Here is a 54,539-nt window from a genome sequence, read left to right on the forward strand (position 1 = left end):
GTTTGCGAAAACAGCTCCAGCCACTGCGCAAACAGGGCCTCGCTCAAACCGTCCATACCGTAATGGGCCTGAACCGGCTTGCCGCCATAAGCGCCCGTCTTGAAGGCGATTGCGGACCAGAAACCCTTCATCTTCTCCATATGGTCGGCCCACCGCCCCGCAAGACGTCTTTCAAAGACGGGACCGAGCGTTTCGTGCCGTTGAATACGCCCATAGAAGGTCTCGACCAGCCGGTCGATAAAGGCGGCATCCACGCCCATTTGCGCCATGGAAATCTGCGCCTCCCTCTGGCTTTCAGCATGGGGAGCGGCGCGCGCGGTGATTTTTTCGGTCATGGATACCCCTTCGGCAAGGCCTGCACTATCTGCCCGCCACCGCCAATTCACAATGCGACGTTTTAACATTGTCGGGCTGGAATTAGAATGGTTCTAAACAGGCTTGTGAAATCCCCGCATTCGTATTATTTAGAATTATTCTAAATAGGTGATCCCATGTTTCGCAGCCTCGTTTCCCTCTCCAAGCGCCCCTTTTCCTCGTTGAGCGAGCAGGAAATCCTCGCCCTTGCCATTTCCTCCGAGGAGGATGATGCCCGCATTTACCGGTCCTACGCGGCGCATCTCAAAACGCAATATCCCCAGTCGGCGCGCATTTTCGATGATATGGCTGAGGTCGAGCAGGCCCACCGCAATATGCTGATCGAGCAGCACAGGGCGCGGTTTGGCGAGGTCATTCCGCTTATCCGGCGCGAGCATGTTCGTGGCTTTTACGAGCGCAAGCCGGATTGGCTCGTCAAGAATCTGCCGCTCGAAACAATTCGCGAAGAGGCGGAACGGATGGAAGCGCAGGCCATCCGCTTTTACGACGAGGCGATAAAACACGTCACCGATGCTTCCACGCGCAAGCTGCTGGGTGATCTTGCCGAGGCGGAACGCGGACATGAGGATGTGGCCGCCATGCTGGGTGACAAGCACCTGCCCGAGGATGCGAGAGCTGAGGAGGGTGAAACCGAAAAGCGTCAATTCCTGCTCACCTATGTTCAACCCGGTCTGGCCGGATTGATGGACGGTTCGGTCTCGACGCTGGCCCCGATATTCGCCGCCGCCTTCGCCACGCAGGATACATGGCAGACCTTCCTCATCGGCCTGTCCGCATCCGTCGGTGCGGGCATTTCCATGGGCTTTACGGAAGCTGCCCATGATGACGGCAAGCTGTCGGGTCGCGGCTCACCGTTGAAGCGGGGGCTGGCATCGGGCATCATGACCACCATCGGCGGTCTGGGACATACGCTGCCCTATCTCATCTCGCATTTCTGGACGGCAACCGCCGTTGCCGCCGTTATCGTCTTTCTGGAACTCTGGGCCATCGCCTTCATCCAGAACCGCTACATGGAGACGCCGTTCTTGCGCGCCGTCTTCCAGGTGGTGCTGGGCGGTTCGCTGGTTCTTGCGGCGGGCATTCTCATCGGCAGCGGCTGACAGTCACGGTGCTGCCAATTATCCGGCGTCGGGAAGCCGTGCGATGACCTTGATTTCGAAGTCGAAACCGGCAAGCCAGTTGACGCCGACCGCCGTCCAGCTCGGATAGGGCTTTTCCGAAAAAGCCTGTTCCTTGATACCCATGAAGGTCTCGAACTGCTGTTCCGGATCGGTATGGAAGGTGGTCACGTCGATGATATCATCGAAGGATGCACCGGCAGCCGCCAGCACCGCCTTCAGATTGTTGAAGGCAAGCTGCACCTGTTTCGCATAGTCAGGTTCGGCTGAGCCGTCGTCGCGGCTGCCCACCTGACCGGAAACAAACAGCAGATCGCCTGAGCGGATCGCGGCGGAATAGCCATGCTTTTCATAAAGTGCGTGACGGTTGGGCGGGAAAATTGCTTCGCGTTTGGTCATCGTGATCTCCAGATCGATGCACAGCGATATCCTTCCCGCAATCCGCAAGATGCGGGCGGGTGGTTCGCCGGTGTTTCATTGCTTTACGAGCGGTCATGGAAACTGATATACGGCCCGTATGTTCAGATAATAGACATACGCTGCGTATGTCAATAGCATACGCGACGTATGTGAAAATCAGAAGGGCTGCCCCATGGCAAGAACGCGGTCGCAGATGGTGGAGGAAACGCGCGCCAAGCTTGTTGCTGCGGCGCGAACATCCTTTGCAACAAAGGGATATGCGGCCTCATCCATGGATGATCTCACAGCGGAGGCAGGCCTGACGCGCGGCGCGCTCTACCATAATTTCGGCGACAAGAAGGGATTGCTCAGGGCCGTGATCGATCAGATCGATGCGGAAATGCTGGCAAGAATGCATCTTGTCCAGCAGGCAGCAAAATCCCCATGGGACGGCCTGATTGCCGAAAGTCTCGCCTATATTGAAATGGCTCTGGAGCCCGAAATCCAGCGCATCATGCTTCTGGATGGTCCGGCCGTGCTGGGCGATCCGGCGCAATGGCCAAGTCAGACCGCCTGCCTGCAACGTATCGAAAAAACGGTTCAGTCGCTGGTGGATGACGGCACGCTGGCCCAAGTCGATGCAAGGGCTGCGACATGGTTGCTGAACGGCGCCGTGCTGAACGCCGCCCTCTGGATCGCCGCCGCCGAGGATCCCAAGGCGGCCTTTGCAAAGGCCGCAGAGGTATTTCAGCTCATGGCATCAGGCTTGCTGGCGAAATGATTGGCGGCCCCGGGCCGCAAATCTGTGGGGCTTAGCGCAGAGCGCCGACCAGAACGTCGCGGCCGTCTTCAATCGAGACCCAGCGGCCGGTGTTGAAGGACGCCTGACGCTTGAGATAGGTGTAGTTGGTGTCCGTCCACAGCTTCACATCGTCGGACAGGTTGTCCAGAATGAAGTCGCCATTATTGGTGCGCACTGTCAGCACGGCATGGCCTTCGCCATCCGGCTTGCGAACGACCGTAATCAGAAGGTCCGAAACCGCAAAGCCGCGTTCCATCAGCTTGCGACGCTTCAGAAGCACGAAGTCTTCGCAGTCTCCGGCGGTCTTGGGATATTCCCAGACTTCGTCCTTGCCATAGACTTCCAGATCGGTCATCGCGACGATGGAGGCGTTCACTTCCTTGTTGACGTCGCGAATGACCTGCCAGCCGAACTCCGTCACGCGGGGCGGCGGGGTCAGCTTGCTGCGAATGTCGCACTCGTCCATGTATTTCTGGCAGAACTCATAATGGCCGATTGGCTGGGACGTAATGCCACCTGTGACCATGGACAGGCTGCCGATGTTGTCTGCCTGCGCAGAGGCCGCAGACATTATTCCGGTCGCAACTGCCAGAAGCAGCGCCCGCGCCCGTGATGCATTCATCATGAAACCCGTCCCTTAAAATCTTAACGAAAAGTTAAAAAGGTTAGGGGCGGGAGTCAATCGGAACTCATCATTCATGAATGCAAGATGAATAATATGGTTAAGATCGTTGCGGTTTTGCCGAGAAAACAAGGGATTGGGCGGCAGCCAGCATCCGCTCTATATCCTGTGGACGCGACAATCGGTGGTCTCCATCGCGGATAAGGCTGAGCACGATGTCGTCTGCCGGAAGGTGGTCGAGCAGTTTCAGCGCATGGGTATAGGGTACGTCGTCGTCACGCATCCCCTGCAGGATGTGGACGGGGCAGCCCGTTTCGATGATGCCCGTGAGGACGCGATTGTTGCGCCCGTCTTCAATGAGGTCGCGGGTAAAGATGTTGGGCTCGGTGCTGTATTCCGAGGGCTCTTCGAAATAGCCGCGCTCAGCGAGCGATGCCTTTTCCTCGTCGGAAAGGTTGGGTTCGATCAGTTCTGCCGTAAAGTCCGGGGCAGGGGCGATCAGCAGCAGACCGGCGACCTCGGTACCGTCTGGATCCTTTCGAAGTTCCTGGATCAGCCGCAGCGCAATCCAGCCGCCCATCGAGGATCCGACGACAATGATGCGCGTTGCACCCTTGTGGCGCAGGACGGCGATGGTTTCTTCCAGCCAGCGCGAGATGGTTCCCTTGTTGAAGTCACCGCCGGAAGCGCCATGGCCGGAATAGTCGAGGCGAATGCAGGCAAGTCCTGCCTCTTTTGCGTAACGGTCCAGTTCGACAGCCTTGGTGCCCGTCATGTCGGAACGATAGCCGCCCAGCCACACGAGTGCAGGGGCGTCGTCCTGTGTTGCGGCCTTGCGGGCGAGGATGGCGATGTCGCGCGCATCCTGCGCGCTGCCAACGGTAATATATTCAACCATATCTTCAGTCATCGGTGCCCAATTCTCCTGCTTTTCACTCTCCCTGTAGCGCAGATTCTTAAAAAGCACGACAGGAGGTGATTTTTTTGCGCGGACGTGCTATTGACTTCGCGGCGGCATTCACGACATTTCCGCCATTTGCACCGACAAGCTGTTTTTGCCGACGCGATCCCGAAACAGATCAGGAGAATACGACCATTCGCAGACCGTTCAAAGCCGATGCCCCCGTCAAAGAGGGCCCGCGCTCCAACAGGGAAATTCGAATTCCCAAGATTCAGCTGATTGATGAAGAAGGCCAGAACCTTGGCGTCATGCCGACGGACCAGGCTTTGAAGATGGCAGAAGATGCCGGGCTTGATCTGGTTGAGATTTCGCCGAACGCGGAACCGCCGGTCTGCAAAATTCTTGATCTTGGCAAGCTGAAGTACTCGACCCAGAAAAAGGCGGCCGAAGCGCGCAAGAAGCAGAAGATCGTTGAGGTCAAGGAAATCAAGATGCGCCCCAACATCGACACCCATGACTATGAGGTGAAGATGAAGGCGATGAACCGTTTCTTTGACGAAGGCGACAAGGTGAAGGTAACGCTGAAGTTCCGTGGCCGCGAAATGGCCCACCAGGAACTCGGCATGAAGCTTCTTCTGCAGGTCAAGGAAGACACCCTGGCAATTGCCAAGGTTGAAGCCGAGCCAAAGCTCGAAGGACGTCAGATGATGATGGTTCTGGCGCCGAAGTAAGTCCAGAAACGTCTGCAGGGCAGGCGTTTTGCCGAAGTGGCAGGGGAATTTCTCATTCCCCGTTGCTCTTTGCCGTGAACGCGGTTATAGGAGCGCGTCCGAACGGTCCGGCAGGGCATGCCGTGTCCGTTCCAGAATAGCTTGAAAGCAGGCTTCGTCTGCCTGTCTTTCGATACAAATAATGGAGTAGCAAAATGCCCAAGATGAAGACGAAGTCCGCCGCTAAAAAGCGGTTCAAGATCACTGGCACTGGCAAGGTTCTCGCAGCCGCTGCCGGCAAGCGCCACGGCATGATCAAGCGTTCCAACAAGTTCATTCGCGACGCGCGCGGAACCATGGTTCTGGCCGAAGCTGACGGCAAGAAAGTCGTCAAGAACTACCTGCCGAACGGTCTCTAAGACTCTTCCGCATTTTTGGACACTTTTAAGGAGATCATGACATGGCACGCGTAAAACGTGGCGTAACTTCCCGCGCCAAGCACACCAAGACACTCAAGGCAGCCAAGGGCTTCTACGGCCGTCGCAAGAACACCATCCGCGCAGCAAAGGCTGCTGTGGATCGTTCCAAGCAGTACGCTTACCGCGACCGCAAGGTTAACAAGCGCAACTTCCGCGCGCTCTGGATCCAGCGTATCAATGCTGCCGTTCGCGAATCTGGCCTGACCTATGGCCGCTTCATCGACGGCCTGAACAAGGCTGGCATTGAAGTTGACCGTAAGGTTCTGTCCGACATGGCTATCCATGAACCTGCTGCATTCGGCGCTCTCGTCACTGCTGCAAAGAAGGCTCTTGAGTACCTCAAGGACGCAGGCACCGCCAACGAGTTTGAAGCCGCTGTAAAGTAATTACGGCGCGGACAAATCGTTGTTCATTTGAAACCCGCGCCGGGCCACCGGTGCGGGTTTTGTTATTGTCGGGTTCCTTTGCATGGAACAATAGGCGGGTGCGACGATCCGCAAAGGTGTGGCGATCATGTTTGCAGCCAGTGCAGATGAAAAAGCGCAGGGCTTCGAGGTGCATCTCGAAGACGAAGATGTAACAGCGCTGATGTATGCCCTGCTCAATAGCAAGCGCCGCATACAGAAAATCAGCCTCTCCACCGGATCTGTCTGGATCAAGCGGCAGGGAACGGAGAAGCCGTCCTGGGGACCCAAAGCGCAGTCCTTTCTGTCGAAGTTTCTGCCCTATTCCTTCATGCGCCCGTCTCCTGTGCTCGACCCCGCAGGCATGATGCGCCGAGAGGTGGATACGATGCGGCTGTTTGAAGCGCGGGGCTTTCCCGTGCCGCAAATCGTCTATTCATCGACAACGGCTGTCGTTCTTGAAGATGTCGGCCTGACCATCGCCCAGCAACTGGATCGGTTGCAGACGACCGACGTGGATGCGCATGACGAATTGCTCATCGGTGTGGCGGCCGGGCTTGGCGACCTGCATTCAGCCGGCCTGTGTCACGGGCGCCCGCATGTGCGGGACTTCTATATGCGTGACGGACGGCTCGGTTTCATGGATTTCGAAGAGACGCCACAAGCCGTCATGCCGCTGGAAACAGCGCAGGCGCGCGATCTCTGGCTGCTGTTTTTGCCTCTTTCGCAAAGGGCGATCAAAGGGACGCCATCGCTTGATGCGGCCTACGAGGCCTGGGCATCGCGTGCGCCGGATGCGGCAATCGCGGAATTGCGCCGGCTGGTGCATGTTTTAGGCCGCTTTTTGCCTTTGGCACGGTTGATTGGGCGAGTGCAGATGGGTAGTGATCTGCGACGCTTTATCAAGGCGACCGATTATCTGAAGAATGCTGTGAACCCGAAGCCGCAGGCATAAGCCCGGCGAGGCAGGAAAATATGACCGAACTGGATACTTTGAAATCGCAATTGATGTCGGACATCGCCGCCGCCGCGGATGAAGCGTCTATCGAAGCTGTGCGCGTGTCGGCAATGGGTAAAAAGGGTTCGGTCTCCGAACTCCTGAAAACCCTGGGTTCCATGACGCCGGAGGAGCGCCAGACGCGCGGCGCCGCCATCAACCAGCTCAAGAACGAAGTGACCGACCTCATTACCGCTCGCAAAGCGGAACTGAAGGATGCGGCCATTTCCGCGCGTCTTCTGGCGGAAACGCTCGATGTCAGCCTGCCGGTGCGACAGTCGCCTGCCGAGCGCGGCCGCATCCATCCGATCAGCCAGATTGTTGATGAGATTACCGCCATCTTCGCCGATATGGGTTTTTCCATCGCGGAAGGCCCGGATATCGAAACCGACTATTACAACTTCACGGCGCTGAATTTCCCGGAGGGACATCCGGCCCGTGAGATGCACGACACCTTCTTCTTCCAGCCGGATGAGAACGGTGAGCGCAAGGTTTTGCGCACGCACACATCGCCGGTGCAGGTCCGGACCATGGAAGCCCAGAAGCCGCCAATCCGCATCGTCATTCCCGGCAAGACCTATCGCCAGGACTCGGACGCAACCCACTCGCCCATGTTCCATCAGGTCGAAGGCCTCGTGATCGACAAGAAGTCGAATGTCGGCAATCTGCGCTGGGTGCTGGAAGAGTTCTGCAAGACCTTCTTTGAGGTCGACAGTGTCGTGATGCGCTTCCGCCCGTCCTTTTTCCCCTTCACAGAACCGTCTTTCGAAGTGGATATTCAGTGCGACCGCTCCGGGCCCATCGTCAAGTTCGGCGAAGGCAAGGACTGGATGGAAATCCTCGGCTGCGGCATGGTCCACCCCAATGTCCTGCGCGCCGGTGGTCTCGACCCCGACGAATATCAGGGCTTTGCCTGGGGCATGGGTCTCGACCGCATCGCCATGCTGAAATATGGCATGCCTGACCTGCGCGACTTCTTCAATGCGGATGTGCGCTGGATGACCCATTACGGCTTCCGCCCGCTCGACATGCCGACCCTGTTTGGTGGCTTGAGCGCATAAGTCATGCCGACCGTGCTTCGCAAATATGGCCTTCGTTTTCACTTCTACTCGGGTGATGGCCATGAGCCGCCGCATATTCATGTGGATGGAAACGGTTGCGAAGCAAAGGTCTGGTTGGACGCAGTGAGACTGGCGAAAGCAAAGGGCTTCAATCAGAAAGACATCACCCGTATATTGGAAACGGTTGAGGAACACAGACATCAGATGATGGAGGCGTGGCATGAGTACTTCGGATGATGCATACCCGGAAAGTGATCGTCCCGTTGAAGCATGGTGCGATCCGCACGAAGTCCATGTTCGGCTGGCCGATGGAAGACATGTTTCCACGCCGCTGTGGTGGTATCCGAGGTTGCTGAATGCGACGCCCGCTCAACGCAACACGGTTGAATTGATGCTTTCGGGCGTTCACTGGCCTGATGTCGATGAAGATCTTTCAGTCGATGGGATGTTGAAGGGTCGCAAGGCCCCAGGCGCCAAGGCGCCACAGCAAGCCGCATGATTGCCAGACCGTTCTTTGAAGTCATTGCCCAAGATAGCCAGTCCAGAAGAGACACATACCGTTAAGGACAGACACACATGAAATTCACACTCTCCTGGCTGAAAGAGCATCTGGAAACCGATGCGTCTCTCGAACAGATTTGCGAACGCCTCACCGCCATCGGTCTCGAAGTCGAGGACGTGGATGACAAGGCTGCCTACAAGCCCTTCGTCATCGCCAAGATCCTGACGGCTGAAAAGCACCCCGAAGCGGACCGTCTCAAGGTGCTGAGCGTTGATGCTGGTGACGGCAAGCCGGTTCAGATCGTCTGCGGCGCGCCCAATGCGCGTGCCGGCCTCGTCGGTGCACTGGCGCGTCCGGGCGACTATGTTCCGGGTATCGATGTGACGCTTGCTGTCGGCAAGATCCGCGGTGTCGAAAGCCATGGCATGATGTGCTCGGAAAAAGAGCTCAACATGTCCGACAGCCATGATGGTATTATCGATCTGCCTGACGATGCGCCTGTTGGTACGTCCTTTGCGAGCTATGCCGGTCTTGATGATCCCGTCATCGAAATCAACCTCACCCCGAACCGCCCGGATTGCACCTCGATCTACGGTATTGCCCGCGATCTTGCAGCGTCGGGTCTCGGCAAGCTGAAGACCAAGTCAGCACCGGGCTTCAAGGTCGAAGGTCAGACCACCGTCGATGTGACGCTTGATCTTGATGACGCCGCACTTTGCCCCGGCTTTAGCTTGCGTCTCGTTCGTGGCGTCAAGAACGGCCCAAGCCCGAAATGGATGCAGCAGCGTCTTCTCGCCATCGGTCTTCGCCCGATCAATGCGCTGGTCGATATCACCAACTACATGACCTTCGATCAGGGCCGCCCCATGCACGTCTTCGATGCGGCCAAGGTGAAGGGCAATCTCGTGGTTCGCCGCGCCAAGGAAGGCGAAACCATTCTTGCGCTGGATCAGCGCGAATACAAGCTCGGTCCCGCCAACGTCGTCATCGCCGATGATAACGGCATCGAATCCATCGGCGGCGTCATGGGTGGCGAGCATTCCGGCTGCGATGAAAACACCACGGATGTGCTGATCGAGTCGGCGCTCTGGGACCCTATCAACATCGCCAAGACCGGTCGCTCGCTCGGCATCATCACCGATGCCCGTTACCGCTTCGAACGCGGCGTTGATCCCGAATATATGGTCCCCGGCCTGGAGCGCACGACGGAGCTGGTGCTCGAACTATGCGGCGGCACGGCAGCCGAAGCGAAGATCGTCGGTTACAAGGGCTTCGAGCCCAAGTGGATCGATTTTCCGCTCTCCGAAGTCAAGCGGCTGACAGGTCTGGATGTGTCGGCGCAGGAAACGCTCGATATCCTCAAGGGCCTCGGCTTCGGCGTCGAAGGTTCAGGCGAGCGCGTCAGCGTCTCGGTTCCCTCCTGGCGTCCTGATGTGGATGGCAAGGCTGATCTGGTGGAAGAGGTCATGCGCATCCATGGCGTCGATAATATCAAGCCGGAGCCGCTGGAAAGCTTCGGTGCCGTCAATGGCCGCATCCTGACGACGCTGCAGATCCGCACCCGCACGGCCAAGCGTTCGCTTGCCTCGCGCGGTATGCTGGAAGCCGTAACATGGTCGTTCATCCCGGAAGCACAGGCAAAGCTTTTCGGGGGCGGCACGCCCGCGCTCAAGCTTGCCAACCCCATCGCAGCCGACATGTCGGATATGCGCCCCTCGCTGCTTCCCGGTCTTTTGACCGCCGCACAGCGCAATGCCGACAAGGGCCACGGCGATGTGGCGATCTTCGAAGTCTCCGGCACCTATGAAGGTGACATGCCGGAAGGCCAGCGTCGCGTCGCCGGTGGCGTGCGTCGTGGCACGGCATCCATTGCCGGTTCTGGTCGCATGTGGTCCAACGCGGCCAAGGGCGGCGGTAAGCCCGTCGATGTCTATGACGCCAAGGCGGATGCGCTGGCTGTCATCGAAGCCTGCGGCCTGCCCATGAGCAATGTGCAGATCGAAGCGGGCGCTCCGGGCTGGTATCACCCCGGACGCTCCGGCACGATCAAGATGGGCCCGAGGGTCATCCTCGGTTATTTCGGTGAATTCCATCCGAAAACCCTGTCCGAGTTGGATGTCTCGGGCGTCTATGCCGGTTTCGAAATCTATCTCGATGCCATGCCGGAGCCGAAGAAGAAGGCGACCCGCACCAAGCCTGCGCTCGAACTGTCGCCCTTCCAAGCCGTCAAACGCGACTTTGCCTTCGTGGTTGATCGCACGGTCGAAGCCGGCGCCATCATCAAGGCCGCAACCAGCGCCGACCGTAAACTCGTGACCGGCGTCAATGTCTTCGACGTCTTCGAAGGCGCATCCGTTGGTGAAAACAAGAAGTCCATCGCCATCGAAGTCCAGATCCAGCCGGTCGACAAGACCCTGACGGATGAAGACTTCGAAGCGCTGACGGCAAAAATCGTCGGCAATGTCGAGAAGTCGACAGGCGGCGTGCTGCGCGCCTGACAGAACGGTTGAGCCCCGCTAGGGGCTCATTCCATCTTACCGAATTAAGGCATTGATTTTTTTCGTTTTTACACTCAGAATGCGGAAATTCCGTTTTTGAGTGTAAAAATGTTGGAAATCAATGCTTTAAGTGGAGATGACGTGCGTGCGCTAGTCGATGTCAGGCAGCGCTATGAGGTATTGGTCGACCTTCAGCATCAGCACTGGCACAGCTTCCGTGGCACGATGCGATACGGGGAACGATCTGGCAAACAGTATCTTCTTCGCCGTGTCGATAAATCGGACCGCTCTTTGGGAGCGCGAACGCCGCAGACCGATATGGTGCTCGACAAATTTCAAACAGAAAAAGCTGCGATAGAGGCGCGCATCGCCGGATTGAAGGCGGAAATAGAGGCTCGTGCGCCACTCATGGCAGCCCGGGGTATTGGCCGTCTTCCATCGATACCGGCACGAATACTCCGACGACTGGATGCGGCGCGCTGGCTTGGCGAAGGCGTTGTAGTAGTCGGGACGAATGCCCTGTTTGCCTATGAGGCAATGGCGGGCGTCCGCATCGTTTCGGACGTCATCGCAACAGAAGATATCGATCTTTTAAGGGATGCCCGCCGCCGAATTAGCCTGACCGCCAATGGCGTAAGCGAACGCGGCTTGGTGGGATTACTGAAAGACGTCGATCCAAGTTTCGCCGCTGTGCGCCAAGGCAGCTTCCGGGCTGTGAACCAGAGTGGTTTCATGGTGGATTTGATCGAGCCTCTCTCGAAGTCCCCTGTGCATCAATCCGAGAGTGGAATTTCAAGTCATCAGGATGATCTTGTTAGCGTACCGATTGAGGGCTTGGCCTGGCTTGTAAGCGCCCCAAAGAGCGAGGCCATCATTTTTGATGAAGCTGGTCTGCCCTTAAGGATTGTGACGATAGATCCGAGGGTGTTTGCGCTGCACAAACTATGGCTTTCTGAAAAGGCGGATCGTGATCCGCTTAAAAAGCGTCGAGACCGACAGCAGAGCAACGTCGCTGCGCAAATCGCCCATTACCATTTGGGGCTCAGCTTTGAGGCTGACGAGTTGAGCGCGCTTCCGGCGGCGTTGCGCAAGATGAGAGATCGCCTGGAGATGTCACCACCGCCGCGTGCGCAATGGTGACATCTCGTTGCGTTCTTTAACGGTTGGCCATTGCCGCCATCTGCTCGGGATAGCGCCCGCCCGCGACCTTGGTCGGAGACAAGAGTTCACCGAGCTTTGCGGCTTCATCGGCGCTGAGCGTGACATCCGCTGCCGCGACGTTCTTTTCCAGATTGGCGATTTTCGTGGTGCCGGGAATGGGCACGATGAAGTCACCCTGCGCCAGCACCCACGCCAGCGCCAACTGGCCTGCGGTTACGCCCTTTTCAGCCGCCATGTCTTCCAGCAGAGTAACGAGTGCCAGGTTCGCATCGAAATTCTCTGCCTGGAAGCGGGGCAGGGAGCGGCGGAAGTCGGTGTCGGAGAGGCCGTCGAGCTTCTTCAACGCACCGGTCAGAACGCCACGGCCAAGCGGGCTGAAGGGCACGAAGCCGATGCCGAGTTCGCGGCAGGTGTCGAGCACGCCGTTGGTCTCGACATCGCGGGTCCAGAGTGAATATTCGCTCTGCAGTGCGGTGATCGGGTGCGTTGCGTGCGCCTTGCGTGTCGTTGCCGCATTGGCTTCGGAAAGGCCCAGATGCCGGATCTTGCCTGCCTTGACCAGATCGGCCATGGCGCCCACCGTCTCTTCAATCGGCACGTTTGGGTCGACACGATGCTGGTAGAAGAGGTCGATCACATCGACATCAAGTCGTTTCAGAGAGGCTTCGGCCACGGCGCGGACGTTTTCCGGCCGACTGTCGGTGCCGACCATCATCTGGCCGGATGGTTTGCTTGCATCGATCTTGAAGCCAAATTTGGTGGCGATAGTCACCTGGTCGCGGTAGGGCTTCAGGCCTTTGCCGACAAGGGTCTCGTTAGCGTAGGGGCCATAGACTTCCGCCGTATCGAAGAACGTCACGCCGAGTTCCACTGCCCGATGAAGCGTGGCGATGGAGCCGGCTTCATCGACAGCCGGGCTGTAGGCATGGCTCATGCCCATGCAACCAAGCCCGATGGCGGAGACCGAAAGCTGGTTTCCAAGAATTCTGTTCTGCATCTCTATGTCCTTCCAGAAAGGGTCTGCCCGTGATGGGGCATACAAACAGGATACGCCTTCAAGACGGCAAAAATAATCGCTGGCTTTCGTGTTGGCTTGTTCTATCATTTAGAACAATGAACCGTGTGCAACTCTCCCAACTCGCCGTCCTCGCCACTGTGGCTGAAAGTCTGAGCTTCCGAAAGGCAGCGGCAGAGCTGGGCATTGCGCCCTCTGCCGTCAGTCATGCCATCTCTGCCTTGGAACTCAGCCTTGGTCTGCGGCTGCTTCACCGCACAACCCGCAGCGTCTCTCCCACACAGGAAGGCAGGCGCCTCCTCGAAACGCTGGCGCCGGCGCTGGCCGATATCGATGCCGTCATCGGTGCACTGGCAGAGCATGGCGGGCGCCCCGCAGGTCCTTTGCGCATCACCATGCCGCGCCTGGCAGCGCAAGATGTCATCATGCCCAAGCTCGGTGCCTTTCTCAGCCGCTATCCGGATATAGCACTTGAGATTTCCACGGATGATCGTTTCGAAGATATTGTCGCCAAGGGCTTCGATGCCGGTTTGCGGCTGGGTGAAAATCTGGAGGCGGATATGATTGCCGTGCGCGCCAGCGGAAACTGGCGCGGCGCCATCGTCGGTTCGCCCCTTTATTTCGAAACGCATCCGGTGCCGCAGCACCCACGCGATCTGATGCAACATCGCTGTATCAGACGGCGTTTCTCCAGTGGCCTGATCTATCGCTGGGAACTGGAGAAGGATGGCAAGCCGTTGGTTGTCGATGTGCAGGGCCCGCTGGTCCTGTCCGATCAAAGCCTCATTCGCGCCGCAGCACTGGATGGTGCCGGACTTGCCTTCGTGTTCGAACAGGGCATAGAAGAGGATGTGAAGGCCGGGCGTCTGGTGCAGGTGCTCAAGGACTGGTGCGCACCATTCGATGGCTTCTACATCTATTACCCCTCACGCCGGCAGATGCGACCGGCGCTGAGGGCTTTCGTGGATTTTTTCCGCGTCAAGTCCTGAAGTCAGAACTTGATTCTGTATCGGATGTGGCCATCGCTGGAAACATAGCTGTCATAGAGCTTTCGCGCCCGCTCATTGTCTTCGTTCGTATGCCAGTAAAGACGCGACCACCCCTTTTCCCGGCAGATGGAAATCAGATCGTCGATGAGGGCGCGGCCAATGCCCCGGCCACGGATGTGGGCGTCGATGAACAGGTCTTCCAGATAGCAGTCCGGCGTCTTGACCCAGGTCGAGTCGTGGAAATGGTGGATGGCAAAGCCGACGACATTTTCATCCTGTATTGCCAGACGCGCGCTGACACGGGATGCCGGGTCGATGATGCGCGCCCATGTGTGGGCAGTCACATCCTCGGCCAGATCGACATTATAGAATGCCAGATAATCATTCCACAGCTTCAACCATGCGTCCTGGTCGTCGCTGCGGGCATCGCGAATGCTCAAATCCATTATGCGCCAGCCTTGTCCAGAAGGGTCACCATGTCGTCCGTCAGTTTCAAATCCACAGCCCGCTTGAAGCTCTCAAGCTGGGAAAGGCTGGTTGCGCTCGCAATCGGTGCCGTCACGGACTTTTTCGCCAGCAGCCATGCCAGCGCAATATCGGCAAGCTTCGCGCCGGTCTCTGCCGCAATCGTGTCCATCACGCCAAGAATGGCCAAGCCACGTGCATTGACATAATCTCCAACGCGGTAGGATCGCGCCACGCCCTCGGTGTCTGCCTTGCTGCGGTATTTACCGGTGAGGAACCCGGCGGCCAGGCTGTAGTAATTGATGACGCCGATGTCCTCCTGTGCCGTCAATTCGGCAAGCGGACCTTCAAATCTTTCGCGGGTGTAGAGATTGTATTCGGGCTGCACAACATCAAAGCGGGCAAGCCCGGTTGCTTCGGAAGCATCCAGTGCCGCCTTCAATTCCGGCGCATCGTAGTTGGAGCAGCCGATGGCGCGCACCTTGCCCTGTTCCTTCAGCTTCGTGAAAGCACCAAGCGTTTCTTCGATCGGCGTTTCCGGGTCCGGCTTGTGGGCAAGATAGAGGTCGATATAATCGGTCTGCAGGCGTTTGAGCGAAGCATCAACCGCATCTGCAATCCGCTGGGCTTTCAGTCCCTTGTCATATCCGACCTTGGAAACGATGATCGCCTTGTCACGCGAAACGCTGCCGCGCTTCAGCCATTTGCCGATGATGGTTTCCGACTCGCCACCTTCATGGCCCGGCACCCAGGCCGAATAGACATCGGCGGTATCGATGGTGTTGAAGCCGGAATCGAAGAACGCGTCCAGCAGCTGGAAGGAAGTGTTCTCATCCGCAGTCCAGCCAAAGACGTTTCCGCCAAAAACGATTGGGGCGATGGAAAGGCCGGTTCGGCCAAGCGCGCGTTTCTCCACGGGCAGTACTCCCTTTGTTGTTCCGTTGGATATCAGCAGTAGCAAGCGCAAGACGGCATAACCATTGAATTTACGTGATGTCGAGCCGCCGCCTGCGTGATGGAAACGACATTCAGGAGGAAAGGGTTCGATAGGAACTTGGCGGCTGTGCATGATGCTGCTGCCACACACGCCGCATGTGGCGGGCAGAGGCAAAGCCGCACCGTTCTGCCACGGCTTCCATATCGAGCCGGGAATTGGTGAGAATGTCCCGGGCGAGATTGACGCGCATCAGGTTGATATAATCAACGACGCTGACACCCGCATGGTCCTTGAACAGCCGTGAAAGATGGCGCTCGCTCAATCCCGCAACGCGGGCAAGCCGTTCCAGAGACCATTCTGCGGAAGGATCTGCCACGATGGCATCCTGCGCTTTGTGGACTGAGGGGTGAATATGGTTGCGGCCTGAAAGCCATGGTGAAATCTGCGGGTCCTTGGCAGCCCGCCTGATATAGATGACCATGGTCTGTGCGATACGGGCGGCAGTTGCAGGGCTGGTCAGCCCCGATACGATGTGCAGCAGCAGGTCGATCCCTGTCGAGATTCCCGCGCTGGAAAATCGTTTGCGATCCTCCACGAACAACCGGTTGTCGCGCACATCCGCCAGCGGAGACAATCTGCGCAATTGCGAAATGCAGTCGGTATGCGTGGTGCACTGGTAGCCATCGAACAGGCCTGCCTGTGCGGCGATCAGGGCCCCGGAACAGATGGAAACGAGCGTCATGTCATCACGGGCGACGCGCCGCAGCCATTCGGCAAGCAGCCGTCGTTCCCGCGCAGGCTCGGCATCCCCGCGCTCCCCAAGTGCCCCGCCGCATATCATGACCATGGCATTGGCAGGCAGGGCGTCAGGCAGGGGTGTCAGGCCAGACAGCGACAGTCCGATGGTCGTTGTCTGCGTCTCGCCGACCGAGAGATAGGTGAAGTCGAACCGGACCTCATCCTGAAACTCGTTGGCATAGCGCAGCACCTCCACCGGCCCTGCGACATCCATCAGCAACGTCCTTGGCGGCAAAACCACGAAGACTGGAATGATCCTGCCGCGCAAGGCGTCGCTCACATCTGTCATCCGGCGTTCTCCAGCGTCTTCAATGCTTCATCGACGGTTACGATGCGCGCAAAACGACCCGCCAGCACCAGTTCCGTGCGGGTTGCGATATCCTCTGCGGAAAAGACTTTTCCGGACGCGTGGGTCATGGGAAAGGTCAGCGTTGCCTCGGTCACGAAATCGACGCCGTAACCCATATCGGAGCCCTGCCGCGTGGTGGTTTCGCAGCACTGTTCTGTCCTGATGCCGGAGACGATGAGCCGGTTGATGCCGTGGCTGGTCAACCACACGTCAAGCCCCGTGCCGACGAAGGCCGAATGGCGGTTCTTGCGAAAGGTTACGCTGGGCTCGATTGCGAGCCCCTCGATGGCCCGGATAAAGCCGCTGTCTTCGCCAAAGGCGCGGTCACCATCGACATGAAAGATCTGAATGACCGGTATGTGAGCCGCCACCGCGCCATCGATCAGTTTTTGCTGGGCAGAAAGATAGGCTGGCAGGGTCTTCTCATCGAAATAGGGCGCGTGACGGAAGGATTCCTGCGCATCTATCACCAGCAGTGCCGTGTTCGGATGGGACATTTTCTGTATCTCCTGATTTCAATAGATACAGTTTTTACCATTTGGTTGGAAGGCGAAAGACACCAGCCTGCCGAGTATGGGACATATCCAGCCATGGCATAGCCTGAGTATGAGCGGCCTTGTGCCCATTGCCAGCCATCTCTGGCATGGTAAGGTGCCCGCCGCTACAATGGGAGATAGGCATGTTACGTTTTGGTATTCTGTCGACGGCAAAGATTGGCCGCGAACTCGTTATTCCGGCCATTCAGGACGCGGAAAATGCCGTTGTCACCGCCATTGCCAGCCGCGATCTGGCAAAGGCGCGGGCGCTTGCCGACCGGTTCTCCGTTCCCCATGCCTTCGGTTCCTACGAGGAGATGCTGGCTTCCGACGCAATCGACGCGGTCTATATTCCGCTGCCGACGTCGCAGCATGTGGAGTGGTCGATCAAGGCCGCCAATGCGGGCAAGCACGTCCTGTGCGAAAAGCCGATCGCGCTCAAGGCTGATGAGATCGACGGTTTGATAGAGGCCAGAGATCGCAACAAGGTGCTGGTATCGGAAGCCTATATGGTTACCTATGCGCCGGTTTGGCTAAAGGTGCGGGAACTATTGGCTTCGGGCGCCATCGGCACGTTGAAGCACGTGCAGGGTGCCTTTACCTATTTCAACCGCGACCCTTCCAACATGCGCAATATTCCGGAACTCGGAGGCGGCGCGCTGCCGGATATCGGCGTCTACCCGACCATTACAACCCGGTTTGCCACGGGCAAGGAGCCGCAGCGCGTTCAGGCAACGGTGGAGCGCGATCCGGATTTCGGCACCGATATCTATGCCAGCGTCAGGGCAGACTTTGGCGACTTCGAACTCAGCTTCTATATTTCTACGCAGCTTGCCGGGCGTCAGTTGATGGTGCTGCACGGCACGAAGGGCTATATCGAAGTGAAGTCCCCCTTCAACGCAGACCGCTGGGGCGCAGAAGAGGTGGAACTGACCAGTCAGGATCACGGCCAGTCACAGATTTTCCGCTTTCAGGACAGCCGCCAGTATCGGCGGGAAATCGAAGCGTTTGCCGCAGCGGCCAGCGGAAAGGGCGGGGAGGTCGTCACGCTGGAAAGCTCCAGGAACAGCCAGCGATTCATCGATGCCATCTACCGCGCAGCCGAGCAGGAGGGCTGGGAGAAGGTCTAGCCCCCTTTCTCAAGTCCCGGAACGCATGGCCTTTGCCGCTCGGGCATATCCGAAGGCGGCAAAGGCCAGACTGGCGATAGCGCCCGCAACAAAGGCGATCGGCCAGTGAACGGCTGGATTTCTGATGATAATGAGGGTGAATACCGCCAGGCTCACGGCAAGGCTGATGAAGCTGACAGCAAGCGCAGAAAAAAGTGAGATTGAACTTGGCCGACCAAGATAGAATAGGGCGGTCGCAAGCACTGCGTAGGAAAGCGCAGCACTCAGGGTTCTCGCGAGCACTGGCCCAAAACCATAATGTGTGACGCAAACGTAAGAGAATGCTCCGTCCAGCGCAGTCAACGCGCAGAAAGGAAAAAGCGGGTTCATAGCTTTCAAACGGGATCATCCTCGCGGTAAGGCAAGCTGGCCAGTCAGGGCCGCTAAGATGCAATATCCTCGTTCAGACCAGTTTTAGCCTCATCACCGCTAGCATGGCAGCAAAGCCACCGGCAATCCCGAGATTATAACCGGCAAGTGCGATGAGAAGCGACAGGACCGGCACTCCCGATGCCGAAACCATTGCCGAAACTGCAAATATGCCTGCACTCATCACGCCAATCAGCGCCAGCGCTGACATGGACCGCAAAGCCAGCGCGGCAACGCCGAGCGAGATTCCTAGAAAAAATACCATGATGCCGCTCCTCCTCCTGAGGGCTTGAGGAAAGGCATCGTCATCCCCAAAAACCCTTATTCTCCTCCAAGGCATGCACTCTCAACGATGGACTGTATCAGATTGTTGCAATTTTGTGAAATTCATTCGACCAAAAATTGTCAACTCAGTGTTATCGGCGCGATTTGCAAATCACGGACCATAGGGTAGAAACGGGCATGAGCGATATTTTCAGCCAGCCCCTCACCAACCTTGCCGAATTTTCCGTGTCGGAACTATCCGGTTCCATCAAGCGAACCGTCGAGACCGCCTTCGATCAGGTGCGGGTGCGCGGGGAAATCTCCGGTTATCGCGGGCAGCACACATCGGGACATGCCTATTTCTCGTTGAAGGACGACCGTGCCCGTATCGATGCCGTCATCTGGAAAGGCAGCTTTTCCAAGCTGAAATTCCGCCCTGAAGAGGGCATGGAGGTCATCGCCACCGGCAAGATCACGACCTTCCCGGGCTCATCGAAATATCAGATCGTCATCGAGAGTCTTGAGCCTGCCGGTGCTGGTGCGCTGATGGCGCTTCTGGAAGAGCGCCGTCGCAAGCTGGCAGCGGAAGGCCTGTTCGATCAGGCCCGCAAGCGCCGCCTGCCTTACATGCCTAGGGTCATCGGCGTTGTGACCTCGCCAACCGGCGCCGTCATCCGGGATATTCTCCACCGTATTTCCGATCGTTTTCCGGTGCATGTGCTCGTCTGGCCGGTCAAGGTACAGGGCGAGGGTTCCGGCGAGGAAGTCGCCAACGCCATCAGAGGCTTCAACGCGCTTGAGGTCGGCGGCGAGATTCCCCGTCCTGACGTGCTGATCGTGGCGCGCGGCGGCGGAAGTCTGGAGGATCTCTGGAGCTTCAACGACGAAATCGTCGTTCGGGCCGCGGCCGAAAGCCAGATCCCGCTGATATCCGCCGTGGGTCACGAGACCGATACGACCCTGATCGACCACGCCGCCGATGTGCGCGCGCCCACGCCAACAGGGGCGGCGGAAATGGCCGTGCCGGTTCGCGCGGATCTGGAAGCCCAGCTTGCCGGTCTTTCTGCGCGGCTTTCCGGCTCCATGTCGCGCCAGATGGACAATCGCCGCCAGGGTGTGAGGGCACTCGTTCGCGCACTGCCTTCGCTTGATCAATTGCTGGCTCTTCCACGCCGTCGTTTCGATGAGGCAGCCAGCGGGCTTGGCCGCGGGCTGGAGCTGAACACGCTCAACAAGCGCCGCAGCTTTGAGCGCACCGCTTCGGGCCTGCGCCCTGATGTTCTGGCGCACGGTCTCAAGCAGCAGCGACAACGCATTCAGGAACGTATGCAGCGTGCCGAGAGCCTGGTGGAGCGTCGACTTCTGCAGGCGCAGTCGCGCGTATCGTCGTCGGATTCGTCCCTGCGCGCTCTGCCCGCCCGCCTTCTCGGCCAGCTGGAACGGCAGAAGGAGAGGGTTGCCGGTGCCATCCGCCGTACGGATACCGCGGTCCTGCACCGCATGGCGCAGAACCGTTCCGGCATCGCCGCCCATGATCGCATCCTGCAATCCCTGTCCTACAAGAATGTGCTCAAGCGCGGCTATGCGGTCATTCGCGATGAGGATAACCGCCCGCTGACCCGCGCTGCCGCAGTCGTATCAGGTGCTGTGGTGTCGATGGAGTTTGCCGATGGGCGCGTGTCTGCCGTGGCGGGTGGTGCCGATGCCTCACCCCCGGAAGGCCCCGCGCCCGCGCCTAAAAAGAAGCCCGCTAAACCGGCCTCATCCGGTCTCGTTGATCAGGGTACTCTGTTTTAAGGCGTAAATAGGCGAGGGCAGGCGTTGCACAGAGAGCCGCGTGCCTCATTCGAAATCTGATAGAAACACCTTCAGCAGCCGGTCGAACTCCCGTCTGTCACCTTCGCTCACGCCCGCAAGCAGCTCATTCTGCCTGGCGACATGCGCCGTCACAGCTTCGTCGACAATGGCAAAGCCCTTGTCGGTGAGGGCAATCAGCACGCTGCGCCGGTCCTGCGGATTGTTGATCCGCTCCACAAGGCCCGCCTTTTCCAGCTGGTCGATGCGGTTGGTCATGGTGCCGGAACTGACCATGGTCATGGCCAGCAGTTCCCCGGGAGAGAGCTGGTAGGGCGCTCCTGCGCGCCGCAACGTCGCCATCACATCGAAAGCTGAAATCGAAAGGCCATGTTGCATCAACACGGCCTCGATCTCGCGGCCAAGATGGGTCGTCAGCCGGTGAAGCCGGCCAATGATACCCATCGGCTCCACGTTGAGCTCGGGTCTTTCCCGCCCCCACTGGGCCAGAATTTTGTCGACGTGGTCAGGAGAGGCATCTTTGGTCATGGCGACAAGGGATACCATTATTTGTCTTGACGTCAAGATAAAATGTCATATGGTGGATATATCTTGACATCGAGAATCTTGAAATGAAGAGAAACCTAAATTACCTTGCCGACGTCGCCATGACCGGGCTTGCCCCGGCCGTCTGGGGCAGCACCTATTATGTCACGACGCAGTTTCTGCCGCAGGGTTATCCCATGCATGTCGCCATGCTCAGGGCCTTGCCAGCGGGCTTGCTGCTGCTGCTTCTCGTGCGGCAGCTGCCAACAGGCATCTGGTGGGGTCGCACCTTCATCCTTGCGGCGCTCAACTTCGCCTTCTTCTGGGTGATGCTGTTTGTTGCCGCATATCGCCTGCCGGGCGGTGTGGCGGCAACCGTGGGCGCGGTGCAGCCCTTGATCGTTATCGGGCTGTCGCGCATTTATCTCGGGCGGCCCATCCGCGCGCTCACGGTCATGGCCGGTGTCGTCGGTATCGTGGGTGTGGCGTTTCTGGTGATGACACCGCAGGCCGCGCTCGACCCCGTGGGCGTTGCGGCGGCTTTCGCCGGTGCAGTCTCCATGGCCTTTGGCACCGTTCTGGCGCGCAAATGGCAGCCGCCGGTCTCAAGCCTTACCTTCACGGCGTGGCAGCTGGCAGCGGGTGGATTGATGCTTGTACCGATAGCCCTGTTTTTTGAGCCTGCCTTGCCGCCCCTTACCTCTGTAAACCTGCTCGGACTTGCCTATCTCGGCCTGTTTGGTGCTGCTTTGACCTATCTCTTGTGGTTTCGCGGTCTGGCCCGCATAGAGCCCTCGGTTGCGGCCTCGCTCGGCTTCCTCAGCCCGGTCACGGCAACGCTCCTCGGCTGGCTGGCGCTCGGTCAAAACCTCTCGCCAGCGCAGATTGCCGGTTTTGTCATGGTGCTATCAAGCGTCTGGCTCAGCCAGAAGAGCCAGGCGCCGAAATAGCTGTCATCAGGCCCATTCGCCCTTGCGCATCACAGGCACCTTCGAGCCATCGGCTCTGACACCGTCAATATCGACCTTGTCGGAGCCGATCATCCAGTCGATATGGATCAGGCTGGAATTGCCGCCCTGCGCCTTGATCTGGTCCTGCGTCAACGTCGCGCCATCGATAAAGCACTTGGAATAGCATTGTCCCAACGCGATGTGGCAGGATGCATTTTCATCGAACAGCGTGTTGTAGAACAGAATGCCGCTGGCCGAGATCGGCGAGGAATGCGGCACCAGCGCCACTTCGCCAAGGCGTCGCGCACCTTCATCCGTATCCAGCACCTTGTTCAGCACGGCCTCACCCTTGGATGCCTTGGCTTCCACGATGCGGCCTGCCTCGAACGTCACCCTGATGTCGTCGATCAAGGTACCCTGATGCGACAGCGGCTTGGTGCTGGAAACATAGCCATCCACCCGCAGCGCGTGCGGCGTGGTAAAGACTTCCTCGGTCGGAATATTCGGGTTGCAGGTCACGCCATTCTTGGCTGCCGATGCGCCGCCATGCCATTCGTGATTGTCCGCAAGACCAATCGTCACATCGGTGCCGGGGCCAGTGAAATGCAGCGAGGCGAAACGCTCGCCGTTCAGCCATGAGGAGCGCTTGGCAAGGTTGGCATTGTGCTCAGCCCATGCCGCCACGGGGTCAGCGACATCGACGCGTGACGCCGCAAAAATCGCATCCGCCAGCTTTTTCACCGCTTCATCTTCGGGAATGCCGGGGAACACCTGTTTTGCCCAGGAAGGATTGGGATAGGAAATGATGTTCCAGTTGATGTCGAAGTTGGAAATCTTCTCCAGCGCCGGTTTGTAGGCCGTGGAATTGGCCTTGTTGGCGCGGGCGACCTTTGAAGCGTCCTCATTGGCCAGCAGCATGGGGTTGTCGCCGGAAATGGCAAGCCGCGCAGCACCATTGGCATAGGCCTTCGCCATGCCTTCATACAGCCAGCCGGATGCCCGGTCGAAATTGGCGTCGCTTGCGTGCCTGTACCGGGCAAGCGTCGTTTCCTCGTCGGAATAGAAGGTGGTGACCAGACCGCCGCCTGCCATATAGGCGTGCTTGGTCAGGAAACGCACCAGGGGCAGCGCCGCAAGCGGCGCGGTGATGACCAGATCCTGATCCTTCTGCAATTGCAGCCCGACCTTGACGGCGACTTCGGCCAGCTTTTCGAGTTTGACGGGATCGATGGGAGAAACTGTCATGATGCGCCTTCACATGTCTTCATTGCGAGGCGCAAAACATAGCCCATTCGTCGCGAAAGCCAACCGTCTTTGTGCTATTCGGCAACCAGGGGAGCGGCGACGGCTTTCAGAACGGCCTGCGCATCCCTAGGCGAAAGCCGTACCTGCAGCCCCCGCTGGCCGCCATTCATGTAAACTTCGTCATGGCCGAGGGACTGTATCTCGATGGCTGTCGGCACCTGCTTCTTCTGGCCAAAGGGGCTTATGCCGCCGACGTGATAACCGGTTGCGCGTTCGGCATCTACAGGCTTCATCATTTGCGCAGATTTACCGCCAAAGGCCGCCGCCAGTTTCTTCATGCTCACCTCGCGGTCGGATGGTACGACCACGCAAACCGCCTTGCCGTCCACCTCGGCCATGAGCGTTTTCAACACCAGATGCGGCTCAGCCCCAATGGCTTGCGCCGCCTGAAGCCCGATGCGCTCGGCATTCGGATCATAGTCATAGGTCACGGCGGTAAAGACGATACCGGCCTTGCTGAGCATCTGTGTCGCGCGGGTGGTCTTCGACATGGCAGATCTCAGCGAAACAGGGCCGCATAGGTTTCCGGCTTGAACCCGACGGTGATCTTGCCCTTCGCCTCCAGCACCGGCCGCTTGATCATCGATGGCTGCGCCAGCATCAGCGCAATCGCCTTGTCGCGGTCGAGATTCGTCTTCTGCTCATCTTCGAGTTTCTTGAAGGTCGTCCCGGCCCGGTTCAGCACGGTCTCCCAGCCTGCCGCATCACACCATGCGTTCAGATGCGCGGCGTCTATACCGGCTGTCTTGTAATCATGAAACTTATGATCGATGCCCTCGGCCTCCAGCCATGTGCGGGCCTTCTTCATCGTGTCGCAATTCTTGATGCCGTAGATAGTGATCGTCATGAAACAGCCTCTCATGGAAGACCACCGGAATAGCAAACTCTGGCCGGAATTCAAACAGCCGCTGAGCTATGCAAATTTGCATGGTCTGTCATCTGAATGAGTTCGAGCTAAGCTGCATGGCTCGCTTGCTGTATCATGAGTTGTAGAATTGCTCGGGAATGCTCATATTCTAAGCAACACAAAGGAGAAACGCATATGCGTAACGTTGCCAAGACATCCCGTAACTTCATCGGCGAAACCTTTGCCGTTTTCGGCGCAGCTCTTGCCGTTTCCGCTGCTGTTCGTGCACATCGCAAGCCAGCTGGTGCTGACCTTGACGCTCTGGGCATCGACCGCAAGGCTTTCGACAAGGTTCAGCTCTAAATTCTGATCTCGACGCTGGCGAGGCATGATGGCCTCGCCTTGGCATGAGGCGGACTTCGCCTGTGCTTACACGCTAGAGCGCTTCAGGCCTCGACGACGTGTTTCATGCCTGCCGCCTGAGCGGCCTTTATGAACTTGCGATCAAACGTGACAAATCTCTCGTAGTGAGCAGTTCTGACAAGATGCAGAGCATCGCCAAAATCCATCGATTTTTCTGTTAAGTCCAGTGCCTCGGCGATGCAGTCTGCGTCCTCGACGCTGACGGTCGGTAGCCCGCAAAACGCGCGGAGTGCGCCAACCGCCTGTATGCGGCTAAATCCATAGGCGCTTCGCAAAATCCATTCGGTTTCCAGTGCCACTGTCACGGCCACAAACACCAACTGTCCATCCACGATGGTGCGGGCACGAACAGACTGCTCAGGGTGATCCCCCGTCAGGTAGCGGACAACGACGTTGGTATCAATCGCGATCATGATGTCTGTGCGCTTCAGCCAATATGGCCTCATCCATTTCTTCCAACGTCTTTGGCTTTCCACTGAACGGTAGCATTCCGAACACGTCTTCCGATGTCGTCGGTGCAAAGGCGGGAGCGCGCTTCAGCAGGACGCCGTCAGCGGTTTCCTCGACCGTTAAACGCGTTCCAGGCCCCCAGTCGCGGTGCTGGCGTATGGTTTTGGGAAGAATGACCTGTCCTTTTGTAGAAACGGTCGTGGTGAGTTTTTCCGGCTGCGACATCATATCCACCTTGGGTAAGACGGAAGTAAGATAGCTGATTTAAAGCATTTATCAATGCCGCAAAGAAAAACCGGGCCCGTCTTTCGACGGAGCCCGGTTTGTGTCGTTCAAGCCCGATTGGACTTATTCCCACTCGATCGTGCCGGGCGGCTTGCTCGTCACGTCGTAGACGACGCGGTTGATGCCCTTGACTTCGTTGATGATGCGGGTTGCCGCGCGACCCAGGAAGTTCATGTCATAGGGGTAGAAATCCGCCGTCATGCCGTCCACCGAAGTCACGGCGCGCAGCGCGCAGACGAAGTCATAGGTGCGGTAGTCGCCCATGACGCCCACGGTCTGTACCGGCAACAGCACGGCAAAGGCCTGCCAGATGGTGTCGTAGAGACCGGCTTTACGGATTTCATCGAGATAGATCGCATCGGCCTTGCGCAGAATGTCGAGCTTTTCACGCGTGACCACGCCGGGGCAGCGAATGGCAAGACCCGGACCCGGGAAGGGGTGGCGACCAATGAAGCTTTCGGGAAGGCCGAGTTCACGGCCAAGTGCACGGACCTCGTCCTTGAACAATTCGCGAAGCGGCTCGACCAGCTTCATGTTCATGCGCTCTGGCAGACCGCCGACATTGTGGTGGCTCTTGATGGTGACAGATGGGCCGCCGGAGAAGGATACGCTCTCGATAACGTCGGGGTACAGCGTGCCCTGCGCCAGAAACGCCGGAGCGCCCTTGCCGTCAGAGGCGATCTTGGCAGCTTCCGCCTCGAAGGTCTCGATGAACAGGCGGCCGATGGTCTTGCGCTTCACTTCCGGGTCGGAAACGCCTGCCAGTTCCGTCAGGAACAGATCGGAGGCATCCACATGCACCAGCGGAATATTGTAATGATCGCGGAACATGCCGACGACCTGCTCGCTCTCGGCCTGGCGCATCAGGCCGTGATCGACGTAGATGCATGTCAACTGATCGCCAACCGCTTCATGGATCAGCACCGCCGCGACGGAGGAGTCGACGCCGCCAGACAGGCCGCAGATCACCCGCTCGGTTCCAACCTGCTCACGGATCTTGCGGATCATCTCGGCGCGGTAGGCCGCCATGGTCCAGTCGGATTTCAGGCCGACGATCTTGTGCACGAAGTTGGACAGAAGCTTTGCGCCATCTGGCGTGTGCATCACTTCCGGGTGGAACATGGTGGTATAGTAGCGGCGCTCTTCATTGACGGCGATGGCGAAGGGCGCGTTTTCCGATGTCGCGGCCACTTCGAAACCTGCCGGCAATTGCGTCACGCGGTCGCCATGGCTCATCCACACCGGGTAACGTCCACCGACATCCCAGAATCCGTCGAACAGCGGGCTTGCCTTCTTGATCTCGATATCGGCGCGACCGAATTCTGCCGCATGTCCGCCTTCGACAGTGCCGCCGAGCTGCGTGCACAGTGTCTGCTGCCCGTAACAGATGCCAAGGATCGGAATGCCGGAATCGAACACCGCCTGTGGAGCGCGCGGGCTGCCTTCAGCGGTTACCGATGCCGGGCCGCCGGAGAAGATCACGCCCTTCGGCTGAAGTTTCTCGAAGGCTTCCGCCGCATTCTGGAAGGGATGGATTTCGCAATAGACTCCGGCTTCGCGCACACGGCGCGCAATAAGCTGCGTCACCTGGCTGCCGAAATCGATGATGAGGATGCTGTCGGGATGGGCTATCTGGGTCATGGCGAGCCTTTAAAGAAATCCGGGCCTCAACGCAACCCGGGAGTTGGCCTGAAAAGCCAGAACATAAGCGGTTGCGCAAGCTTTACAGAGCAATCTCACCCTCTTGTATCGCAGCGCACAAGCTGTCAACCGCTTGCGCCAGTTTCTGGTCGATCACGTGCAGATAAGCGGTCCAGTCGGATATGTGGCTGACCTCGGCCTTGCCGTCGGAGATGCCCCGCAGCCCGATCATCGGCACACCGAACCGCTGACAAGCCCGCAGGATAGCGAAAGTCTCCATCTCAACCATATCGGCATCCACATGGTCGTAGCCTGAGCCGGAGACAACATTGGCGCCGGTGGAAAGCCGCGCTTTTGCCACGCCGGGAATGCTGAGCGTCAAAGAAATTTCAGCGGGAAGATCTAAAAACGGCGTGCAGCCCTTTTCAAAGCCAAAGGCGGATGCGTCCATGTCCCGGTAGGAAACGGACGTGGCCTGATAGACCTCTGCCTGCTCCAGCACCCGCGATCCGGCGGATCCGAGCGAAACGACGAGGTGGGGCAGCCGGTTCGCGCTGTCGAGAGTGGCGAGCGTCACGGTCAGCGAAACCGCCGCTTCCACGGGCCCCACACCTGTCATCAGGGGTTTGAAACGGGCTTTGAGCTGCGGGCCATATTCCGCATCCGCAGCCATGACGAATAGCAGGCGCTTGCCCGCAATCTCCAGGATCTCGTAGCTCACTCTTCGAAGCCCTCGCGGTCTTTCATCACCATCATCGTGCCCGTCATCGAGGCGATCAGCTTGGCAGGGCCGTCCGTCAGCGCATAGGCGCGACCGTCTGCCACGATGATGTTGCTGCCGGGCTTGGTGATTTCGCCGCGAAACAGAAAACGATCTCCCCGACCGGGCGACATCAGATTGACCTTGAATTCAATGGTCAGCAACGAGCTTTCGGGGGCGATGATCGTGTAGGCGGCATAGGTGCAGGCCGTATCCAGTGCAGCGGCGATGACGCCCGCGTGCAGAATGCCATGCTGCTGCGTCAGCTTTGGGTGGAACGGCAGTTCGATTTCCACCAGCCGATGTTCGATGCGCGAAAGATCCGCCCTGATGGCCTGCACGACGCCCTGGCGCTTGAAGCTTTTTTCTATCCGCTGACGATAGTCGCCGGAATCGGTAAATTCCATTCCCCTGCCTTTCCGCTTTTAAAAAGACATGGCGCGAGGTGGCCGCGAACGCAAGGGCACGTTGCAGTTAATTCAGATAAACGATGCTGGCGTTGAGAAGCGTGGCAAAGCCGACCCATGCCGCATAGGGCACGAACAGCCACATGGAAATCCTGTCGCGCGTCGCGGTCATGATGATGAAGGCGACAACGCAGACCAGCATGGGCACGATGAGAATGAGCGCGCCTACCGGGCTCTCCATGGTAAAGAAAATCGGCGACCACATGAAGTTCAGCAGCATCTGGCTGCCCCACAGCTGCATCCGCCCGCCCATGCGGCTTTGCAGCCATGTGCGTGCGCCTGCTACCGCAATCATGATGTAGAGCGCGGTCCATACCGGACCGAAAATCCAGTTGGGCGGGTTGAAGAGGGGCTTGTTGAGCGATTGATACCATTCGCCAGGCACGTTGTTCATGCCAATCAGCGCACCTGTCGTCACAACGACGAGTATGAAAATGAGGTAGACCAGCGCTTTTTTCATGCGCCATGAAATGCACGGAAACGCTATTCGTTCCAGCGTTATTTCAGCAATTCATCCTGCAAGCCTGACAATATGCTGGTCCCAGGCGACATCGCTTGCCCTTGAACCGAAATGTCCGTCATAGGAGGAGGCAACGATTCCATGGGCCGCAGGTGCCACGCCGGCGGCTTCGCGCAGTGCAGCCTCGCTCAATATCCGGCCGGTTTTTTCATCCAGCGTCACGCTTGCATTGCCGTTGGGAGATGTCAGCCCGACGATGCCGTCGCGACGGTTTACCGCAATCGCCCCCACATAATTGGCGAGCCGCGCCGTCGTTTCCGGTGGCAGGTCAATGAAATGCAGGTCGTCACCCTTGCAGAAATGCCCGACAAGCGCAGGCAGATCGTTGCGCGGCCCTTCATACTGGCAGGCAAACCAGATGCGCCCGTCACGGCCCAGATCCACATGCCGGGTAGAAAGCTGCGCCAGCGGACCTCCAAGTCCATGCTTCTGGATCAGTCGTCCCGTGGCCGCATCCAGAAGCACCAGCGAGGGCTCCATGGCGTCGATATTGAGCTTCGTGCGCCCGAAATCCGGATGGGTCTGAATGCCGCCATTGGCGATGATGAGCATCCGTCCATCTTCGCTCACCGTCATGTCATGCGTGCCGATGCCACAGGCGTCGTGTTCGCCGATGCGTCGAAAACCGTCGCGAGCGTCATAAAGGCCGATGACGCCACGGTTTTTGTCGAAATCATTCTCGCTGGCATAGAGGAGGGAACCATCGGGTGAAAACTGGCCGTGACCGTAGAAATGCCGGTTTGGCGGCGTGTGCATCACGATTGGTTCCCGGCGTCTGGCCGGGTCGAAAGCCATGAAAAACGTGCCGGGCCTTCGCGCAAAGGCAACCGTCACACCCGTTGCACGGCTGGTTGCCATGCCATGGGCGCGTGCGGGCAGAACCAGCCGGTCGATGATCTCGCCCGCTTCGCTGACCGTTGCTACGCCGTAAGCGCCATTGCGGTCGCGAAAGGCCGAGGCGAAGACGGCGTCCGTGCGCTCCAGTGCGTGGAGAGACCGCGGCGCAAGCGATGCCAGAAACGGCAGACCCGCCGCCTTGATGAAGGCGCGCCGGTCGATCAGCAGCCGCTTGTCGTTGGCCATGGGGTCAATCCCCATCCGAGAAGGAGAAGCCGGAACTCAGGCCGATTGCGCCGCCATACTGGTCGTTGATACGATAGATCAGGTCTTTGCCATTCAGTAGCAGATAATCGACCTTGCCGCGTTGAGCATCGTCGGCCAATGCCTTTTCAATGTCGGGGTCGATGTTACCGGCCACGCGGACCATGGATTTGGTGATGAAGTCGATCGAGCCGGTGATCGATCTCTGGTCAGGCGGCAGAAGATCGCTCATTCCGGCCTTGCTCATCAGCGTCTGGACGCCGGAAATATTGTCGGCGATGCTTTTCCAGGTCAGGCCAGAGCGCCAGAAAATCGCGGTTCGCGGAAATTTCGCATTGTCCGGCCCCTTGTAGAAAGTCTCGATGCGCTGGTCGCGAATGGCCTCGGCTGCGTGCACCAGTATGCCCAAAAGACCCACCAACGCCTCCCGCTCATCGCGAAACACCGGGTTGTCCGGCCCCGGTTCCTTCCAGTGCCGGGCGGTCCCATCCGGCGCGTCCCACGCATCGGAAAGCTCGGTGCCGATTTTGGCTATGTTGCCCGCAATCGCCGCGCCATAGCGGCAGGGAAATCCGTTTTTTGTGCTCAAGAGCTCATCGGTGTCCTTGCCGTAAAGCACATATTCCAGCGCGCCAAAGCCCTGTGCAGCGACGCTTTTTGCCTGCAGACCCGCGGGCGTGGTCACGCTTTCGTCGCGCTCGGAAAGATATCGCTGCACCTGTCTGAGGCCCAGCCCCTTCCTGTCGGGGTAATAGAGCACGCGCTCGAAACGGTTCTGCTCGATAACGGGGCCGACGCGGACGATCTCGATCCGGGCCCAGGCCTGCGCCGCATCGGCAAAGCCCGCCTTGGCTGCGGCCATCGTGTCGGCGGACGGTGTGGCGCAAAGCGCTGCCATCTTGCCCTCAAGCGCCGTGCCGCTGTCGCGAAAGGCATCATAGCCGGGGCGGATGAAGCCATCGACCGCCTTTTCCATGACGGTGCGCACCTTTGCCGGGTCCAGCGGCGGTGGCGGCATCAATTCAACATCCTGCGCCAGTGCCGAGCCGAAGCTGCAAAGAAAGGCGAGCGTCAGAAGGCCGTGAAATTTTCGCATCGCATTTTCCATTAAAGAGAAGAGAGAAAGCTGAGCAAAGCCTGCCTGTCAGACTTTTGCAAGGCAGCAAAGGCGTCGCGCGCGCCTTGCGCCTCGCCGCCATGCCAAAGAATGGCTTCTGTCAGGCTGCGGGCGCGCCCGTCATGCAGGTAAAATCCGTTGCCGTTAACCGCTTGCGTCAGGCCAAGTCCCCACAACGGCTGGGTCCGCCACTCGCGACCTGTCGCTTCGCCTACCTGTTGGCCATCCGCCAATCCCTCGCCCATGTCGTGAAGCAGAAAATCGGAATAGGGCCAGATCAGCTGGAAGGAATGCAGCGCATCCTTCGCATCGCGTCTGGTAACGAATTTCGGCACATGACAGGAAGCGCACCCCGCCTCGTAAAATCTTTGCTTGCCACGCAGCACCTCTGTGCCGTCCACATTTCGGCGCGCCGGAACTGCCAGATTTTCGGTGTAGAAGGTCACGAGATCGAGAACGGGGGAGGGGGCTTCCACATCGCCCAGCCGCTTTTGCACACCACTGGGCAGGGAAAGACAGTCGCTCTCAGCCTTTGTGCAGTCGCCATAAGCATTCGGCGCGTCTGGCGTGGAAATGCCGATATCGTTGGAAAACGCATCTGCCGCCTGGTCGCGAACGCTTCCGTTCTGCGCCTTCCATCCAAACCGGCCAAGCACAAGCGCGCCGGTTAGATGGTCGCGCACCCAGGCCGGTTTGCCGGATATGCCATCATTCGCTGCGCTCTGGCGGTCCGCGATTTCGAGAATATCCGCCTCGGCAATCGCTTCTATCAGCCCCAGACCCAGCGTGGGCTGGGCGATGCGACCGGACAGTGTGGTGTCCACGCCGGTCGGACCATAGGCCGGATCGGCTATCGCATAGCCTGGCTTTCGCAGCGAAACGGTTTCGCCATCAGCCAGCGTCACCGTCTGCTCGGCATAGGTGACAGCCAGCCGCCCCTCTGCCTTGAGGCCGGGCACGGCAAGGTTCTGAAGCTGCCGACCATAGGTCGCATCCGGGAAATTGACGACACCATGCTCGCCTGTCGCCTTGATTTCCTCCGGGGTCCGCGCGGGCCGGGCGAGGCGCAGGACCATGGAAACGGCATCTTCGCCACCCTCGGGCGGCCGCCCGCGACCGTCCTTGATATGACAGCTCTGGCAGGAGCGCGCATTGTAAAGCGGCCCAAGCCCATCGGATGCCTGGGTGGAGGAGGGCGATGAAACCCATAATTTCTGAAACAGCGCGTTGCCGAGCTTGAAATCCTGCCCGCGCTCAAGCGGCATATTGGCGGAAGCTTGAGAAAACGGGTCTCGCAAAACGGTCGTCGTCGCAGCGCCCGCAGACATGGCTTCGAAGGTTTCCGCCCTGGTAAAATCGGTGGTCGGGCGCGTCACCTGCCGCACACGGCTCTGGTCGCTGCCGGAGAGGTCACGGCGGGCTGCGGTCTCGGCCTGCGCCGCAGCGCCCACAGCTGCAATCAGCAGGGGATAGATGAGATGGCGTGGCCGCAGGCGTATCATGAAGGCAGACCATGAAACGCTACCGAAAGTGCGGCTTTGACCTCAGCCCCGCCTTGCTTCTCGATCCGGAGACATTGCGTCTGCACGGCAAAAGAACGCCTTCGCGCCGCAGACATGGCGCTGCTCAATCTCAGCTCAAGGCCGGGATGACGGAAGGAGACAAACCGCGTTCTTCGCAAAATGATCCGCCTGCAAATGGTCTGGCAGCAGCAGGCAGGCCGCATGTCACCCATGCGGCCTGCATTCCATGGTCTTACTTGAAGACCTTGTCGGGGCTGTCGAGGCTTTCAGAGCCTTCCAGCTCGATCTTGCCGAGGTCGAGAGCGGCAATCACGCGCTCGACCGTCTTGGTCTGGTCCAGCAGTCCGTCAATGGCCGCCTGCACGGTGGCATTGCCGTCCTTGTTGCCCTCGGCGATCATCTGGTCATAGGCTTCCACCGTCTGGCCGCGCTTTTCCATCGCGTGCATTGCATCCAGCGTCTTGTTCAGCTTCGCCTTCATTTCGGCATCCAGCGCCTTGTCGCTGGCGGCAACGAGGTCGGAGAGCGAAGGTCCGGTCAGCGTCTTGCCGTCAACGGTCTTGTATTCGCCCGTATAGGCTGTGGCGATGCCAATCGCGTCATTGAGGTGGGAGTTATAGGTGTTGTCGGAGAAGCAATCATGCTCTTCCTCGGGATCGTGCAGCAGAAGACCAAGCTTCATGCGCTCACCCGCCAGCTCTCCATAGGACAGCGAACCCATGCCGGTCAGAATGGCGGTCAGGCCCTTCTTGGGGTCGGCTTCCACCGTCTTTGCAGCTTCGCCATCCAGTGCCCAGTTGGCCACCATTTCGGTCAGGTCGGCAACCAGAAGCGTCGAGGCCGCTTTCAGGTAATCGGCGCGGCGGTCGCAATTGCCACCGGTGCAATTCTTGGTGTCGTAGTCGGTGTAGGGACGGTTTCCGGCGCCCGGGCCGGTGCCGTTCAAATCCTGGCCCCACAGCAGAAACTCGATCGCGTGGTAGCCCGTCGTGACGTTGGCTTCAACTTCACCGGCTTCGGCAAGGCTCTGGATCAGCTCCGGCGTGATCTTGGAGGCATCGACCTCTTCGCCGCTGATCGTGATCTTCTTGTTGGCGATGATGTTGGCGGTATAGAGCTCGTTCTCGTCGCTCTCGGTCCCATAGGCGCCGTCGACATAGTCGATCAGGCCCTCGTCCAGCGGCCACGCATTGACCCTGCCTTCCCACTCATCGACGATAGGGTTGCCGAAGCGATAGACTTCCGTCTGCTGGTAGGGCACGCGGGCCTTGATCCATGCCTGCCGGGCGGCCTTCAGCGTTTCGTCGCTTGGTTTGGCAATCAGCGCATCGATCGCCTTGTCCAGCGCCTGCGCCGTGGTCAGCGCATCCTGATATTTCGCATGGCCAAGCTCCGCATAGTGCTTGACCACTGCCGCCGGATCGGTTGCAGCACGCACGGGCAGGGCGGTAAAGGTCACAGACGTGGCCAGAAGCGCAAGCGTTGCGCCAGTAAGTGATTTGCGGAACATGATCTCTCCTGTCGGTCCTCTCGTCGCGAGGCCGTGAAGGCGAGTTCTGAACCAATCACAAACTTGTGTCAAACATTCTAGTTTAGAAGCTTTCCAACCAGCGGCTGGAAACTTGTCCTTCCTCAATTCCTGTGGGCGTTTGCCGGAATTTTGTCAGGCGTTTCGCTTCATGGCGCAGAAGAAGAAGCCGTCCGTATCCGTCGTGGCGGGGGTCAGAGTGAGCGTCTCGCCATCTGCCGAATGCGGCTTGATGGCGTCCGCCCCAAATGTCTCTGTCCAGCGCGGCAAGGCAGGCCGTATCGAAAATTCGCTGTTTTCCGCGCAGAACCGGCGAACCTGTCGCTCGTTTTCATCCGGCAGAACCGAACAGGTCACATAGATCAACTCACCGCCTGCGCGCACGAAGGACTTCGCCTGCTCCAGCGCCTGGGCCTGCTGTTCGACACGTTCTTCGAGATTGCGCTGCGTCAGCCGCCATTTCGTGTCAGGGCGGCGACGCCATGTGCCGGTGCCGGTGCAGGGCGCATCAACCAGAACGCGATCGAACTTGCCGACATAGCGTTCCAGCCCTTCGGCCCGGTCATGCACCTGCACATTGCGGGTACCGGCGCGCTTCAGCCGCTCGATGATGGGTGCCAACCGCTTGCGGTCGGCATCGAAGGCGTGAACCTGCCCCTTATTGTTCATGGTCGCGGCCATGGCCAGCGTCTTGCCGCCACCGCCTGCGCAGTAATCGAGAATCTGTTCGCCTTCCTGTGCGCCCGCCAGATCGGCAACGATCTGCGATCCCTCGTCCTGAACCTCGAACCAGCCCTTCTGGAAGGAGAGCTCGGCGGTTACGTTGGGCAGACGCGAGGGGCCTTCGCCGGCGGCAATCCGCACGCCCTGTCGGGCAATGCGTGTGGCTTCGGCGCTGGCATCTTCCAGCGCCTTGATGACCTTGGTTCTTGATGCTTTCAGCGTATTGGCGCGAAGGTCGAGCGTCGGGCGCTCGTTCAGCGCCTTTGCCTGGCGAAGCCAGTCGTCGCCGAATGCGGCTTTGAAGGAGGTCTCTATCCAGTCGGGAATATCGCCCTGCACATGGGCCGGCGCGTCGGAAAGCGCGCGCGAGGCGAAGGCGGTCAGCATGTCCTGGGAAATGGGTGCGGGCGCGAACTTGTCGTCTTCGAATTCGGATGCCAGCTGTTCGGCGGATTTGCCCCATTGGCGCAGCATCACGGCATAGCCAAGAGCGGTTGGGCTATCGTCATCCATCAGCCATGCGTGGGAGAGTTTCATGCGCAGGGCATCGTAAACGATGTTGCCGATGGCGGCCCTGTCGCCGGAACCGGCGAATCGATGTGCCAGTCCCCAGTCCTTGAGTGCGTCAGCGACAGGACGCCTGCGCGCCTCTATATCCGCCAACACTTCCATAGCCCCGGCCAAACGCCCACCCAAACGCATATTCTACCTCACAAACACTGTGCCCGGGTTGGTAGACGCGAATGCTGGCGAGGGCAAGCCTTCACTGATCATTCCCTAAAAAACGCCCGATCGCCGCAGGCGATCAGTTGGCCGCCAGAATCTCGTAGCAGACCTTGGCCGTGCCGGAGCTGACCATGCCGATATTCTTGGCAGCTGCCTTGGAGAGATCGAGAACGCGTCCCTTGATGAACGGGCCACGGTCGTTGATGCGCACCACGACGGCCTTGCCGTTGCGGGCATTGGTCACCTTGACCTTGGTGCCGAAGCGCAGCGAACGATGCGCAGCGGTCAGGTTGGAAGGATTCATCCGTTCACCCGAAGCTGTCTTGGAAGTCAGCGCATACCAGGATGCGCCGCCGCAGCCGGTTCCGGCGCTGGCTTCAAGTGGAACGATGATGGAACAGACGGCTATAGTTGCAGCCGCAAAAGTCATGCGTCGGATATTCGTCAAACTGTGCTTCCCTGATACTCGGCCCCGCGCCGATGAACTTAGGCGAATTGAACTGAGGTGAGTGTAGGGCGAGGGAAAAATGGCAAAAAATGGCCAAGTGCCAATCACGAAGTATTACAGACTGTAACATTCGTGATGAAAATCTGCGGTCGAGAATTTAGATAGCCTTCGATCCATTGAGAAAAAATTCATGTAGAATCAAGGGTAAACAGGAATCCCATTGCTGACGATGCCGGAATGGATTCGGATCACAAATTGGTGGTGAAATATTTTTCCAAAGTCCGAAAATTTTAGCCAAATTTGCGCATTAACGAAAGGTTAAATGGCTAAATTAAGAATAAAACCTTCCGCTAAAACGCCTTTGGAAGGATTTTTCATCGCCTCTAAGATGAACGTTTATTCATCTCGCCAGACGCCGTCATCCCACAATTGGCGCAGCGAAACCCTGTAATTCGGGTAGGAAAAATCAAAGCCGAGGGCGCGCAGCTTGGCGTTGGAGACGCGTTTGTTCTCGCCATAGAAGGATCGTGCCATGGCGCTCAGCTCAGCCGTCTCGAAATCCTGCTCTTCCGGAGGCTCCACACCCATCAGCCCCGCGGCAAAGGCAATCACGTCTTGCGGCGGTGCCGGTTCGTCGTCGGTGATGTTGAAGATGCCGCCCTCATGCGCCTCGATGAGGAAGGCCGTTGCCGCGCCAATATCCTCCACGCGGATGCGATTGAAGACCTGGTCCTTCTTGACCAGCCGTCGCGCCGTGCCTTTTTCGAGATTGACGAAGCCGTTGCGTCCGGGTCCGTAAATGCCGGAAAGCCGCAGGATCGCAAGCGGAACATCCGCCTGCCGTGCCGCTTCCGCCCAGGCTTCTTCCGCCGCCACGCGCTCTGTCGAGCGGACCGAGACCGGTCGGCAGGGCGTGTCTTCGCTCACCCATTCGCCATCATGGTTGCCATAAACACCGACGGTGGAAAGATAGGCGGTCCAAGCCAGCTGTGGCATCAGGCTCTTGAGGTCGCCATTGCAGAGCCGCAGCAGCGGATCGCCGGAAGCGCCGGGCGCAATGGACTGCACCAGATGCGTCACGCCGCGCAATTCGCTGCGCAGGTCCTCGCTTAGGGCTCCCCCATCGAAAATGAAAGGTGCGATGGCCTGACATAGCAGCGTGGAAACATTGCCTTCTCCCCGGGTTGTCCCGGAAACCTGCTCCATCTTGCCTCGAAGCGCTCTGGCGATGGCCTTTCCGGAATATCCGGCGCCAAAAATCATCAGATGCGACATTTACTCTCCTGCCATGCGCCATTCTTCCAGCACGTCCGAATCGTCTTCGGTCATGCGCGACGAAGCGTAGGCATTGAAGCCGTCCCTGTCCATCAATCTTGACAGCGCCCACACCGCCATACCGCGCACCTCGGGCGCTTCGTCCTGGCTAAGCGATTGACACTGAGCGATAAAATCGGCGTTGCCGGAGTTCCCCGCGGCAATCAGAACGTTGCGGATGAAGCGGTTGCGACCAATGCGCTTGATGGGGGATCCGCTGAAGAAAGAGCGGAATTGCGCATCGTCGAGGGTCAGCAGAAAGGCGATTTCAGGCTCTTTCAGATCGTCTCGCGCCTGTAGTTTCATTTCTGATGCGGAAGCGGCAAACTTGTTCCACGGGCAGGCCGCAAGACAGTCGTCGCAGCCATATATGCGGTTGCCGATCAGCGGCCTGAATTCAAGCGGGATCGGCCCCTTGTGCTCTATGGTCAGATAGGAGATGCAGCGCCGCGCATCGAGCTTGTAGGGTGCCGGAAAGGCATCGGTCGGACAGGCGTCCAGACAGGCGCGGCACGAGCCACAATGGTCGCGCTCGGCTTCGTCCAGACAGAGTTCGGCGGTGGTGAACATGCTGCCCAGAAACAGCCAGGAGCCGTGGCTGCGGCTCACCAGATTGGTATGCTTGCCCTGCCAGCCTAGACCCGCTGCCTGCGCCAGCGGCTTTTCCATGACGGGTGCGGTATCCACGAACACCTTGACGTCTTCGCCGGCGCGCGCACCAAAGCGGGTGGCGATTTCCTTCAGTCGGCCCTTGATGACGTCATGATAATCGCGGTTGCGGGCATAGACGGAGATGGCCGCCTTGTCCGGCTGCGCAAGCAGGCCGCGCGGGTCTTCCTCCGGCCCGTAATTCAGCCCGAACATCACCACGGATCGCACGTCGCTCCACAGCGTTTTCGGGCTTGCCCGGCGCTCCTCGGTCTCTTCCATCCAGCCCATCGTGCCGTGATAGCCCTGATCGATGAATTCGCGCAGCCTTGCGGGCGCTTGAGGAATGGCATCGGCCGAGGTCACACGACAGAGATCGAAGCCAAGCGCGGTTGCCTCTGCCCGGATAAAATCCGTCAGCTTTCGGGCACGTGCCTCTCGCTTGTCCGTTGCCGTGTCGATGGCTCATCTCCTGCGCCGAATGCAGCACTCCGCCACATCTTCACGCCATTATATAGCACGCGCGGATGTCAGAGCTAAAAATCGAGGTCCGCGTAGTGCGAGGAGGGCGCAAGCCGTGGCACGCGCTCGGCCAGAAGCGGGCGGAAGGAAGGGCGCGATTTGACGCGCTGGTACCATTCCTTGGCAATGGGTGCTTCCAGCCATTTGATTTCGCCGAGATAGTCGAGAATGGAAACGGAGGCAGCAGCGGCAAGGTCCGCATAGCTCAGACGATCACCGGCAAGCCATGTGCGCGAACCCGCAAGCCATTCCAGATATTTCATGTGCTGGTGCACATTGGAACGCGCCGTGCGCAAAAGCTTGCTGTCTGGCGGGCCACCACCCTGTGCCGTGGACATTTGCAGCTTGTACGCCCGCTCCCGCACCAGCGGCCGCGTCACATCCGTTTCCATCTTCTGCAGAAACCATTCCGTCAGGCGGCGGATTTCGGCCCGTTGAAACGGGTCTTCCGCCAGAAGACGGCGGTCACGCTTCAGCACGCCATGGGTCTCGTCCAGAAACTCGGCCAGCACGTAGGGACCGCAGAGCGAACGCATATTGTCGTCAAGATAGACAGGCAATGTTCCCGCTGGGTTGAGGGCAAGAAACTCGCGCCGCTTTTCCCAAGGCTGCTCCTCGATCAGATCCGCCTGGAAACCGTATTCCGACAGGATGAGCCGAACGAATCGGGAAGCGGTCGACATGGGGGAATGAAACAGAGTTGGCATCGGTACTCAAATTTTCGATTGAGCAATCCCGGCAAGATGAAGAACGCTTTGCACTTGGAATCGCATGAAACATGGATCGAGAACATTTTCGCGTTTCGAAGAAAGCGGAAACGCTCTGGTGACTGATTTTTCGAGATCGCCAGAAGGCAAGAACTGCGTCTTGTGCAGAAACTATAAGTTCAGCTTTTTTAAGACCAGTTTAACGACAATCCATTTGCCGTTGCAGTTTCCTGTCGAATGGCTGCTTGAGCCATGAAAAAAGCGCCGTCGTGGGATCGATGGCGCTTCTTGGAAAGATCCGGATCAAGCGCGTTGCTTGAGGCGATCAGTTTGCCGAGATCGAACTCGTAGCGCATGGATCCACGCCATAGGCTGGCGAACAACCGGTTTTACCAGCCGCGACTGTACCCGGTGCCATGAAAGAACCTGCCAGAACAACCAAAGCCGCACACGCAAAAAAGAGTGCGATAGACCTGCCCATTTTATACTTGCCTTTCAGACGATTAACCAAACGGTCCAAGCCGTTGCGCTATGATTTTTAGGTTCGGGATGTGTGTAGGATGTGGCGTCTATCAATAAATCAGCTTGCTGAACACCGGGTTAATGCGAACTCTTGTCCACAGTTGCGCTTGTGCCACGCTGACCACGACGAAATGCGATTTTCATGATGTGCCCCCACATTGGAATTGATCAGCGGGCAAGGCCGCTGGCAGTCGCGAGCTAAACTCACGACTGCGGGAATGGTTGCAATCTAATTTTATGAAATTTTTACGGCAGAAAGCCGGATCGTCGAACAGAACCCGGCCTTTGCCCGTGAAGCGCACGAAAGACGCAGAGATCGCCATCAGGCCCAGTCGAGCCCGATGACCCCAAAGCGTCACACCATTCGCTCTGCGCAATAGAATCAGGCGGCCTTGCCTGCATTGCTGAACTGGCCGTTCGTGCGGTAGCTCACCATGTAGGATGGCAGAACCGAGGCGACACGAACCGGCGTTATGCCAACGCCTTCGAGCGTCAGGCCTGCTTTTTCAGCATCGCCCGAAACCACATTGTCGGTCTTGAGCATCGTCACCTGGTCAGCCGTCAATGGCGGCGAAATCAGCGGGACCATGGAAGCAATCGTGCCGAGCAGCGAAGCAATGCCAAAGGGCACGTTTACCAAAGGACGCTGGCGGTAGGTCGCAGCCAGAACGGCCTCGAGACAGTCACGGAAGGTCATGACGTCCTGTCCGCCCAGCTCATATGTCGCGCCGGACTTGAGGGCGCCATCAACGCTCTCTGCAACCATCTCGGCCACGTCTTCGACATAGACGGGCTGGAATTTCGTGCGTCCACCGCCAATCAGCGGCAGGAACGGCATCTTCTGGGCCATTCCGGCAAACTTGTTGAAGAAGTCGTCTTCCGGTCCGAAGATGATGGAAGGACGCAGGATGACGGCCTCAGGCAGAAGGGAGCGAATGGCGGCTTCGGCGCGGCCCTTGGTGCGGGCATAGCCGACGGAAGACTGCGCATCGGCACCGATGGCGGAAATATGGGTCAATGTCGCGCCAGCATTCTTGGCGGCTTCCGCCACGGCGCGCGCACCGAATTCCTGTACGGAATCGAAAGTGTTGCGTCCGCTTTCAAACAGAATGCCAACGCAGTTTACCACATGGTCTGCGCCTGCAACGGCCTTGGCGATGGACTCCTTGTAGCGCAGGTTTGCCTGGGCAAAGGAAATCTGTCCGACATTGCCCAGCGGCTGCAGAAAACCGGCCAGATCAGGGCGGCGAACGGCGACGCGAATGCGGTAACCGCGCTTTGCCAGAGTGCGCACCACATGCCGCCCGACAAAGCCCGAGCCACCGAATACGGTCACGAGAGGGGGAAGGTTGGCCAAAGGCATGGGAGGCTCCTGCGAAGCGTTGAATATAGCGTTTCCGTCTCTTAGCTCAAAGCCGAAGCAACGGGAAGAGAGAACAGTATGCGCTTTTGACCAGAATGAAGCGATGCTTGACGCTTATCAAACGCCGTCCATGATCATCAGTTCAGCGTCCGCCACCTCCTGACGTATTTTCAGCGCCTGCTGGTATTCCTCGCTATTGTAGCAATCCAGCGCGTGTTGCATCGAAGGAAACTCGATGACCACATTGCGGGCGCGGCCCTTGCCTTCAAGCTGGGTCACAGCACCGCCGCGCGCCAGGAAGTTGGCGCCGAAGCGCTCGAAAGCGGGCTTGGCGGTGGAGATGTAGTCCTTGTAACGCTCGGCGTCTCGCACATCGACATTGGCAATCCAATAGCCCTTGGCCATGATGGTGGTCTCCTGTTACGGGGCTTCCCTCAGATCAGGGAAGCGCTTCAAGAACGGGTCGGGCCCATGGCGTCAGCCATTTCAGCCAGAATGGCGCGGGCGGCTGCGGCTGGATCGACTGCCTTGACGATGGGGCGACCGACCACGAGATGGCTTGAACCCGCCTTGATGGCGTCAAAGGGTGTCATAACCCGCTTCTGGTCACCGGCATCGGCACCTGCGGGGCGAATGCCGGGTGTGACCACCGCCATGTCCGGTCCGACGATCTCTCGCACGGCAGCCGATTCCTCGGCGGAACAGACAATGCCGCCCATGCCGGCCTGTCGCGCCTGTTCGGCACGCTTCAGCACCAGCGAACGGGCATCGCCCGCATATCCTGCTTCAGCCAGATCGGCATCGTCCATGGATGTCAGCACGGTCACGCCCAGAAGCGTCAGGCCTGAGCCCTCGGCTGCCTTGACGGCGGCGCGCATTGCTTTCGGATAGGCATGGAGGGTGAGCATGGTCATGCCCATTTTGACGATGTTTTCGACGCCCGAGGCAACGGTGTTGTCGATATCCAGAAGCTTCATGTCGAGGAAGATCTTCTTGCCGCTTGCGGCCAGCTCGCGCGCGAATTCCAGCCCGCCCGCGAAGGCTAGCTGATGGCCGATCTTGTAGAAGATGACCTCATCTCCCAATGCGGTGACGATGCTTTCGGCCTGTTTTACCGTCGGTAGGTCCAGCCCGACAATCAGGCGCTCGCGTGCGGTCATTGCGTCATTCCCTGCCATGTTTCCATCGCTGTCCAGTCGCATGTGAGCCGCCTGTCCGCAAGGGAAAAACAGAAGAGATTGCCGCCGCCCGCAGGCTGGTCTTCCCGCCGCGTAATGATCTCGCGCGACAGGTGGCATTTCAGCAAGGTGCCCACCGCGCCATGGCCGACAAAGGCAATCGGGGCTGCTGGATCGTGGCGGCTGAGAACAGCCTCGATGGCAGCAACGACGCGCGCCTGCGCATCCGCCGCCGTTTCCCAACCCTTGTAGCTTGCCATGGGGTGGGCAAAGAACCAGTCGGCGGCCCGCTCGAACTGTTCCGGTGGCAGAAAGCCCGTGGCGCTGCGGTCGTTCTCATGCATCCCGTCAGCGGTTTCCGGCTGGATACCGGCGCCGCGCGCAATGATCTTTGCGGTATCAAGCGCCTTTGTCTCGCTGCTGGAAACGATGCGACGCAGCGATTTCGCCCAGGGCGTCAGGCTTGCCCTGCGCGCCCGCTCCAGTCCTATGTCGGACAATTGCCATTCAGGAACGGGCACATTCGCTTCAATTCTGACCTGTGGATGGGTGATATAGAGCGCAAACATGCCCGCAAGCCTAACTCAGGCGCGGGTATAGGTCCACAGCTGCGCTGGTGGAATGTTGCGCACCACGAAGTCGAAATGGCGGATGTGGTAGAGGTGCGGCTGCGCCACGATGGGCGAGACCGGACCATAGGAAATCTGTACCACCGGACGACCCTTGGGAATGCGTTTCAGCAGGTCGTCGAGCAGCTGAATGCGCGCGGCCATGGGGAAATTCAGCATCGGCACGGCAGAAATCACGCAGTCGAACATCTGGTCCTTCTGGTCGCCCAGCGTCTTGTCCAGATCGAAAGCGTCGCCATTGATGAAATTGACACCGGGATAGCTGCGCAGAAGCTGCTGATAGAAGTCGGTCGAATATTCGATGGCCGTGATGGCCTCGGATTTTACGCCGCGGCCGAGAATGGCCTTGGTGATACAGCCGGTGCCCGGTCCAAGCTCCAGCACCGGCAGGCCGGAATGCGGGTTGATGACGCTTGCCATGCGGCGGGACGTGACGCCCGATGTCGGAACGATGGCTCCCACCTTCTTGGGCTGGTTCACCATGCCCTTGAAGAAACGGATTTCCTCTTCGAATTTTCTGCCGAAGCGTTCTTTAAGGCTCAATCCCATCCGCGTCCCCTCTGTTCACGTCAACACAACATTTGTTGAAACTATGGCGATATGTTGTCTCGTTCTGTCGTAAAGCCAATGAAAAATGTCGCAACTGGAAAATCTTAACAAACTATAAAAATTCCGCAAACGAAAATGCCGGTGAGGGCATCACCGGCATTTCGTCATTCAGTCATCTCTCTCAGCCGCTATACGCGCATTGGCATCAGCACGTAGAGAGCGTCATCGCCTGCGGTGTCGCGCACCAGCGTCGGAGATCCGGCATCGGCCAGAAGGAAGATGGCGTCTTCGCCGGAAAGCTGGGCGGTGATATCAAGCAGATACTTGGCGTTGAAGCCAATTTCCATGCCGTCATGCTCATAGCCGACAGCGACTTCTTCCGTCGCGCTGCCTGAGTCCGGGTTGTTGACGGTAAGCGTCAGCTGCCCGTCGGCAATGGCGAGCTTTACGGCGCGGCCGCGCTCGGAAGAAATGGTCGAAACGCGGTCCACGGCCTTGGCAAAGGTCTGGCAATCGACGCGCATTTCCTTGTCGTTGCCGGTCGGAATGACGCGCTGGTAATCCGGGAAGGTGCCGTCGATCAGCTTGGAGGTCAGCACGATATCGCCGATGGTCATGCGGATCTTCGCGTCGGAGACTTCGACGGTGACTTCCAGCTCGGGATTGTCGACCAGCTTCTGCAACTCGCCAACCGTCTTGCGCGGAATGATAATGCCCGGCATGCCCTCGGAACCCGATGGCGCGTTCACGTCGGCGCGGGCCAGACGGTGACCATCTGTGGCAACGGCGCGCAGCTTCAGGTCGCTGCCGCTTTCGATCGTGTGGAAGAAGATGCCGTTGAGGTAGTAGCGGGTTTCCTCGGTGGAAATCGCAAACTGCGTGCGGTCGATCAGCATCTTCAGGTCCGATGCCTTCAGCTTGAAGCTGTGGCTGAACGTTCCTGCCGTCAGGTCCGGAAAATCCGTCTCGGGAAGGCACTGCAGCGAGAATTTCGAGCGACCCGAGGCCACCGTCATGGTCGAACCATCGGGGTTCGTCGCCAGCAGAACTTCGGAGCCATCGGGCAGCTTGCGCACGATTTCATAAAGCAGATGTGCGGGCACGGTGGTGGAACCGGCCTGCTCGACCATGGCTGGTGTCGCTTCGGTAATTTCCAGATCAAGGTCGGTCGCCTTCATGTCCAGCTTCGCGTCGGAAGCGCGCAGCAATACGTTGGACAGAATAGGGATCGTGTTGCGCCGTTCCACCACACGGTGAACGTGGTTCAGCGATTTCAGAAGGTTCGACCGCTCGAGAGTAATACGCATGGACATGCCCGCTTTCAACCGATGCGATCCTGAAGGGAGGGATCGCCAAGATAGTGTCTCCGGCGTGGGCCGGATAATGTGGACGGGCAAAATGGCAGAGTTATCCTAGAAAATGCAAGGGGCCACGATGCGTCATTTCCGCATTTTCCCCGCTATACATCGGCTAGAGCGGTGCCTTAACCAAGATCGGCCTTGTTCACGCGGTCCGTCTTGCCCATAAAGGCAGGCAATCGAGACAGAACGGGAATGACGCAGTGACAGACGACGCTTTGGGCGACCACACCACGGATGAGGCAGAGGGCACCGGGCGCAGCTTCAAGGTCGGCGGCTTCACCGTGCCTGCACGCCCCATCGAAGCTGCTCTCTATCTTATCGCGACTCCCATCGGCAATCTCGGCGATATCACCGTGCGTGCGCTGGAAACACTGGCCTCATCGGATGTGCTCGCCTGCGAGGATACCCGCGTCACCCGCATTCTGCTGGATCGCTACGGCATCCGCAACCGGCCCTATTCCTATCACGAACACAATGCCGAAGAGGCAGGCCCCAAGCTCATCGCCGCGCTCGATGCCGGCAAATCCGTGGCTCTGGTTTCGGATGCCGGCACGCCACTCGTCTCCGATCCCGGCTACAGGCTGGGCCAGATGGCGCTTGAGGCCGGACACCGGGTCGTGCCCATTCCCGGCCCGTCCGCACCGCTCGCCGCGCTCGTCGGCTCGGGAATGCCGAGCGACGCTTTCATGTTTGCGGGCTTTCTGCCGGTCAAGGACAAGGGCAAACGCGACCGTTTCTCCGAACTCGCCAAGATACCGGCGACGATGATCTTCTTTGAATCACCGCACCGCATCAGCGCCACCGTCAAGGTCGCCTCGGAAGTCTTAGGGCCTAACCGCCGCGCCGTCGTCTGCCGCGAACTGACGAAGACCTTCGAGGAATTCCGCCGTGGCACGCTGGGCGAACTCACCGAGTTTTACAACGAAGACCGCATCGTCAAGGGCGAGATCGTGCTGCTCATCGAGCCACCTTCCTATGATGAAATCCCCGATATGGAAGACGTGGAAAAGCTGCTGAAAGATCTCGTTTCCACCATGCCTGCCGCCAAGGCGGCGGCAGAGGCGTCGAAACTCACCGGCCTGCCGCGCAAGGAGCTTTACCAGCGCATTCTGGATATGAAGGGCAGCGATGGCGGCTGAGGGGTGGCGTGACAGGAAGCGCCTCGCCGAAAGGCGAGGCCATGCGGCGGAATATTGGGCCGCCGCCTATCTCATGCTCAAGGGGTACCGCATTCTGGCGCTGCGGCACCGCACGCCCTTGGGAGAAATAGACCTCATCGCCCGCAAAAGGGATGTGGTGGCTTTCGTAGAGGTCAAGGCGCGCACAACGGAAACCGGCGCTGTCAATGCCGTCAGCCACACCTCGCAAAACCGCATCCGCGCCGCCGCAGACCTCTGGCTCTCCCGCCGCCGGGACGCCGCCAAACTCTCCCTGCGCTTCGACATCATCGCCGTCATCCCGCGCCGCCTGCCCAGACATTTCATCGATGCCTTTTAAGGTTGCAAAAAGCTGATATCGCCCAGTCTAATCGATTCAGCCTGTTATAAATCTGCCATGAAACTGTAAAAACCCCGTCACGGAACGAGCCTATTCGCATCCTCACCCAACAAGGGCGGTAGAGGATATTATCATGTTCAAGAATGTTTCCATGGCGGCTTTGGCTGTCGCTCTGTCTGCGTCGTCTTCGCTTGCCGCGACCGAAGTAACCTGGTGGCACGCCATGGGCGGCGAGCTGGGCCAAAAGCTCGAAGCCATCGCAAAGAATTTCAACGAGACGCAGAGCGAATATAAGGTCGTGCCCGTCTACAAGGGCAGCTACCCGGAAACCCTGACCGCTGCGATCGCCGCTTTCCGTGCAAAGCAGCAGCCAGCCATCGTTCAGGTGTTTGAAGTTGGCACCGGCACTATGATGGCCGCCAAGGGCGCGGTATATCCTGTCTACAAGCTGATGGCAGACGAAGGTGAAACGTTCGACACCAAGTCGTTCCTGGCGCCGGTTGTTGGATATTATTCCGATACCAGCGGCAACATCCTGTCGCTGCCTTTCAACTCTTCCACGCCTATCATGTATTACAACAAGGACGTCTTTAAGAAGGCCGGCCTTGACCCTGAAGTAGCTCCAAAGACATGGAAAGAAGTCGAGGAGTTTTCCAAGAAGATCGTCACATCGGGCGCTGCAAAGTGCGGCTTCACATCGGCCTGGATCACCTGGGTACAGACGGAAAACCTGTCGGCCCTGCATGATCAGCCTTTCGGTACGCAGGAAAACGGCTTCGGTGGCTTTAATGCTGAGTTCAAGTTCAACGGCCCGGTTCAGGTCAAACATTGGTCCAACCTCAAGAAGTGGCAGGATGAAGGCCTCTTCAAGTACGGCGGCCCTGTAGGCGGTGACCAGGCTGCCACCATGTTCTACGCGCAGGAATGCGCCATGACGATGAATTCGTCCGCTGGCCGTGCGGGCGTCATCGCAAACGCCAAAACCTTCACACCCGGTTTTGCCCCGCTTCCATATTACGATGACGTGATCAAGGAGCCAAAAAACTCCATCATCGGCGGCGCAACTCTCTGGGTGCTGAACGGTAAGGACAAGGCCACCTATAAGGGCGTCGCCAAGTTCTTCAGCTACCTCTCCAAGCCTGAAGTGCAGGCCGAATGGCACCAGGCCACCGGTTACCTGCCAATTACCAATGCTGCCTATGAACTTGGCAAGACCCAGGGCTATTATACAAAGAATCCGGGTTCCGACATTGCGATTGAGCAGATCACACGTGGCACGCCAAGCGCCAATTCAAAGGGCGTGCGCTTTGGAAACTTCACCCAGGTCCGGACCATCGTGGATGAAGAATTCCAGTCGCTTCTCGCTGGCAAGAAAGACGCTCAGCAGGCACTCGACAGCGCTGTAACGCGCGGCAACACGCTTCTGCGTGAATTCGAAGCGGCAAACTAACCACCTTTGATGCTCTGGAAGAGGGCCGGCTAGCGCCGGTCCTCTTCTTGTCTGTTCAGCACGCCGTGCGAGGCTTCATGGAAACCAAACGAACCACTTTCGACAGTCGCCTGCTGCCTTACCTGCTGCTGGCACCACAGCTGATCATTACTCTTGTCTTTTTCATCTGGCCCGCAGCACAGGCAGTCAAATCATCCTTCGAGCGTGAAGATCCTTTCGGCTATGCCACGGTTTTCGTCGGGCTCACCCATTACCAGAATCTTCTTGCCGACCCCAACTATCTCGATGCACTCGCGAGAACTGCGGTCTTTGCCGTCTCCGTAACCGTGCTTTCTATGGTCCTCGGGCTGGCATTTGCCGCCGCCGTCGATCGCCTCGTTCGCACCGGCCGGGTCTATACGACACTTCTCGTCTGGCCCTATGCTGTGGCGCCGGTCATTGCGGGTGTGCTGTGGTGGTTCATGTTCAACACCTCGACCGGTATTTTGCCCTATTATTTGCAGTTTATCGGCGTTGAATGGGATCACGATCTCAATGGCACCCACGCCATGATCCTCATCGTCATCGCCGCTGCCTGGAAGCAGATTTCCTACAACTTCCTGTTTTTCCTGGCCGGTCTGCAATCCGTTCCCCAATCATTGATGGAGGCGGCGGCCATTGACCGCTCCGGTCCGGTGAAACGCTTCTTCACCATTTCACTGCCGCTGATTTCGCCCACGACGTTTTTCCTGTTCATCATCAATGTGAATTACACGATGTTCGACACCTTCCCCATCATCGACGCGACAACCGGTGGCGGACCGGCGCAGTCCACGACCACGCTTGTCTACAAGGTGTTTGTCGACGGATATCTCGGCCTGAATATCGGATCATCTTCTGCGCAGTCAGTCTTGCTGATGCTGATTGTGATGGTCCTGACCTTCATTCAGTTCCGTTATGTCGAACGCCGCGTCCAGTATTAAGGAACGACAATGGTCGAAAATCGCCCCTTCCTCACTTTTCTCACGCATGCCTTCCTGCTCTGCGGCTTTCTGGTGGTTGCTTTCCCGGTCTATGTTGCGATTATCGCATCGACGCATGACACCGCCACCCTGGTCGGCTCCTCCATGCCGCTTCTGCCAGGCTCGCATTTCATCGAGAATTACCGCCACATATTGACGGGGGCCTCGGCTGCCAATGGTCTGCCCAACTATTCGAGCATGGCAATCAACTCACTGATCATGGCCCTGGTCATCACCGTGGGCAAGATTGCCATCTCCATCCTGTCGGCCTTCGCCATCGTCTATTTCCGGTTTCCATTTCGGCAATTGGCCTTCTGGATCATCTTCGTTACGCTGATGCTGCCGGTTGAAGTGCGCATCATGCCGACTTACAAGATCGTGGCAGACCTTGGCATGTTGAACTCCTGGGCAGGATTGACAATCCCGCTGATTGCGTCGGCAACAGCGACTTTCCTCTTTCGGCAGTTCTTCATGACTGTTCCCGATGAGATGCTGGAAGCAGCGCGTGTCGATGGCGCCGGTCCTATGAAATTTTTCCGCGATATCCTGCTGCCCCTGTCACGCACGAATATCGGTGCGCTCTGCGTCATCCTCTTCATATATGGCTGGGTTCAGTATCTCTGGCCCATGCTCGTAACGACAGACCCGGGTTACTACACCTTGATGATGGGCATGAAGCGCATGGTCACCGTGCAAGATGGCGTCATCGAATGGAATATCGTTATGGCAGGCGCCGTTCTGGCAATGCTGCCACCAATCTTGATTGTGATTTTCATGCAGCGGCTGTTCATCCGCGGCCTTACAGAGACGGAGAAGTAACATGGCTCCCATCACGATAGCCAATGTATCGAAGATTTACTCAGGTGGTGCCCGCGCGGTGAATGCCGTATCGATCGATATCACCGATGGCGAGTTCATCGTTCTCGTCGGGCCGTCCGGTTGCGGCAAGTCTACGCTGTTGCGGATGGTCGCTGGCCTTGAAACGATCTCTGACGGCGAAGTGTCAATCGCTGGAAAGATCGTCAACCGCATGGAACCCGCCGATCGCGACATCGCCATGGTCTTCCAGAACTATGCGCTCTATCCCCATATGTCGGTTCGCCAGAACCTCGAATATGGCCTGAAGAACCGCAAGACGCCGAAGGCAGAGATTGATGCGCGGGTGGCGGAGGCGGCGCGGATGCTGGAGCTTCAGCCCTATCTGGATCGCAAGCCGCGTGCCCTGTCTGGCGGTCAGCGTCAGCGCGTAGCCATGGGCCGTGCCATCGTGCGCAAGCCCGCAGCCTTTCTCTTCGATGAGCCGCTCTCCAACCTCGATGCCAAGCTGCGCGTTTCCATGCGCGGTGAGATCAAGCGCCTGCAACGCCGCCTCGGCACCACCTCCATCTATGTCACCCATGACCAGCTGGAGGCCATGACGCTGGCTGACCGTCTGGTGGTGCTCAATGCCGGTCGTATCGAACAGATCGGCGCACCGCTGGAGGTCTATCACCGCCCGGCCTCAACCTTTGTCGCAAGCTTTATCGGCTCTCCGGCCATGAACCTGCTGTCCGGCGAATTGCATGGAGATCGTCTCGCCATGGGCCCGGTTGTGCTTTCGCTCAACGGCTATGCGCCAGCGTCGGGTCCGGTAACGGTCGGCATTCGCGCAGAGGACATGCGCCTCGCCGGTGCCGGTGAGGAGGGGCTGCGCCTGCGGGTGGATTATATCGAAGAGCTCGGTTCGCAGCGTCTCGTCCACGGTATGCTGGGCGATCAGCAGCTCACCTTCGCTACCTCGGCAGAAACCGAACTGCCGGAGGATCTCGTGCTGACCATCACGCCGGACAGACTGCATTTCTTCGATATGGAAAGCGGCAAGCGCATCGAAGGCAATGCGCCCAAGGTGCAGCCCCAGCCCGTGCAAAGCCTCGCGGCAGCCCATTGAGCGGTTCGCTTCGCCCTTCCATTAAAATTGAAGGTTTTTTTGGAAGGGCATGAACACTCCATTTGTGCTATGACCCCGTCGTTGCAAAGGTTGGGGACAAGAGATGGTTTTGCATGGAATGATTGCAGCGGTGGCGGCATTTGCGGCGCGTGCGGTGCCGGGAAGACCCGTGCCAGGCACAAGAATGCGGCCGCAGCCGGTGGTTTCTGCCAGCTCCTGCGCGCTGGAGATGCGTCCCGCCCCGATCAATCCGGACTGGATCATTGCCGGTGAGCCGCAGGCCCGTATGGCGGATCACTCCCGCAGCGATGACCGCGCCTCCTACACGGCCCTCTGGGATTGCACGGCTGGAACGTTCCGCTGGTATTTCGGCTGGGATGAAACGGTCCATATTCTCGAAGGCGAGGTGCATGTGACCGCCGAGGATGGATCGGTGCATGAGCTGCGCGCGGGCGATGTCGCCTATTTCAAGGCGGGCACCTGGGCCACATGGCGGGTGGAAACTTACGTTCGCAAGGTCGCCTTTCTGCGCCGTCCGTTCCCGACACCCATCGCCATTGCCTACCGCGTCAAGAACAGGCTGCTGCCTGCCGCGACACCGTCGCTGTGAGTGCAGGATGCCTCAATAAAACTCATAGATAGGCCATCTCGAAGCAGTTGCCTTTGAAGTTTGCCTGCCCTACACATTCCGGGCTTTCAAAAGGAAATTGCGCATGGCCAAAATCAAGAACGTCGCGATCCAGATGGATCATGTCTCCGGCATCAACATCGCTGGTGACAGCACATTCGCGATCAGCCTTGAGGCGCAGGCGCGCGGATACCGCCTTTTCCACTACACGCCGGATCGGCTCTCCATGCGCGATGGCAAGATCTATGCAACCGTCGAACAGATGGAGCTGCGCGACATCAAGGGCGACCACTTCTCCCTTTCGGCGCCTGAGCGCGTCGACCTGTCGACCATGGATGTCATCCATCTGCGTCAGGACCCGCCATTCGACATGGCCTACATCACCTCCACCCATCTGCTGGAGCGCATTCACCCCAAGACATTGGTGGTCAATGATCCGGCATGGGTTCGCAATTCGCCCGAAAAAATCTTCGTCACCGAATTTGCCGACCTGATGCCCGCCACGTTGATTACCAAGGATGTGGCCGAGATTGCCCGCTTCCGCGAAGAAATGGGCGATATCATCCTCAAGCCGCTGTACGGCAATGGCGGCGCTGGCGTGTTCCACTCCACCCGCGATGACCGCAACTTCTCGTCGCTTCTGGAAATGTTCGGCCAGATGTTCCGCGAACCCTACATCGCCCAGCAATATCTGTCCGACGTCCGCAAGGGTGACAAGCGCATCCTGCTGGTGGATGGCGAGCCGGTGGGTGCCATCAACCGTGTGCCTGCGGAAAATGATGCCCGCTCCAACATGCATGCCGGTGGCCGCCCGGAGCCGACTGAACTGACGGCCCGCGAAAAGGAAATCTGTGAGCGCATCGGCCCTGCCTTGCGCGAGCGCGGCTTCCTCTTCGTCGGCATCGATGTCATCGGCAATTACATGACGGAAATCAACGTCACATCACCCACAGGCATTCGCGAAGTCAAGAAGTTCGGCGGTGCCGATGTCGCAAGCCTGCTGTGGGATGCCATCGAGCGCAAGCGCGACGCGCAGGGCTGATTGCTCCGACCTCCGTCACCCCGGACTTGATCCGGGGTCCAGCCGTCCTGCGTCTGCCAGACGAAAAGACTCTTCTCCGATTAAAGGCCTGATCGCACTGGGCGCCGGGTCATGACGTCAAATATCACGCCGCCTTGGCGACGTGATATTCCTTGATTGCAGCCATCTTGATCGATGGGTAGCGCTCGGCCTCGTAGCGCAGCGAAAAGGCATCCTGCGCCAGAAACACCGGATCGCCATCCAGATCGCGGGCAATATCGCCGCGCTTGACGGTCAGGAACTTTTCCATATCGGCGGGCTGGTCCGAAGAAATCCAGCGGCAGATCGAAAAGCGCGACATTTCGAACGATACCGGCAGGCCATATTCGCCCATCAGCCGTTCCTTCAGCACGTCCAGCTGCAGCGCGCCGACAACGCCGACGATGGCGGGGGAGCCATCTTCGGGCGAAAAAAGCTGCACGACGCCTTCTTCGGCCATCTGGTGCAGGGCTTCCTTCAGCTTCTTCGCCTTCATCGCATCTTCCAGCCGCACGCGGCGCAGAATTTCCGGCGAAAAGTTCGGCACGCCCTGGAAGACAAGGTTTTCGCCCTCGGTCAGCGTGTCGCCAATGCGCAATGTGCCGTGGTTGGGAATGCCCACGACGTCGCCCGCAAAGGCGGTATCGGCAATGTGGCGCTGCGAGGCGAAGAAGAATTGCGGTGCCGTCAGGCCCATCTGCTTGCCCGTGCGTGCCAGCCGCGCCTTCATGCCACGCTCCAGCTTGCCGGAGCAGATGCGCGCAAAGGCAATGCGGTCGCGGTGGTTCGGGTCCATATTGGCCTGAATCTTGAAGACGAAGGCCGTCATCTTGTCTTCATCGGCATGTACCGTGCGGGTATCGGCCACCTGGTCGCGCGGCGGCGGGGCGATTTCACCCAATGCATTGATCAGGTCACGCACGCCGAAGTTCCGCAGCGCCGAGCCGAAGAAGACCGGCGTCAGATGCCCCTCAAGAAAAGCGGTGCGGTCAAACGGGCGGCAGGCTTCCAGCGCCAGTTCCGTCTCGCCAATAAAGGCCTCGCGCTCATTCTCCGGCAGCCGGTCCGCCACCGCCTGCGGTCCGTTGACCTGCGTCGCCTCGACCTCGTTGTCGGAGCCGCGCACCCGGTTGCTCGCCAGATGGTAGGAGCCGCAGAAGCTTTTGGAACGACCGATCGGCCAGGTCACGGGCGCGGTGTCCAGCGCCAGCTTTTCCTCGATCTCGTCAAGGATTTCAAAGATATCACGGCTTTCGCGGTCCATCTTGTTGACGAAGGTGATGATGGGGATATCGCGCATACGGCACACTTCGAACAGCTTCAGCGTCCGTGGCTCGATACCCTTGGCGGCATCGATGACCATGATGGCGGCATCGACCGCCGTCAGCGTGCGATAGGTATCGTCGGCAAAGTCTTCGTGACCGGGCGTATCGAGAATATTGAAGACCTTGTCGTCATATTCGAAGGTCATGACAGAGGTCACGACCGAAATGCCGCGCTCGCGTTCGATCTTCATCCAGTCGGACCGCGTCTGGATGCGATCCTTCTTGGCCTTCACCTCGCCAGCCAGCTGAATGGCACCGCCGAACAGCAGCAGCTTTTCGGTCAGTGTCGTCTTACCGGCGTCCGGGTGCGCGATAATGGCGAAGGTGCGGCGGCGGGAAACCGCCTCTGCGAGTGTTTCGGGCATTAGACAAATCCTGTGGAATTGCGGGCTATCTAACGTTTCGGGGCCGCTTTTGCAATTGACCTTGGCATTCACACGGCAAACTAATGCCGCATGACCGTAAAAAATGAAAATCGCCCCGTTCTCAATCTCCTCCGTCTGCCCCACGGCGAAGGCCTTGAGCTCCCGTCCTATGAAACCGCGGGAGCAGCCGGTATGGATCTGCGCGCAGCGGTGGAGGAGGGCGCACCGCTGGTGTTGAAACCCGGTGCCCGCGCGCTGGTGCCCACGGGCCTCGTCTTTGAAGTGCCTGAGGGTTACGAAGCGCAGATCCGTCCACGCTCCGGCCTTGCCATCAAGAACGGCATCACCTGCCTCAACACGCCCGGCACGGTCGATAGCGATTATCGGGGAGAGGTCAAAGTCATCCTCGCCAATCTCGG

62 protein-coding genes (2 of these 62 running past the window's edge) are annotated in these 54,539 nt (G+C 58.7%); 25 read left to right on the plus strand and 37 right to left on the minus strand.

The annotated features are described in order from the left end of the window. Positions 1-335: the 5' portion of a globin gene (locus tag ASF69_RS11650; RefSeq protein ID WP_062587572.1), read on the minus strand. The gene continues 130 nt to the left of window position 1, outside the view; 335 of the gene's 465 nt are visible here — the first part of the coding sequence; it begins with the start codon at positions 333-335; its stop codon lies beyond the left edge, outside the window. Between the two features lie 156 nt (positions 336-491). On the opposite strand from ASF69_RS11650, the gene mbfA reads away from it, so the two are divergent. Continuing rightward, on the plus strand, positions 492-1,475 hold the full coding sequence (gene mbfA, locus ASF69_RS11655; protein ID WP_062587574.1) for an iron exporter MbfA: 984 nt from the start codon (positions 492-494) through the stop codon (positions 1,473-1,475). 18 nt (positions 1,476-1,493) lie between these two features. Here mbfA and ASF69_RS11660 read toward each other — a convergent pair whose 3' ends face one another. Beyond that, the gene (locus ASF69_RS11660) at positions 1,494-1,892 is read right to left on the minus strand and encodes a RidA family protein (protein ID WP_062587575.1); all 399 of its coding nucleotides are present in this window, start codon (positions 1,890-1,892) and stop codon (positions 1,494-1,496) included. Between the two features lie 193 nt (positions 1,893-2,085). Between ASF69_RS11660 and ASF69_RS11665 the strand changes: the two genes are divergently transcribed. Next, on the plus strand, positions 2,086-2,673 hold the full coding sequence (locus ASF69_RS11665) for a TetR/AcrR family transcriptional regulator (RefSeq protein WP_062587577.1): 588 nt from the start codon (positions 2,086-2,088) through the stop codon (positions 2,671-2,673). Between the two features lie 31 nt (positions 2,674-2,704). Here the strand turns inward: ASF69_RS11665 and ASF69_RS11670 are convergent, their stop codons facing one another. After that, the gene (locus tag ASF69_RS11670) at positions 2,705-3,319 is read right to left on the minus strand and encodes a transglutaminase-like cysteine peptidase (RefSeq protein WP_062587579.1); all 615 of its coding nucleotides are present in this window, start codon (positions 3,317-3,319) and stop codon (positions 2,705-2,707) included. Positions 3,320-3,416: 97 nt separating this feature from the next. Beyond that, entirely contained in the window at positions 3,417-4,226 is an 810-nt protein-coding gene (locus tag ASF69_RS11675) for an alpha/beta hydrolase (protein WP_062587580.1), read from the minus strand. A 185-nt stretch (positions 4,227-4,411) separates the two neighbouring features. On the opposite strand from ASF69_RS11675, the gene infC reads away from it, so the two are divergent. The 9 genes from infC (at position 4,412) to ASF69_RS11720 (ending at position 12,008) form a co-directional block, all read left to right on the plus strand. Further along, positions 4,412-4,948, plus strand: a complete 537-nt coding sequence (gene infC, locus ASF69_RS11680) for a translation initiation factor IF-3 (protein ID WP_062587745.1) — start codon at positions 4,412-4,414, stop codon at positions 4,946-4,948. A gap of 194 nt (positions 4,949-5,142) precedes the next feature. Then, positions 5,143-5,346 carry a 50S ribosomal protein L35 gene (rpmI, locus tag ASF69_RS11685; protein ID WP_027674722.1) on the plus strand — a complete coding sequence of 68 codons (204 nt, stop codon included), beginning with the start codon at positions 5,143-5,145 and terminating at the stop codon, positions 5,344-5,346. Between the two features lie 41 nt (positions 5,347-5,387). After that, entirely contained in the window at positions 5,388-5,792 is a 405-nt protein-coding gene (gene rplT / locus ASF69_RS11690) for a 50S ribosomal protein L20 (RefSeq protein WP_062587582.1), read from the plus strand. A gap of 127 nt (positions 5,793-5,919) precedes the next feature. After that, positions 5,920-6,765, plus strand: coding sequence for a lipopolysaccharide kinase InaA family protein (locus ASF69_RS11695; protein ID WP_156462045.1), 846 nt, complete (start codon positions 5,920-5,922; stop codon positions 6,763-6,765). 20 nt (positions 6,766-6,785) lie between these two features. Then, a complete protein-coding gene (pheS, locus tag ASF69_RS11700; RefSeq protein ID WP_062587584.1) occupies positions 6,786-7,868 on the plus strand; it encodes a phenylalanine--tRNA ligase subunit alpha in 1,083 nt (360 codons plus the stop codon). Between the two features lie 3 nt (positions 7,869-7,871). Continuing rightward, positions 7,872-8,105, plus strand: a complete 234-nt coding sequence (locus tag ASF69_RS11705) for a DUF4160 domain-containing protein (RefSeq protein WP_062587586.1) — start codon at positions 7,872-7,874, stop codon at positions 8,103-8,105. Beyond that, positions 8,089-8,367 (plus strand): DUF2442 domain-containing protein, encoded by a 279-nt coding sequence (locus tag ASF69_RS11710; protein WP_062587588.1) that lies wholly within the window; start codon positions 8,089-8,091, stop codon positions 8,365-8,367. The genes ASF69_RS11705 and ASF69_RS11710 overlap by 17 nt, the downstream gene beginning before the upstream one ends. Before the next feature lie 77 nt (positions 8,368-8,444). Further along, on the plus strand, positions 8,445-10,868 hold the full coding sequence (gene pheT, locus ASF69_RS11715; protein WP_062587589.1) for a phenylalanine--tRNA ligase subunit beta: 2,424 nt from the start codon (positions 8,445-8,447) through the stop codon (positions 10,866-10,868). A 96-nt stretch (positions 10,869-10,964) separates the two neighbouring features. Then, on the plus strand, positions 10,965-12,008 hold the full coding sequence (locus tag ASF69_RS11720; protein WP_156462046.1) for a nucleotidyltransferase domain-containing protein: 1,044 nt from the start codon (positions 10,965-10,967) through the stop codon (positions 12,006-12,008). Positions 12,009-12,024: 16 nt separating this feature from the next. Here ASF69_RS11720 and ASF69_RS11725 read toward each other — a convergent pair whose 3' ends face one another. After that, on the minus strand, positions 12,025-13,026 hold the full coding sequence (locus ASF69_RS11725) for an aldo/keto reductase (protein ID WP_062587593.1): 1,002 nt from the start codon (positions 13,024-13,026) through the stop codon (positions 12,025-12,027). 116 nt (positions 13,027-13,142) lie between these two features. On the opposite strand from ASF69_RS11725, the gene ASF69_RS11730 reads away from it, so the two are divergent. Next, positions 13,143-14,033 (plus strand): LysR family transcriptional regulator, encoded by an 891-nt coding sequence (locus ASF69_RS11730; RefSeq protein WP_062587595.1) that lies wholly within the window; start codon positions 13,143-13,145, stop codon positions 14,031-14,033. Positions 14,034-14,035: 2 nt separating this feature from the next. Here ASF69_RS11730 and ASF69_RS11735 read toward each other — a convergent pair whose 3' ends face one another. From ASF69_RS11735 to ASF69_RS11750, 4 genes are all read right to left on the minus strand, one after another. Continuing rightward, entirely contained in the window at positions 14,036-14,479 is a 444-nt protein-coding gene (locus ASF69_RS11735) for a GNAT family N-acetyltransferase (RefSeq protein WP_062587598.1), read from the minus strand. After that, the gene (locus ASF69_RS11740; RefSeq protein WP_062587600.1) at positions 14,479-15,414 is read right to left on the minus strand and encodes an aldo/keto reductase; all 936 of its coding nucleotides are present in this window, start codon (positions 15,412-15,414) and stop codon (positions 14,479-14,481) included. Before ASF69_RS11740 ends, ASF69_RS11735 begins: the two co-directional genes overlap by 1 nt. A gap of 112 nt (positions 15,415-15,526) precedes the next feature. Continuing rightward, positions 15,527-16,522, minus strand: a complete 996-nt coding sequence (locus tag ASF69_RS11745; RefSeq protein WP_062587601.1) for a GlxA family transcriptional regulator — start codon at positions 16,520-16,522, stop codon at positions 15,527-15,529. Continuing rightward, on the minus strand, positions 16,519-17,079 hold the full coding sequence (locus ASF69_RS11750; protein WP_062587603.1) for an isochorismatase family protein: 561 nt from the start codon (positions 17,077-17,079) through the stop codon (positions 16,519-16,521). The genes ASF69_RS11745 and ASF69_RS11750 overlap by 4 nt, the downstream gene beginning before the upstream one ends. Positions 17,080-17,261: 182 nt before the next feature. On the opposite strand from ASF69_RS11750, the gene ASF69_RS11755 reads away from it, so the two are divergent. Continuing rightward, positions 17,262-18,248 carry a Gfo/Idh/MocA family oxidoreductase gene (locus ASF69_RS11755; protein WP_062587604.1) on the plus strand — a complete coding sequence of 329 codons (987 nt, stop codon included), beginning with the start codon at positions 17,262-17,264 and terminating at the stop codon, positions 18,246-18,248. Between the two features lie 9 nt (positions 18,249-18,257). Here the strand turns inward: ASF69_RS11755 and ASF69_RS11760 are convergent, their stop codons facing one another. Together ASF69_RS11760 and ASF69_RS11765 are read right to left on the minus strand one after the other, a co-directional pair. Then, positions 18,258-18,530 (minus strand): hypothetical protein, encoded by a 273-nt coding sequence (locus ASF69_RS11760; RefSeq protein ID WP_156462047.1) that lies wholly within the window; start codon positions 18,528-18,530, stop codon positions 18,258-18,260. A gap of 160 nt (positions 18,531-18,690) precedes the next feature. Further along, a complete protein-coding gene (locus ASF69_RS11765) occupies positions 18,691-18,921 on the minus strand; it encodes a hypothetical protein (protein WP_062587608.1) in 231 nt (76 codons plus the stop codon). Between the two features lie 197 nt (positions 18,922-19,118). Between ASF69_RS11765 and xseA the strand changes: the two genes are divergently transcribed. Continuing rightward, entirely contained in the window at positions 19,119-20,717 is a 1,599-nt protein-coding gene (xseA, locus tag ASF69_RS11770; RefSeq protein ID WP_062587610.1) for an exodeoxyribonuclease VII large subunit, read from the plus strand. 45 nt (positions 20,718-20,762) lie between these two features. Here the strand turns inward: xseA and ASF69_RS11775 are convergent, their stop codons facing one another. After that, a complete protein-coding gene (locus ASF69_RS11775; protein ID WP_062587747.1) occupies positions 20,763-21,263 on the minus strand; it encodes a MarR family transcriptional regulator in 501 nt (166 codons plus the stop codon). Between the two features lie 83 nt (positions 21,264-21,346). On the opposite strand from ASF69_RS11775, the gene ASF69_RS11780 reads away from it, so the two are divergent. Next, positions 21,347-22,210 carry an EamA family transporter gene (locus ASF69_RS11780; RefSeq protein WP_062587612.1) on the plus strand — a complete coding sequence of 288 codons (864 nt, stop codon included), beginning with the start codon at positions 21,347-21,349 and terminating at the stop codon, positions 22,208-22,210. Positions 22,211-22,216: 6 nt separating this feature from the next. Here ASF69_RS11780 and ASF69_RS11785 read toward each other — a convergent pair whose 3' ends face one another. The 3 genes from ASF69_RS11785 to ASF69_RS11795 all read right to left on the minus strand — a co-directional run bounded on the left by ASF69_RS11785 (position 22,217) and on the right by ASF69_RS11795 (position 24,362). Continuing rightward, positions 22,217-23,455: an aminopeptidase gene (locus ASF69_RS11785; RefSeq protein ID WP_062587614.1), complete on the minus strand. Its 1,239-nt coding sequence runs from the start codon at positions 23,453-23,455 to the stop codon at positions 22,217-22,219. A gap of 74 nt (positions 23,456-23,529) precedes the next feature. Next, positions 23,530-24,006: a Cys-tRNA(Pro) deacylase gene (gene ybaK / locus ASF69_RS11790; protein ID WP_062587616.1), complete on the minus strand. Its 477-nt coding sequence runs from the start codon at positions 24,004-24,006 to the stop codon at positions 23,530-23,532. Positions 24,007-24,014: 8 nt separating this feature from the next. Further along, positions 24,015-24,362, minus strand: coding sequence for an ArsC family reductase (locus ASF69_RS11795; protein ID WP_062587618.1), 348 nt, complete (start codon positions 24,360-24,362; stop codon positions 24,015-24,017). Between the two features lie 195 nt (positions 24,363-24,557). On the opposite strand from ASF69_RS11795, the gene ASF69_RS23365 reads away from it, so the two are divergent. Next, positions 24,558-24,725, plus strand: coding sequence for a hypothetical protein (locus tag ASF69_RS23365; protein ID WP_162928006.1), 168 nt, complete (start codon positions 24,558-24,560; stop codon positions 24,723-24,725). An 83-nt stretch (positions 24,726-24,808) separates the two neighbouring features. Here the strand turns inward: ASF69_RS23365 and ASF69_RS11800 are convergent, their stop codons facing one another. The 21 genes from ASF69_RS11800 to dnaN all read right to left on the minus strand — a co-directional run bounded on the left by ASF69_RS11800 (position 24,809) and on the right by dnaN (position 44,813). Beyond that, complete coding sequence (locus tag ASF69_RS11800) at positions 24,809-25,198, minus strand: type II toxin-antitoxin system VapC family toxin (RefSeq protein ID WP_062587620.1); 390 nt, start codon at positions 25,196-25,198, stop codon at positions 24,809-24,811. Next, the gene (locus tag ASF69_RS11805) at positions 25,185-25,460 is read right to left on the minus strand and encodes an AbrB/MazE/SpoVT family DNA-binding domain-containing protein (protein ID WP_062587749.1); all 276 of its coding nucleotides are present in this window, start codon (positions 25,458-25,460) and stop codon (positions 25,185-25,187) included. Before ASF69_RS11805 ends, ASF69_RS11800 begins: the two co-directional genes overlap by 14 nt. A gap of 123 nt (positions 25,461-25,583) precedes the next feature. Next, a complete protein-coding gene (gene guaA / locus ASF69_RS11810; RefSeq protein ID WP_062587622.1) occupies positions 25,584-27,161 on the minus strand; it encodes a glutamine-hydrolyzing GMP synthase in 1,578 nt (525 codons plus the stop codon). A gap of 82 nt (positions 27,162-27,243) precedes the next feature. Next, positions 27,244-27,882 (minus strand): 5'-methylthioadenosine/S-adenosylhomocysteine nucleosidase, encoded by a 639-nt coding sequence (locus ASF69_RS11815; RefSeq protein WP_062587624.1) that lies wholly within the window; start codon positions 27,880-27,882, stop codon positions 27,244-27,246. Next, positions 27,879-28,328, minus strand: coding sequence for a PaaI family thioesterase (locus ASF69_RS11820; RefSeq protein WP_062587626.1), 450 nt, complete (start codon positions 28,326-28,328; stop codon positions 27,879-27,881). The genes ASF69_RS11815 and ASF69_RS11820 overlap by 4 nt, the downstream gene beginning before the upstream one ends. A 67-nt stretch (positions 28,329-28,395) precedes the next feature. Beyond that, entirely contained in the window at positions 28,396-28,848 is a 453-nt protein-coding gene (locus ASF69_RS11825; RefSeq protein WP_062587628.1) for a TspO/MBR family protein, read from the minus strand. A gap of 51 nt (positions 28,849-28,899) precedes the next feature. After that, positions 28,900-29,991, minus strand: a complete 1,092-nt coding sequence (locus ASF69_RS11830; RefSeq protein ID WP_062587630.1) for a DUF1513 domain-containing protein — start codon at positions 29,989-29,991, stop codon at positions 28,900-28,902. A gap of 4 nt (positions 29,992-29,995) precedes the next feature. Then, a complete protein-coding gene (locus ASF69_RS11835) occupies positions 29,996-31,117 on the minus strand; it encodes an imelysin family protein (RefSeq protein WP_062587632.1) in 1,122 nt (373 codons plus the stop codon). Then, on the minus strand, positions 31,117-32,628 hold the full coding sequence (locus ASF69_RS11840; RefSeq protein WP_082469703.1) for a di-heme oxidoredictase family protein: 1,512 nt from the start codon (positions 32,626-32,628) through the stop codon (positions 31,117-31,119). Before ASF69_RS11840 ends, ASF69_RS11835 begins: the two co-directional genes overlap by 1 nt. Before the next feature lie 253 nt (positions 32,629-32,881). Next, positions 32,882-34,159: an imelysin family protein gene (locus tag ASF69_RS11845; RefSeq protein WP_062587634.1), complete on the minus strand. Its 1,278-nt coding sequence runs from the start codon at positions 34,157-34,159 to the stop codon at positions 32,882-32,884. Positions 34,160-34,312: 153 nt separating this feature from the next. Further along, positions 34,313-35,602 carry an RsmB/NOP family class I SAM-dependent RNA methyltransferase gene (locus ASF69_RS11850; RefSeq protein ID WP_062587636.1) on the minus strand — a complete coding sequence of 430 codons (1,290 nt, stop codon included), beginning with the start codon at positions 35,600-35,602 and terminating at the stop codon, positions 34,313-34,315. Between the two features lie 103 nt (positions 35,603-35,705). Next, a complete protein-coding gene (locus ASF69_RS11855) occupies positions 35,706-36,074 on the minus strand; it encodes a septal ring lytic transglycosylase RlpA family protein (protein ID WP_112963384.1) in 369 nt (122 codons plus the stop codon). A gap of 396 nt (positions 36,075-36,470) precedes the next feature. After that, positions 36,471-37,349 carry an NAD-dependent epimerase/dehydratase family protein gene (locus ASF69_RS11860; RefSeq protein ID WP_062587640.1) on the minus strand — a complete coding sequence of 293 codons (879 nt, stop codon included), beginning with the start codon at positions 37,347-37,349 and terminating at the stop codon, positions 36,471-36,473. Beyond that, a complete protein-coding gene (gene queG, locus ASF69_RS11865) occupies positions 37,350-38,498 on the minus strand; it encodes a tRNA epoxyqueuosine(34) reductase QueG (RefSeq protein WP_062587642.1) in 1,149 nt (382 codons plus the stop codon). Positions 38,499-38,572: 74 nt separating this feature from the next. Further along, entirely contained in the window at positions 38,573-39,265 is a 693-nt protein-coding gene (locus tag ASF69_RS11870; protein ID WP_062587644.1) for a glutathione S-transferase family protein, read from the minus strand. 904 nt (positions 39,266-40,169) lie between these two features. Further along, positions 40,170-41,150: a complex I NDUFA9 subunit family protein gene (locus ASF69_RS11875; RefSeq protein WP_062587646.1), complete on the minus strand. Its 981-nt coding sequence runs from the start codon at positions 41,148-41,150 to the stop codon at positions 40,170-40,172. A 117-nt stretch (positions 41,151-41,267) separates the two neighbouring features. Further along, complete coding sequence (locus ASF69_RS11880; protein ID WP_062587648.1) at positions 41,268-41,555, minus strand: DUF1330 domain-containing protein; 288 nt, start codon at positions 41,553-41,555, stop codon at positions 41,268-41,270. Between the two features lie 47 nt (positions 41,556-41,602). Then, positions 41,603-42,310: an orotidine-5'-phosphate decarboxylase gene (pyrF, locus tag ASF69_RS11885; RefSeq protein WP_062587650.1), complete on the minus strand. Its 708-nt coding sequence runs from the start codon at positions 42,308-42,310 to the stop codon at positions 41,603-41,605. Beyond that, positions 42,307-42,897, minus strand: a complete 591-nt coding sequence (locus ASF69_RS11890) for a histidine phosphatase family protein (RefSeq protein ID WP_062587652.1) — start codon at positions 42,895-42,897, stop codon at positions 42,307-42,309. Before ASF69_RS11890 ends, pyrF begins: the two co-directional genes overlap by 4 nt. Positions 42,898-42,912: 15 nt before the next feature. Beyond that, complete coding sequence (gene pmtA, locus ASF69_RS11895) at positions 42,913-43,506, minus strand: phospholipid N-methyltransferase PmtA (protein ID WP_062587654.1); 594 nt, start codon at positions 43,504-43,506, stop codon at positions 42,913-42,915. A 188-nt stretch (positions 43,507-43,694) separates the two neighbouring features. Beyond that, on the minus strand, positions 43,695-44,813 hold the full coding sequence (gene dnaN / locus ASF69_RS11900; RefSeq protein ID WP_062587753.1) for a DNA polymerase III subunit beta: 1,119 nt from the start codon (positions 44,811-44,813) through the stop codon (positions 43,695-43,697). 254 nt (positions 44,814-45,067) lie between these two features. On the opposite strand from dnaN, the gene rsmI reads away from it, so the two are divergent. The 8 genes from rsmI (at position 45,068) to gshB (ending at position 52,412) form a co-directional block, all read left to right on the plus strand. After that, a complete protein-coding gene (rsmI, locus tag ASF69_RS11905; protein WP_062587655.1) occupies positions 45,068-46,006 on the plus strand; it encodes a 16S rRNA (cytidine(1402)-2'-O)-methyltransferase in 939 nt (312 codons plus the stop codon). Then, entirely contained in the window at positions 45,996-46,364 is a 369-nt protein-coding gene (locus tag ASF69_RS11910) for a YraN family protein (protein ID WP_062587657.1), read from the plus strand. Before rsmI ends, ASF69_RS11910 begins: the two co-directional genes overlap by 11 nt. A 133-nt stretch (positions 46,365-46,497) precedes the next feature. After that, complete coding sequence (gene ugpB / locus ASF69_RS11915) at positions 46,498-47,814, plus strand: sn-glycerol-3-phosphate ABC transporter substrate-binding protein UgpB (RefSeq protein ID WP_062587660.1); 1,317 nt, start codon at positions 46,498-46,500, stop codon at positions 47,812-47,814. Positions 47,815-47,891: 77 nt separating this feature from the next. After that, the gene (gene ugpA / locus ASF69_RS11920; RefSeq protein ID WP_062587755.1) at positions 47,892-48,776 is read left to right on the plus strand and encodes a sn-glycerol-3-phosphate ABC transporter permease UgpA; all 885 of its coding nucleotides are present in this window, start codon (positions 47,892-47,894) and stop codon (positions 48,774-48,776) included. 9 nt (positions 48,777-48,785) lie between these two features. After that, complete coding sequence (gene ugpE / locus ASF69_RS11925) at positions 48,786-49,634, plus strand: sn-glycerol-3-phosphate ABC transporter permease UgpE (RefSeq protein ID WP_062587662.1); 849 nt, start codon at positions 48,786-48,788, stop codon at positions 49,632-49,634. 1 nt (position 49,635) lies between these two features. Then, entirely contained in the window at positions 49,636-50,742 is a 1,107-nt protein-coding gene (locus ASF69_RS11930; RefSeq protein ID WP_062587664.1) for a sn-glycerol-3-phosphate import ATP-binding protein UgpC, read from the plus strand. 103 nt (positions 50,743-50,845) lie between these two features. Further along, on the plus strand, positions 50,846-51,352 hold the full coding sequence (locus ASF69_RS11935) for a cupin domain-containing protein (protein ID WP_062587666.1): 507 nt from the start codon (positions 50,846-50,848) through the stop codon (positions 51,350-51,352). 103 nt (positions 51,353-51,455) lie between these two features. Further along, entirely contained in the window at positions 51,456-52,412 is a 957-nt protein-coding gene (gene gshB / locus ASF69_RS11940) for a glutathione synthase (RefSeq protein ID WP_062587668.1), read from the plus strand. A gap of 124 nt (positions 52,413-52,536) precedes the next feature. On the opposite strand, the gene ASF69_RS11945 is transcribed toward gshB, so the two are convergent. Further along, positions 52,537-54,120 carry a peptide chain release factor 3 gene (locus ASF69_RS11945; RefSeq protein WP_062587670.1) on the minus strand — a complete coding sequence of 528 codons (1,584 nt, stop codon included), beginning with the start codon at positions 54,118-54,120 and terminating at the stop codon, positions 52,537-52,539. Positions 54,121-54,210: 90 nt separating this feature from the next. Here ASF69_RS11945 and dut point away from each other — a divergent pair, with 90 nt between their 5' ends. Further along, a protein-coding gene (gene dut, locus ASF69_RS11950) for a dUTP diphosphatase (protein WP_062587672.1) crosses the window boundary here: on the plus strand, positions 54,211-54,539 show its 5' portion. 142 nt of this gene lie beyond the right edge of the window; 329 of the gene's 471 nt are visible here — the first part of the coding sequence; it begins with the start codon at positions 54,211-54,213; its stop codon lies off the right edge, out of view.

The organism is Rhizobium sp. Leaf311 (assembly GCF_001423445.1).
Classification (GTDB): Bacteria; Pseudomonadota; Alphaproteobacteria; order Rhizobiales; family Rhizobiaceae; genus Agrobacterium.

Excerpts from the sequence above, each read along its gene's own strand:
- mbfA (WP_062587574.1), top strand. The coding sequence starts at position 492 with ATGTTTCGCAGCCTCGTTTCCCTCTCCAAGCGCCCCTTTTCCTCGTTG.
- pmtA (WP_062587654.1), bottom strand. The coding sequence starts at position 43,506 with ATGGGATTGAGCCTTAAAGAACGCTTCGGCAGAAAATTCGAAGAGGAA.
- ASF69_RS11820 (WP_062587626.1), bottom strand. The coding sequence starts at position 28,328 with ATGGAATTTACCGATTCCGGCGACTATCGTCAGCGGATAGAAAAAAGC.
- ASF69_RS11880 (WP_062587648.1), bottom strand. The coding sequence starts at position 41,555 with ATGGCCAAGGGCTATTGGATTGCCAATGTCGATGTGCGAGACGCCGAG.
- ASF69_RS11805 (WP_062587749.1), bottom strand. The coding sequence starts at position 25,460 with ATGTCGCAGCCGGAAAAACTCACCACGACCGTTTCTACAAAAGGACAG.
- ASF69_RS11890 (WP_062587652.1), bottom strand. The coding sequence starts at position 42,897 with ATGTTTGCGCTCTATATCACCCATCCACAGGTCAGAATTGAAGCGAAT.
- rpmI (WP_027674722.1), top strand. The coding sequence starts at position 5,143 with ATGCCCAAGATGAAGACGAAGTCCGCCGCTAAAAAGCGGTTCAAGATC.
- pyrF (WP_062587650.1), bottom strand. The coding sequence starts at position 42,310 with ATGACCGCACGCGAGCGCCTGATTGTCGGGCTGGACCTACCGACGGTA.
- ASF69_RS11840 (WP_082469703.1), bottom strand. The coding sequence starts at position 32,628 with ATGATACGCCTGCGGCCACGCCATCTCATCTATCCCCTGCTGATTGCA.
- ugpB (WP_062587660.1), top strand. The coding sequence starts at position 46,498 with ATGTTCAAGAATGTTTCCATGGCGGCTTTGGCTGTCGCTCTGTCTGCG.
- ASF69_RS11755 (WP_062587604.1), top strand. The coding sequence starts at position 17,262 with ATGTTACGTTTTGGTATTCTGTCGACGGCAAAGATTGGCCGCGAACTC.
- xseA (WP_062587610.1), top strand. The coding sequence starts at position 19,119 with ATGAGCGATATTTTCAGCCAGCCCCTCACCAACCTTGCCGAATTTTCC.
- ASF69_RS11800 (WP_062587620.1), bottom strand. The coding sequence starts at position 25,198 with ATGATCGCGATTGATACCAACGTCGTTGTCCGCTACCTGACGGGGGAT.
- ASF69_RS11750 (WP_062587603.1), bottom strand. The coding sequence starts at position 17,079 with ATGTCCCATCCGAACACGGCACTGCTGGTGATAGATGCGCAGGAATCC.
- ASF69_RS11945 (WP_062587670.1), bottom strand. The coding sequence starts at position 54,120 with ATGCCCGAAACACTCGCAGAGGCGGTTTCCCGCCGCCGCACCTTCGCC.
- guaA (WP_062587622.1), bottom strand. The coding sequence starts at position 27,161 with ATGACCCAGATAGCCCATCCCGACAGCATCCTCATCATCGATTTCGGC.
- ASF69_RS11670 (WP_062587579.1), bottom strand. The coding sequence starts at position 3,319 with ATGATGAATGCATCACGGGCGCGGGCGCTGCTTCTGGCAGTTGCGACC.
- ASF69_RS11930 (WP_062587664.1), top strand. The coding sequence starts at position 49,636 with ATGGCTCCCATCACGATAGCCAATGTATCGAAGATTTACTCAGGTGGT.
- dnaN (WP_062587753.1), bottom strand. The coding sequence starts at position 44,813 with ATGCGTATTACTCTCGAGCGGTCGAACCTTCTGAAATCGCTGAACCAC.
- ASF69_RS11845 (WP_062587634.1), bottom strand. The coding sequence starts at position 34,159 with ATGTTCCGCAAATCACTTACTGGCGCAACGCTTGCGCTTCTGGCCACG.
- ASF69_RS11725 (WP_062587593.1), bottom strand. The coding sequence starts at position 13,026 with ATGCAGAACAGAATTCTTGGAAACCAGCTTTCGGTCTCCGCCATCGGG.
- ASF69_RS11675 (WP_062587580.1), bottom strand. The coding sequence starts at position 4,226 with ATGACTGAAGATATGGTTGAATATATTACCGTTGGCAGCGCGCAGGAT.
- ugpE (WP_062587662.1), top strand. The coding sequence starts at position 48,786 with ATGGTCGAAAATCGCCCCTTCCTCACTTTTCTCACGCATGCCTTCCTG.
- ASF69_RS11775 (WP_062587747.1), bottom strand. The coding sequence starts at position 21,263 with ATGACCAAAGATGCCTCTCCTGACCACGTCGACAAAATTCTGGCCCAG.
- ASF69_RS11665 (WP_062587577.1), top strand. The coding sequence starts at position 2,086 with ATGGCAAGAACGCGGTCGCAGATGGTGGAGGAAACGCGCGCCAAGCTT.
- ASF69_RS11785 (WP_062587614.1), bottom strand. The coding sequence starts at position 23,455 with ATGACAGTTTCTCCCATCGATCCCGTCAAACTCGAAAAGCTGGCCGAA.
- ASF69_RS11870 (WP_062587644.1), bottom strand. The coding sequence starts at position 39,265 with ATGCCAACTCTGTTTCATTCCCCCATGTCGACCGCTTCCCGATTCGTT.
- ASF69_RS23365 (WP_162928006.1), top strand. The coding sequence starts at position 24,558 with ATGCGTAACGTTGCCAAGACATCCCGTAACTTCATCGGCGAAACCTTT.
- ugpA (WP_062587755.1), top strand. The coding sequence starts at position 47,892 with ATGGAAACCAAACGAACCACTTTCGACAGTCGCCTGCTGCCTTACCTG.
- ASF69_RS11910 (WP_062587657.1), top strand. The coding sequence starts at position 45,996 with ATGGCGGCTGAGGGGTGGCGTGACAGGAAGCGCCTCGCCGAAAGGCGA.
- ASF69_RS11860 (WP_062587640.1), bottom strand. The coding sequence starts at position 37,349 with ATGTCGCATCTGATGATTTTTGGCGCCGGATATTCCGGAAAGGCCATC.
- ASF69_RS11875 (WP_062587646.1), bottom strand. The coding sequence starts at position 41,150 with ATGCCTTTGGCCAACCTTCCCCCTCTCGTGACCGTATTCGGTGGCTCG.
- ASF69_RS11710 (WP_062587588.1), top strand. The coding sequence starts at position 8,089 with ATGAGTACTTCGGATGATGCATACCCGGAAAGTGATCGTCCCGTTGAA.
- ASF69_RS11835 (WP_062587632.1), bottom strand. The coding sequence starts at position 31,117 with ATGGAAAATGCGATGCGAAAATTTCACGGCCTTCTGACGCTCGCCTTT.
- ASF69_RS11765 (WP_062587608.1), bottom strand. The coding sequence starts at position 18,921 with ATGGTATTTTTTCTAGGAATCTCGCTCGGCGTTGCCGCGCTGGCTTTG.
- ASF69_RS11745 (WP_062587601.1), bottom strand. The coding sequence starts at position 16,522 with ATGACAGATGTGAGCGACGCCTTGCGCGGCAGGATCATTCCAGTCTTC.
- ASF69_RS11780 (WP_062587612.1), top strand. The coding sequence starts at position 21,347 with ATGAAGAGAAACCTAAATTACCTTGCCGACGTCGCCATGACCGGGCTT.
- ASF69_RS11935 (WP_062587666.1), top strand. The coding sequence starts at position 50,846 with ATGGTTTTGCATGGAATGATTGCAGCGGTGGCGGCATTTGCGGCGCGT.
- ASF69_RS11695 (WP_156462045.1), top strand. The coding sequence starts at position 5,920 with ATGTTTGCAGCCAGTGCAGATGAAAAAGCGCAGGGCTTCGAGGTGCAT.
- gshB (WP_062587668.1), top strand. The coding sequence starts at position 51,456 with ATGGCCAAAATCAAGAACGTCGCGATCCAGATGGATCATGTCTCCGGC.
- ybaK (WP_062587616.1), bottom strand. The coding sequence starts at position 24,006 with ATGTCGAAGACCACCCGCGCGACACAGATGCTCAGCAAGGCCGGTATC.
- ASF69_RS11850 (WP_062587636.1), bottom strand. The coding sequence starts at position 35,602 with ATGCGTTTGGGTGGGCGTTTGGCCGGGGCTATGGAAGTGTTGGCGGAT.
- ASF69_RS11730 (WP_062587595.1), top strand. The coding sequence starts at position 13,143 with ATGAACCGTGTGCAACTCTCCCAACTCGCCGTCCTCGCCACTGTGGCT.
- pheS (WP_062587584.1), top strand. The coding sequence starts at position 6,786 with ATGACCGAACTGGATACTTTGAAATCGCAATTGATGTCGGACATCGCC.
- ASF69_RS11705 (WP_062587586.1), top strand. The coding sequence starts at position 7,872 with ATGCCGACCGTGCTTCGCAAATATGGCCTTCGTTTTCACTTCTACTCG.
- ASF69_RS11735 (WP_062587598.1), bottom strand. The coding sequence starts at position 14,479 with ATGGATTTGAGCATTCGCGATGCCCGCAGCGACGACCAGGACGCATGG.
- pheT (WP_062587589.1), top strand. The coding sequence starts at position 8,445 with ATGAAATTCACACTCTCCTGGCTGAAAGAGCATCTGGAAACCGATGCG.
- ASF69_RS11825 (WP_062587628.1), bottom strand. The coding sequence starts at position 28,848 with ATGAAAAAAGCGCTGGTCTACCTCATTTTCATACTCGTCGTTGTGACG.
- ASF69_RS11795 (WP_062587618.1), bottom strand. The coding sequence starts at position 24,362 with ATGACGATCACTATCTACGGCATCAAGAATTGCGACACGATGAAGAAG.
- ASF69_RS11660 (WP_062587575.1), bottom strand. The coding sequence starts at position 1,892 with ATGACCAAACGCGAAGCAATTTTCCCGCCCAACCGTCACGCACTTTAT.
- ASF69_RS11830 (WP_062587630.1), bottom strand. The coding sequence starts at position 29,991 with ATGGCCAACGACAAGCGGCTGCTGATCGACCGGCGCGCCTTCATCAAG.
- rplT (WP_062587582.1), top strand. The coding sequence starts at position 5,388 with ATGGCACGCGTAAAACGTGGCGTAACTTCCCGCGCCAAGCACACCAAG.